Raw genomic sequence first — 56,989 nt, forward strand, 5'->3', positions numbered from 1 at the left:
ACACGGGGTCGTTGGATTAACCAAAGTTGCGGCGATCGAATATGCCAGGATGGGCATCCGGATCAATGTAGTCGGCCCCGGCTGGATCGAAACGCCTCTTTTATCGGAGCAAATGGAGGCATTAGCCAGCCGGCGCATGGCAGGTCTTCAGCCGATGGGCAGGCGCGGGAAACCGGAAGAGGTAGCGGCTCTTGTATGCTTCCTCTTGTCCGACCAGGCCAGCTTTATCACTGGCAGCTACCATCTGGTGGACGGAGCTTACACCGCCCATTAGGTGCAGAGGCGGCCCCCACTCGCGCCGGCCACCCTCAGGGCGATGACGCCGGAGATCGCCGGGCTGCCCGCCTTGCCCAAGATGGCGCTGTTCCTGCATCGCAAGGAGGCCGAGCCCGACCCGGTAGCGGCGCGGCTTGCCAACATCCTGCTGCAGGTGTCGGTGGAATCGCCTCCCCGAAAATGTGCAGGCGCTGCCCGCGAGCGGCCTGCGGAGCGTAGCCTGATGCTGGCGCCCAGAGGACCCGCAGCTCAGCGGCGCTTCTTTGCCCTGCTGGCGAACGGGTTGTCCGAGGTGCGCAAGGCGATGCGGATCGGCACGCCGGGCATGTCGAAAGCCTCGCGCAGGCTGTTCGAGAGATAGCGGACATAGGATTGCGGCATCGCATCGGGGCGTGAGCAGGAGACGACGAAGCCGGGCGGCCGCGTCTTGGCCTGGGTGACATATTTGATCTTCAGCCGGCGTCCGGCAACCGCGGGTGGCGGATGATGCGCCAGAATGCCCTCCAGCCAGCGGTTGAGCTTGCCGGTTGAGACGCGGCTGTTCCAAACTCGATGCGTCCTGATGACAGCATCCATCAGCTTGTCGAGCCCGCGCCCGGTCTCGGCTGACACCGGCACCGCCTGCATGCCGCGCGCCTGGGGAAGAAGCCGCTCGGTTTTTTCGCGCAGCTCGGCCAGCAGCTCCTGGGGATGATCGACAAGGTCCCATTTGTTGAAGGCGATCACCGGGGCACGGCCCTCGCGGATGATCAGGTCGGCGATCTGCAGATCCTGCTTCTCGAAGGGAATAGTCGCGTCGAGCACGATGATGACGATCTCGGCAAAGCGGATGGCGCGCAAGCCGTCCTGCACCGACATCACCTCGAGCTTTTCGTGGATCCTGGCCTTGCGGCGCATACCGGCGGTATCGAACAGTTTTAGCCGGCGGCCATGCCAGTCCCAGTCGACCGAGATGGAATCGCGAGTGATGCCGGCCTCAGGGCCGGTCAGCAGCCGCTCCTCGCCGATCAGCGCGTTGATCAGCGTCGACTTGCCGGCGTTGGGACGGCCGACGACGGCGATGCGCATCGGCTTGGTATCGTCATAGCTCGGCTCGGCGTCCGGGTCGGTGATGTCTTCGCCGATCAGCACCTCGCTGGCGGCGATCTCCTCCTCGCTGGCCTCTTCGTCCTCGCCGAAGGCGCGCGCCTCGCCCAGTGCGGCGATCACCGCATCGCGCAAATCGGGCAGGCCCTGGCCATGTTCGGCCGAGACCGGGATCGGCTCGCCAAGGCCGAGTTCCCATGCCTCCAGCATGCCGCCTTGGGCGCCGCGCGCCTCGGCCTTGTTGGCCACGACGACAACCGGCTTGCCGGACTTGCGCACGATCTCGGCGAAAGTCTTGTCGTCGGGCATCAGCCCGGACTTGGCGTCGATCGTGAAAAAGATCAGGTCGGCCTCGCGGATGGCGATCTCGGTCTGGGCGCGCATGCGGCCGGGCAGCGTCGAGGCGGCCGCATCCTCGAAACCGGCAGTGTCGACGACGTCGAAATGCAGATCGTAGAGCTTTGCGGCATGGACGCGTCGATCGCGGGTGACGCCGGGCGTGTCGTCGACAAGCGCCAGCTTCCTTCCCACCAGCCGATTGAAAAGGGTCGATTTGCCGACGTTAGGTCGGCCGATGATGGCGACTTTGAAGGTCATCCGTTGTTACGATACACCGCCCGAGCCGCGGATCAGCTCGGACATCAACGTCGCCCGCTCGCGCGTGTTGCGCGGGGCGCCGTCGTCCGCGGCGATCTGGTCGAACAGCTTCAAAGCATCCGCCGCCTTGCCTTCCTTCCAGGCGGCAAGGCCAAGCGCCTCGCGCGCCGTATGGCGCAGCGTATTGGTGTCGGCGGTGAGCGCCTCGACGCGGCTGGAGACATCGGCGAAAGAGCCGTGGTCGACCAGCAGCAGCGCAGCCCTGAGCCGCGCCATGTCGCGAATGCCGGAAGGGATCTTGGTGTCGGCGGCGACCTCGTCGAAGTCCTTGACGGCAGCATCGACGTCGCCCTTGTCTGCCTTGACGGTTGCCGCGCGCATACGGGCGAGCAGCGGGTAGGCGCCGTAGCCGTCCTTTTCCAGCGCCTCCAGAGCGGCAAGCGCCTCGTCGTTCTTGCCCTCATTGGCGAGCTTGAGCGCTTGCGAAAAAGCATCGCCCGAGCGGTTGGCGCGGGTCTCGTCCCAATAGCGGTAGCCGACGACAGCGGCAGTGCCGAGCACCACCAGCACGGCCAATACGAGCAAGGCGGGACCGAAACGGTCCCACAGCGCATGCGCCTGGTCGCGACGAATCTCTTCGTTGACTTCGCGGATAAAACTGTCGTCCGACATGGATCAAAACCATTCATGCCCCCGGCCGGGGCGGTTGATGAGCCCGCGTTTTAGCGAAATTTTGCCGGCATGGAAGGGGTTCGGCAGGAAAATCGCCCATTCATGAGGCAGTCGCCGCCACCGGCGGCCGCGCAGGTCGATCGTATCCGTGCCATATTTCGCCGGTAGGCGGTGCTTCTACATTCCTTGATCCGGTCAGATGCCTTTGCCCCGTTTGTCCCGCGTTGTTGCGTTTTCGATTGCCGCGCTTGCTACCGGCGCGGCTTTTGCCGACCCGCCGGCGGCGCCGGCAAAACCGAAGCAGACGGTCATCATTTCGTTCGACAGCGCCCGCGATATTTCGCAGTGGCAGCGCAGCCGGGCGCTGGCCGCGCGCACCGGTGCGCATTTCACGTATTTTGTCTCCTGCGTGTTCCTGCTGTCACCCGAGACGCGCAAGGAATACACCGCGCCGGGCAAAACGGCCGGCAAATCGAATATCGGCTTTGCCGCCTCCAAACAGGAAATTGCCGAGCGGCTCGAGCAGATCAACCTCGCCGCCAGGGAAGGCCACGACATCGGCAGCCATGGCTGCGGTCATTTCGATGGCAAGGACTGGAGCAAGGCAGACTGGCTGAGCGAGTTCGGCTCGTTCAAGCATATTCTCCAAAACGCCTATTCGATCAACGGCATTGCACCCGAACCAAAGGGTTGGCGCGATTTCGCAGGCAGGGCAGTGGTCGGGTTTCGCGCGCCCTACCTGTCGGCAAACAGGGCGCTTTACGAGGCGCTGCCCGCGGCCGGCTTCCTGCTTGACGCAAGCGGCGTTTCGCGTGGGCCGGTCGAGCCGCCGACCGTCAACGGCATCACGCGCTTTTCGCTGCCGCAGATCCCGGAAGGGCCGAGCTCAAGGCGGGTGATCGCCATGGATTACAATCTCTATGTCAGGCATTCCGGCGGCTTCGAGCGGCCGAGCATGGCGGAAGCGTTCGCCGACCGGACCTACCACGCCTTTCGCGCCGCCTTCGATGCGCAATACGAGGGCAAGCGCATTCCGCTGGAGCTCGGCTTTCACTTCACGTTGATGAATGACGGCGCCTACTGGAACGCGCTGGAACGCTTTGCCGGCGAGGTCTGCGTCAAGGCCGACGTCGAGTGCATCAGCTTTCGCGACTATGTTTCGCGGCGAGGCGAAAGGCAGGCGGCGGTGGGCGGCTGAGCCCAAGTGGATCGCCGCCCGCTACCCTTTAGCTCACCGGCTGATCTTCAGGGCGCAAGCCGGCTTGCTCACGCTCCAGATAGCGCTGGTCGATTTCGGGCAGTGGCTCGCCCTCGAGCGTCGCCTCGAAGGCGCGCAGGCGCTTATGTACTGACTGCAGCTCGACGATGGTCGACCATGAGGTGAGCAGAAACTGCAGCGATCCGGTCACTCGGCCGAACGCGTTGGAAATCTGGCTAAACGCCCCGAAACTTATCTTATGAGCCACAAAGGACGGCCCCAGGATCAACATTGAGAAGATACCGTCGGCTTGCAGATAGGTATAACGGACCACATTGAAATAGATATAGTGAAAATACAGTCTGAAGTAGTTGTGACGAACGTTGGCGAACAACTCCGAAGTGGTTGCCGGTTGGGCCCTGTCCGCATGATCCTCGCCGTAGACGAGTTCCTTGCGATAGGCAGCCTCGACACGTTGGTTGCGAAACTGCAACCCAGGTAACTTCAGACCTGCAACCATAACCGAAATCGTTCCGAACAGGCACCAGGCAAGCGCGGCAAAGACTAATGGCTGGGGGATGGCACCGACGACCGGCAATTCGCTAATGTGGCTCTGCAGTTGAATCATCACCGGCAGAAATGCAATCAAGGTCATGATCGACTGAACAAAGCTCGAGCCCAGATCCTCCATGATCTGCGAGAACCGCATCGTATCTTCCTGGATACGCTGAGAGGCGCCTTCGATGTGGCGAAGCCTGCTCCAGTTCTCGATGAAGTAATTGTTCATCGCCGTTCGCCAGCGGAAAATCCAGTGACTGACAATGAAGGCGTTGATCACCTGCACGTTCATCCCGACCAGCGCAAGCCAAGCGAAGCTGCCTAGTCCGGCATAAAACTCTCCTGCGGTCGACTTGATAGTCCCCGACATAAGTCCCTGGATATAGTCATAAAAAGGGCCGTACCAAGCGTTGACCGCTACACTGACCTGCACATTGAAGTAGATGAGGAACAGGATGACTGCGCTGATCAATATCGACCAGTTTTGCCACGGATGCGGTGCATACCAGCTCCAGAATGCATAGAAGACGGCAACGCAAAAAGCGAAATAGAGATAGAACCACAGAAACGGGTTCGACCAGAGTACGGTGATGCCGATAATGGGCGGTGCATCAGCCGCGGCCGGCGGCAAGCCGAACACAGCGCCCAGCTGTTCGCCACCGAAAAACCAGAACAGGATAGCGGCAAGGCTCCAGACGGCCAGCGAACTGAAGAACAGCTTCGGCTGCGGGAAGAAGGATACAAACACTGTGGGGAAATCCTCGGTCGATGCGCAAATCAGCGGGTTCAGCGGGCATAAAGTCACACATTAGTGGGAAAGAAAATGCCGTGCCCGGTTCCCGGCGCCGAGCAAGACCACAATCATGGCGATTTTGGCGCAGCCGACCAGGCGATCGCACCGGAGGCGAGCAGGACGGCGGCGGCCACGATCGAGGCAAGGAAAAAGTCGCCTGAGGCCTGCGCAAGCAGCCCGGCGACGATCGGGCCGATGATCTGGCCGAGGCCGAAGGCGGCCGTCATCACCGCCAGCATCCGGCGTGGTGCTTGCGGGGCAAGCTGCCGTCCGGCCTGCAGGCCAAGCGCGGTGATGGCGATGAAGGTGCCGCCGACAAGAAGGCCGCCGAGCAGCGGCCCGGTGCGTCCGTCCATGACGACACTGGCGCTGACCCCAACCACCTCGACCAGGCACCCAAGGGCATAGGTGGCGTAAAGCCCGATCCTGGCCGTAAGCTTCTGCCACAGCCAGACCGAGGGGAACCCGGCAAGGCCGGTGACCATCCAAACCACGGCCTCGAAGACCCGGCCACCGCCGCCCTGGCGGACGATCGCGACCAGGAACGTCGCCGTGACGATGTAGCCGAAGCCGAACAGGCCGTAGGCGACAATGACCTTCACCAGTGAAGGGTTTTTTGGCAACGCCGGCTCCGGCCCGGCAACGCTGTTCGCAGCCGAGGTGCCGCCGGCGAGCAAGGCGACGGCGGCAAAGCCGCAGGCCGAAATCGCCGCGGACCACAGCCAGCCCGCCGCCCAGCCGGCGTGTTCGGTGACAAGGAGCGCCAACAGCCCCGAGGATGCCGCGATGCCGAGACCGACACCGCCGAAATACAGCGCCTGCAGGTCGTTTCGCCCGGCCGCGGCGAGATGACGGAAAACGATGCTGGTCATGAAGACCAGCACGAAGGCACTGGCGAGGCCGGCAAGAAAGCGCATGAGGAGGAAGGCGGCCATGGTACCGGTCAGGCCCATCAGCCCGGCGAGGATCGCAGTGGCGGCAAGGCCGGCCAGCATCAGCTGGCGCTCGCGGCCTTGCGCCCAGCCGCCGGTGGCGGCAAGCGCGCCGACGAGGTAGCCGAGATAGTTGGCCGATGCGATCCAGCCGGCATCAGCCGGCGACAGGCCGAGCTCGTCCATCATGCCAGGCAGGATCGGCGTATAAACGAAGCGGCCGATGCCCATGGCGACGGCCAGGGCGATCATGCCGGCGATTGCCAAGCGCAAGGGCGAAGCGATGTTCATCGCGGTGCACAATAAGTGCGCCTGCCGCCGAGACAATCCGCCTTTTGTTGGGCCAGAAGGGGTTGGGCAGCCCCGTCGGCGGCTGGCTCGCCTGAGGTGCTTCGTTCAGGAGACTCTGCCGCAGCAGGTCCTCGTCAAGGCCGTCTCGTAGCGGGTACGACGCGCGGTCAGCCTGAATGGCATGTCGGCGAGTTCGCGCTCCGACATGGTGTCGAGCAGCGGATGCGACAGCGGATCGGTCACCCAGCTGGTGGCCTCGCTGTCATGCCGGTGCGGCTGCGTTCCGATCGGGGAAAAGGCTCCGAGCCATGACAAAATCTTCATCAGATTGCCTCGTCACTCTGCGTAACCCACTTAGAATCCGGCATCCTGCAGTGTCTGGCAATTGAGATTTCAGCCGTTCGAGTTTAGAAAAACTGTATGGCTACTCTGAACCGCGTCCATCTCAGCGGCTTGCGCGCCGTGGAAACCGTTGCCCGCCTGGGCTCGCTCGCGGCGGCGGCCGGCGAGCTCAACGTTTCGGTCAGCGCCGTCAGCCAGCAGATCAACCGGACAGAAAAGCAGCTCGGCCGGGCGCTGTTCGACCGGACGCCAGCTGGCCTGGTGGCGACCGAATTCGGCACCGTCTTTACCGCGCGGCTCAGCGCCGGGTTTCGCGAACTCGCACAGGCGGTGGCGCTTGCCGATGAAAGCTCGGAGTGCACGCTGGTGGTTTCGGTGGCGCCGGCGTTCGCCTCGAAATGGCTGCTGCCGCGGCTATCGCGGCATTTTGCCCGGCATCCGAACGTGCTCCTGCGCATCGATGCCTCGGTGCGGCTTGCCGATTTCGATCGTTCGGACATCGACGTCGCCATCCGGCTCGGCGACGGCAAATGGCCGGGCGGGCGGGCCGAATTGCTGCTGGCGCAAGAGGTGTTTCCGGTCTGTGCACCGGTGATCGCCAGCAAGCTGAAATCGATCGAGGACCTTGCTTTGACTTGTGCGATCACAGACGAAAGATCGATGATCAGTTGGGAGAGCTGGTTCGAAGCGGCCGGGGTGGAGCCGGTCACCTTCATGAAAGGCGCGCGCTTCACAGATCCGATGCTGTGCCTGGAATCGGCGATTGCCGGTCACGGCGTCATGCTCGGCTGGCAGTTGCTGGCCGCAGACGCGCTGGCCGACGGCCGTCTCGTTGCGCCGTTCGGCATAGGCGCCCAGAGCGGACTCGGCTATTGGCTGGTGACCTCGGCCAGCAAGGGCGAAAGCCGCAAGGTCAGGGATTTCAAGATCTGGGTGCGCGAAGAGATCGAGGCGACGATGGCGCAGTTCAGGTCGCTCGAGAGCGTCAGCTAGACCTGCCGGCGTCATCAGAGTGGAAAGGTCGGTAGCGCCGGTCTATGTAAGACACAGTCCCCAATCACGGCAGGCAGGATCATGACCACACATTCGCGCGGCGTTTCCGCAACCATCGACCCGGTGAAGCTCGACAGGCTGGCGGAGGTCGCCGTCAAGGTCGGGCTGCAATTGCAGCCGGGTCAGGATCTGGTGCTGACCTCGTCTATCGCCGCGCTGCCTCTGACGCGGCGGATCGTCGAGCACGCCTACAAGGCAGGTGCCGGCCTGGTGACGCCGATCTTCAACGACGACGAGATCACTCTCGCGCGCTTCCGCTACGGCGCCGACGCCGGTTTCGACCGCGCCGCCGGCTGGCTCTATGAAGGCATGGCAAAAGCCTTCGCCAACAATGCGGCCAGGCTTGCCGTGCGCGGCGAGGATCCGTCGCTGCTTTCTTCTCAGGACCCGGCAATGGTGGCGCGTGCCAATAAGGCGAATTCGATGGCCTATCAGCCGGCGCTGGAGAAGATCACCAGCTTCGACATCAACTGGAACATTGTGGCTTATCCTGATCGGGCGTGGGCCAAGCAGGTTTTCGCGGACGATGCCGAAGACGTCGCCGTGGCCAAGCTCGCCGATGCCATCTTTGCCGCCTCGCGGGTGGACGTCGAAGACCCGATCGGCAACTGGACGGCGCACAATGCGGCGTTGAAGAGCCGCACCGAATGGCTGAACGGCCACAATTTCCACGCACTGCATTTCACCGGCCCCGGCACCGACCTGACCGTCGGGCTGGCCGACGGCCACGAGTGGATGGGCGGCGCCTCGACCGCCAAGAACGGCATCACCTGCAACCCGAACATCCCGACCGAAGAGGTTTTCACCACGCCGCATGCAAGGCGCGTCGAAGGCCATGTCACCAGCACCAAGCCGCTGTCCTACCAGGGCACGCTGATCGACGGCATTGCGGTGCGTTTCGAGGCGGGCCGCATCGTCGAGGCCAAGGCCTCGAAAGGTGAGGATGTGCTGCAGAAGGTGCTCGATACCGACGAAGGCGCGCGCCGTCTCGGCGAGGTGGCGCTGGTGCCGCATTCCTCGCCGATCGCCAAGAGCGGGCTGCTGTTTTTCAACACGCTGTTCGACGAGAACGCGGCCTGCCACATCGCGCTTGGCCAGTGCTACTCGAAGTGCTTCGTCGACGGCGCCTCGCTCAGCCAGGACGAGATCGCGGCGCGCGGCGGCAACAAGAGTTTCATCCACATCGACTGGATGATCGGCTCGGACAAGATCGATATAGACGGCGTCCACAAGGACAGCAGCCGCGTGCCGGTGATGCGCAAGGGCGAGTGGGTTTAAGAGCGCCAGCACGCAGCCGCGCCTGTGACGCATGCGGGGTTGGCAATGGAACTCGCGGTCAAGCGCATCTATGAGCCGCCGGCGCCCGATGACGGGCAGCGGGTGCTGGTGGACCGCATATGGCCGCGCGGCATCGCCAAGCAGGACGCGGCGCTGACGCTATGGCTGAGGGACATCGCGCCAAGCGACGCGTTGCGCAAATGGTTTGGCCATGAGCCGGCGCGCTGGGCGGAGTTCCAGCGGCGATACAGGGATGAGCTCGACCGGAACGGCGAGGCGGTGGCGGAACTGCGCGCCTTGCTGCGTGAGGGCAAGGTGACGCTGCTCTACGGCGCGCATGACGAGGCCCATAATAATGCGGTCGCGCTGGCGAGCTATTTGCGTGGGAAAACCACAAGCGTCTGATACGATCAATATGCATGCCGGGCAGGACAGAGGGGGGCGCGACGGATCGCGGTCGGTCGGTTCTACTTCCCGCCAACCGCCTGCTGATAAACATCGGGCTTGAACCCGACGAGAATCCTATCGCCAAGTTCCAGCACCGGACGCTTGATCATCGTCGGCTTTGCCAGCATCAGCGCCTTGGCCTTCCTTTCATCCAGGCCCATCCTGTCCTCCTCCGACAGTTCGCGAAACGTCGTGCTCGCCTTGTTGAGCAGAATTTCCCAACCGACTTTGCCTGACCAGCCGTTCAGCCGATCCGCATCCAGCCCGTCGACCCTGTAGTCATGAAAGCGATAGGCAACATCATGGCTCGCCAGCCAGGAACGGGCCTTCTTGATCGTGTCGCAATTGGTGATGCCATACATGGTGATCGTCAAAAACGGATCCTCGGACCGGTCGAATCTGACGGCACCCTAAAACCGCACCTCTCAGTTTTCCAGCGGCCTTGCCGGGCATCCATGATTTTCGCCCTTGCCAATAGTAAGGAATTTCCCTAAGTGTTTCTAAGCCAACTCTGGTCACGGGGAATGGCCGAGGCAAGGAAACGACTATGACGAGCCTGCAGACCGAAAGCCCCCCGCCCGTCGACGGCATTTTCCGGGCGCTCGCCGATCCGACCCGGCGACGCGTGGTCGAGCGACTGAACCGAAGCCCCGCCTCGGTCAGCGAGCTTGCCCAGCCGTTCGAGATGGCCCTGCCATCCTTCATCGAGCATCTCAGGGTTTTGGAAGGCTGCGGGCTGGTGCATTCGGAGAAGGCAGGCCGCGTCAGGACCTACCGGCTCGCGCCGGAGCCGCTGAAGCTCGCGGAAAACTGGCTGGCCGAGCAGCGGGCGCTTGGGAGCGCCGTCTCGACCAGTTCGACGACTACGTGCTGAAACTCAAGGAGAAAGACAGATGAACATGGCTCCGTTGTTCCAACCCGATCCGAAGCTCGACCTCGTGCTCGAACGGTCGATCGAGGCGCCGCGCGAACTGCTGTGGATGGCCTTGACGAAGCCCGAGCATGTCCGCCAATGGTTCACGCCGAAGCCGTGGATCATCACCGATTGCGAGATCGACCTGCGGCCCGGCGGCCTGTTCCGCACCCGCATGCAGTCGCCCGACGGCAGGCAAGTCAACGACAGGCGTTGCTGCTACCTCGAGATCGTCCAGGACGAGCGGCTGGTGTGGACCGATGCGCTGCTGCCAGGCTACCGGCCGTCAGGCGACCCATTCATTACAGCCGTCATATCGCTGCAATCGCGGGGCGAGGCGACGCGCTACACCGCGACCGCCATCCACCGCGACGAAGCCACGCGCAACAGCCACGAGGAGATGGGCTTCTACGACGGCTGGGGCACGGTGGCGGATCAGTTGGCGGGCTACGTCAAAACGATCTGAGCTTCTCGAAGACGGCCAGGTCATCCTCCGGCCGCCATGCTTATTGTTCAACCTTGCAGCGGCTCCCGGAAGCCGGTGGTATTTCCGGCCTCAATAGTAGAACCGCTCTTCGGTGATCTTGCCGTTCTTGACCGTGTACAGACCAACCTCATCTATGGTGGCACGTTCGCCGGTAGCTTTGGGCGTTATGTCAAACTTGAAGCGCACTGCGAACTGGTCGCCGTTGACATATGGGCCCTCGACCGAACCGCCATGCACTTCGTTGTTCTCTTGCCACCACTGGTTCTTTTGCTTCAGAGCTTCCTTGCCACGGGAGACGGCCATCGGCCCCTCCATGGCTTCGTAGCTGGCGACGTCGTCGGCATTGTACTTCTCAGCAGCACCTTGATGATCGCCCTGCTTGAGGAGCTCGGTGAAATCCTTGGCAATTTCCGTGATCGTCATGGGGTTCCTCTTGTTAAGACGCATTGGAAGTAGCGGGTCGCGTGCTGGCCTGCCATCGTCAATCCCGAGACAGCTGACATGCCATGTCAGGATGATGAATATCGTGCGGGCTATGACGACGGCTTGGGCCTCTACATCCCGGCCAAGGCATCGTCTTGGCCGTTCAATTGCCAACGTGCGCTCTCGCGCTAAATCCCCTTGCCGATTACACTGTGGATCAGCACAAAATCCCGGACTGTCCAGCCAATTGGATCAATCGACCGTTCGCGAATCCTGGGGACACGGACTTCGTCACGAAGCAGCGTAACATGCGGTTCAATGGACTTCGTGAGAAAGAGCTTTAGCGGGCTGTCGGAAATCAGAGGGTGAGATTGCGCCAGAATTCTTGGAGCGCTGGATTGCTGTCACCGTTGCGCAGAACCAGCGAACCACCACCAAAAGCCGTCAGGCGATCGAAAGAAATATCGAACGGTTTTGCAACGATCATCGAGCCGATATGCCGAGCGATTTCAACCAGCTTTTCCGGATACCCATCATGGTCACCGAGGCCGACGAGCGAGATATGGATGTGGTTCTCCGGAACAAACCAGCCTTGCAGCCTTAACTCTCGATTCAAGGCGATAGCCTTTCGCGCCAAGGGACCAGCGACCGCGCTCTCAGCCAAGATGGCAAGAATATGCGGTCGTCGAAACGTCGCTTGGTCCCCTGCCATCGGAAAAAGGTCTGGCCGTTGTTCGGGGTTCCGAATGCAGGTTGCCCACTCATAATTGATCTCTCGTCCGGCAAAATCGTATCCGACCGAGAAATTTAGAACAAACAGAGAACTCGTCAAATGGAAACGCAACGGGCGCTGAATGCTTTCCGCGCCAACACCCGCGATTTCAGCGGTCGAGGAAGCCCTGCCGAGCAGGAATTCGAAGTCTGCGCCCCGTTGCCGATAATGTGGGAACACTCCAGTTTTCTGGAAGTTGAAAATCAGACTAGCTGGGCAGCATAGGGCAGTTGGCGCCGCGGCGCAGGCTGATATGCGCCACATCGCCGACGCTGAATTGAAAACCCTCTGTCGGGCGTGGCGCGTCGATCACGACCTGTGTCCCCTGCCCCAGCTCTGCATGAAGGCGCAAGGTGCGGCCGTGGAAGACGATGCTGTTCACCCGCACCGGTACAGTGCCGGCCGTGGCCTCGGTCGTCGCCAAAAGATCCTCCGGACGCACGCCGATGGTGCGCACCGTGCCCTCGCCAGGCAGTTCGCCCGTCTCCGAAACCGCTTCCAGCGGCAGGGCGCCGGCGGCGAACCGCAAGCGCTCGCCGTCGCGGCCGACAAAGCGCGACTGCAGAAGGTTCATCGTGCCGATGAAGCTGGCGACGAATTTGGTGGCGGGCCGGTCGTAGAGAGTCGCCGGCGGCGCGATCTGCTCGATGCGGCCTTTGTTCATGACAACGATGCGGTCAGAGATCGACAGCGCCTCGGTCTGGTCATGCGTGACCATGACGAAAGTGGTGCCGAGGCGCGACTGCAGGCGCTTCAACTCGGCCTGCATCTGTTCGCGCAGATGCGCATCGAGCGCCGACAGCGGCTCGTCGAGCAGCAGCACGCGCGGTTCGCAGACTATGGCGCGGGCAAGCGCGACGCGCTGGCGCTGGCCACCCGACAATTCGGACACGCGGGCGCCGAGCTTGTCGGCAAGGCCGACCATGTCGAGCGCCGCGCCGACGCGCTTTGCCTGTTCGGCACCCGCGAGCTTGCGCAGCGACAAGCCGAAGCCGACATTTTCGGCGACGTTCATGTGCGGAAACAGCGCGTAGTCCTGGAATACGGTGTTGACCGGGCGGTCGAAGGGCCTGAGCCCCGTGATGTCGCGCCCTTCGAGCAGGACCCTGCCGCTCGACGGGCCTTCGAAACCAGCGATGACCCGCAGGCTGGTGGTCTTGCCGCAGCCGGACGGTCCGAGCAGGGTCAGGAACTCGCCGCGCGAAATATTGAGATCGACAGTGTCGAGCCCGACGATGCCGCCGGGGAAAATCTTGGAGACCTTGTCCAGCCGGACGAGCGGATCAGGCGCCATCGCGAACCTCGGACGGCTTGGTGGTGTTGACCCACAGGATCTGGCAGCGCTCGCTGCCGGGATTGCGGAAGGCATGCAGCAAGGTGCTCTTGAAGGCGAAGCTGTCACCGGCCTTCAGCCCGTATCTGGTCGAATCGACCACCAGTTCGACCTCACCCGACAGGACGAAGCCGAATTCGTGGCCGGCATGGGCGTAGGCTTCGGCGGTGCCGCCGCCGGCCTCCACCGTCACCAGCATGCCGGTCAGCGTGGCGGCCGGCGGCGACAGCAGCGCCTTGGCGATGCCTTCCGACTTGACCGGGATCTGACGCCGGCTGTTGGCGCGCACGCAATAAAGATCGTTGCCGGCATCGTTGCCGTCAACAATCAGCGCCGACGGCTCGATGTCGAGGGCGGCGGCAAGCGGCCAGATCACTCGCACCCGCAATGATGACATGCCGCGCTCGATCTGGCTCAGCGCACCGATCGAGACGCCGGCTTTAGCGGCGAGTTCGGCCAGCGAGAGATTGCGCTCCAGCCTGAGCGCCCGCACGCGCCGGCCGACCCTGACGTCGGCGTCGTCCTTCGGCTTCTCAGCCGCTTCGTCCAGCATGTCCATTCGTTCGTCCTTGTTTGGTAAGGTTTTCCCTCCCCTTGTGGGAGAAGGTGGATCGACGCGAAGTGCCGAGACGGATGAGGGGTGTTGGCCGGAGTGCCGTCTGTGCCATCTGGAACACCCTCATCCGTCGCCTTCGGCGACACTTCTCCCGCAAGGGGAGAAGGAAGTGCGAACTCAGCCGCCTGCCTTGACCTTCTCGAACATCTTGGCGAGTTCGTCATTCTGTTTCATCGGCCCGGTAAAAATCGTGGTCTTCAGCATCACCTCGGGATCGGAAGGTAGCTGCAATTTCTCCAACTCCTCCTTCGGCACGGCGGCGAAAGCCGAGCTGATCGAGCTGCCATAGCCGTAGGCCTGGATCAGATACTTTCCGGAATCCGTCTCCAGCCGGCTGTTGATGAAGTCATAGGCTAGGTCGACGTTCTTGGCGTCCTTGAGCATGACGAAGCCGCAAGCCCAGGTCAGCATGCCTTCTTTCGGCTTCATGAACTCGACGGGCACGCCCTGCTTCTTCAGCGAGGTGGCCGAGGCGTTCCAGGTCATGGCCGCGACCAGCTGGCCGCTGGCCAATGCCTGTTCGACCGAGGTCATGTCGGTGGTGTAGTTCGAGAGCAGCGGGCGCTGCTCGCGAAGTTTTTCTGCCACCTTGTCCATCTGTTCCGGTGTCATGTCGAATGGATTGACGCCGGCGAGAAGGGCCGCCACCACCGGTGTGTCGTGGACGGCATCGATGGTCGCCATACGCCCGGCATATTGCTTATCCCAAAGCAGGTTCCAGCTGGCTTCCGGGTTCTTCACCAGATCGGTGCGGTAGAGGATCGAGGTGTTGCCCCAGTCCCACGGCACCATCCAGACCTTGCCGTCGCCGGCCTGCAGGTCGGGCAGGTTCTTGAAGACCGGGAAGATCGAATCCCAGTTCTTGATGCGCTTGGTGTCGATCGGCTGCAGCAGGCCTTCCTTGTTCCAGCGCGCCACCTTGTCATAGCATGGGTGCGCGACATCGGGGCGGAAGCCGGCCTTGACCTTGGTGAAAGCGTCATCGTCGTCGCCAAACATCGAAGCTTCGAGACCATCGGGGTGCGCGGCCAGGAAGCTCTTGTTGAAGTCGGGCAGTTCATAGCCCGACCACGTGAAATATTGCAGCTTGTCCCCGGCAAAGGCGACAGTCGACGCAAGCGCCAGCGCGAACGCAGCCAGTCCGGTTTTCGCTGTCTTTGCCGTTATCGATTTCAGGTCGAATGCCATTGCAGTTCTCCTCCTTCGGTTTCTTCTGGTTTTGACAGGTTGGCGGGCGCTGACCGCCGGGTGGCAGCAAGCCCGCGATGGCGCAGCATTTCGGCGAGCGCGGCGATGAGGAACGACACGGCCAGGATCGAAGTGCCGAGCGCCATGACGGTCGGCAGCGATCTCGGGAAGCGCAGCTGGCTCCAGATATAAAGCGGCAGCGTCGGCTCGGTGCCGGCAAGGAAGAAGGCGACGATGAACTCGTCGAAGGAGGTCAGGAAGGCCAGCATGAACGCCGAAATAATGGCCGGCAGGCTGAGCGGCAGCATCACCCGTCTGAAGGTCGTCCAGTCGGAAGCGCCGAGGTCGAGCGCTGCCTCGCGGATGGTCTTCGGGATGGCGGCGAAGCGGCTGCGCATGACCACCACCGTCGTCGGCAGCGCCACCAATACATGCCCGAGCACAATGGCAATGCGCGACGGCCCAAAGCCGGCGAGGTTGACCAGGATGAGCAGCGATATGCCGACGATGACGCCTGGGATGAGGATCGGCAGCCGCGCTATAGCACTGATCGCGGCGGCCAGCGGCGAGCGGCCGTAGAGGTCCATATAGGACACGGTCACGCCGCAGAGTGTTGCGCCAGTGGCAGCAATTGCGCCGATGACGAGGCTGGTGGCAAGCGCGCCGGACAGCGCCGAATTGCCGTAAAGCGTGCCGTACCATTCAAGCGTGAAGCCTTGCAGCGGAAACGCCGCCTGGATTGAATTGTTGAAGGAAAACAGCGGGATCAGCAATATCGGCAAATACAGGAATATCAAATAGGCAAGGACATAGGCGCCGAGCCAGCCGCCGCCCTGTTTTGCATCGACACGCGCCGCGTTCATGTGCGGCTGCCGTATCGGCGGTCGGCGAAGCGCACCACCAGCACCACGGCGAGAATGACCAGCATGACGGCGACGGCGAGTGCGGCGCCGAACGGCCAGTCATTTGCCTTGCCGAACTCGGCCTGGATCAGCGTACCAATCATGGTGCTGGCCGGGCCGCCGACCAACGCCGGGGTGACATAGTCGCCGACGGTCGGCACGAAGACGACGAGGGCCGCTGCCAGCACGCCCGGCATCGAATTGGGCAGCACTATGCGGCGGAAGCTGGTGAATGGTTTTGCGCCGAGATCGGAAGCGGCTTCGAGCAGCGATTTCGGGATCGTGTCCAGCGCCACATAGATGGGCAGGATGGCGAACGGGGCATAAGCGTGGGCAAGCGTGACGACGACCGCTGCCGGTGTGTTGAGAAAGGCCAATGTCGGCTCCGACCAGATGCCGCTTTCGATCAGCGCCGAGTTGAGCACGCCATTATAGGCAAGCACGATCTTCCAGGCGAAGACGCGCAGCAGATAACTGGTCCAGAATGGCAGGGTCAGCAGGAGCAACAGCAGCCCGCGTCGCCGCCCAGCATGAAAGGCCAGATAGTAGGCGACAGGATACGCCGTGACGGCGGTTGCCAGCGTCACCAGGCCGGCGATGCCCAGCGAGCGCAATGTCACCGTCCAATACAGCGGATCGGTTGCCACGGTGACGAAATTGGCAAGGGTGAAACCAGCCCCCAGCAGCGAGCCGTCATTGCCGCGGAAGGCGAGGAAGAACACCAGGCCAAGGGCGAAGAGGATCAGCAGAAAGGTGACGAGCCCGCCGGGCAGCAGCATGGCGAAGCGAAAACCCGGCGAAGACCGGGTTTCCGGCAGCGACTGAGTTGCGGCGATGGTCGACATCGACTGCCTATGGTATTTGAAATCGACTAAGCTTTTTTCATATTCGTGAAGCTGTCAAGCTGTTTCACGTTTGGGAATGAACGTCAGCGTTCGAAGGCGTCCAGCATCCGGTACCAGGCGATGGTCGCGGCAACGCCGACCTGCCGAAAGGCGTGAAACGGAATCGGCCGGATCGGCGAGATCGGGAACGGCAATTGCCTGGTGTCGCCGCTCGACAGATAGGAGGCGATGCGCTCGCCAAGCGCCGTCATCAGGCCAACGCCGCGGCCCTGGCAGCCAACCACCGCCAGCAGACCCTTCTCTGGCTCGTGGATATGCGGGAGATGGTCCGGCGTCATTGCCACCCGGCCGAACCAGCGCTTTTCAATTGCCACGTCGGACAGCGCCGGGTAGAGCCGCAGCAGCGCGCGTTCCAGATGCGCCCAGTCGGCCGGGCCGTTCGGCAAGGCCATGCGGCCGCGTCCGCCGAGCACCAGCCGACCATCGGCACTCTTGCGGTAATAGACGAGGATGCGGCGCGAATCCGAAACCGCTTGCCCCTCCGGCAGGATCGCCGCCGCGAGATTGGACGATAGCGGCGCTGTCGCGATCTGAAAGGAATGCAGCGGGACGATCGTCTCGGCGAGGCCGGGAAGCAGGCCGCCGGTATAGGCGTTGGTCGCCAGAACGACCGCCCTGGCCTTGAGTTCGGCGCCGCTTTCCGTGGCAACGTGCCAATTGCCGGCATTCTTGCTGATCTGCATCACGTTCTGGCGCTCGGCGATCTTCACGCTTGCCGCTGCAGCGACGCGCGCCAGCTCCGACGTGTAGGCGAGCGGATCGATGACGCCGGCACGGCGATCGAGCCAGCCGCCGAGATAGCCTTGCGCGCCGGTCATCGTCGCGATCTCCGTCCCGCTCAGCAACCGGACATCGGCGCCCCGCGCCCGCCACTGCCGATCCCGGTTCGCCGCCGCTTTCAGCGCGGTCTCGGTGTGTGCGGCCTGGATCCAGCCATTACGGACGAACGGCACCGCCAGTCTTTCGTCGCGGATCATTTCGAAAACGGCGTCCGCCGTCGAGGCGGCAAAGTTGACGAGCGCCTCACCGCGTTCGAGACCAAAATGCTCCAGCAGCCAGTCCGGATCGTATTTCAGGCCAGGAATAACCTGACCGCCGTTCAGACCGGACGCGCCATTGCCAATTTCGCCGGCCTCCAGCACCTGGACCGCAAGGCCGAGCCGGGCAGCGTGCAAGGCCGTCGACAGCCCCAGGATGCCGCCGCCGACGATGACGACATCGACGCGTCGGCCGGCTGGACAAAGCGACTGGAACGCGGTGGCTGTCCGCGGCCTTTGCCAGATCGGATCGGAAAACCGTAAGGACAAGGGTCACCTGGGCTGCGCTTTTCAGTGAAAATCCTAATGACGATTTCATGGATTTGACAGCCTGTTTTCGGCTCGCCATTGGCGCAGGGCGAAATCGATTACGATCCAGCAGCGCAAGACGACCTTAACAGATTGACAAAGCTGGCCTTCGAAACGGGATAGACCTTTGCCGGGAATTTGTTGAAAGTGCCGCGGCCGAAGGACAAGACAACAGGAAATACAAGCCATGACGAACGCCACACATTTGCCCGCCGAAGGCCTCTTCGTGGGCCGCGCCCGGGCGAGCGATGCTTCCCATCCGCTGGTGGTCACGGTGCGTGACGGCACGGTCTTCGACATCACGTCAAATGTGGCACCGACCGTACGCGACGTTTGCGAATTGCCGGATCCGGCAGGACACGTCCGCTCGGCAAAGGGGCGGCCGATCGGCCCGCTCGACGCCATTGCGGCCAACAGTTTCGAGACAGCGCGCGATCCGGGGAAACCGTACCTGCTGTCCCCCGTCGACCTGCAGGCGATCAAGGCGTCTGGCGTCACCTTTGTCGTCAGCCTGCTCGAACGGGTGATCGAGGAGCAGGCGCGCGGTTCAGCCGACAAGGCCGACGCCATTCGCGCCGACATCGCCGGGCTGATCGGCCACGATCTGTCGAAGCTCAAGCCCGGCTCGCCGGAAGCGATGGAGATCAAGGCCAAGCTGATTGCGCGCGGCGCCTGGTCGCAATATCTGGAAGTCGGCATAGGCCCCGATGCCGAGATCTTCACCAAATGCCAGCCGATGGCCTCGGTCGGCTTCGGCGCCGATGTCGGCCTGCATCCGGTTTCGACATGGAACAATCCGGAGCCGGAGATCGCCATGATCGCCGCGAGCAGCGGCAGGATCGTCGGGGCGACGATCGGCAACGACATCAATCTGCGCGACGTCGAGGGGCGCTCGGCGCTGCTGCTCGGCAAAGCCAAGGACAACAACGCTTCGGCAGCACTTGGCCCCTTTATCCGGCTGTTCGATGAGACATTTTCCATCGGCGACGTGAAGCAGGCGATCGTACGGTTGAAAGTCGAAGGCGAGGATGGATTCTCGCTGGAAGGCGCCAGTTCGATGGCCGAGATCAGCCGCTCGCCAGAAGAGTTGGTCGCCGCCGCCATGGGGCCACATCACCAATACCCGGACGGGCTGGCGCTCTATCTCGGCACGATGTTCGTGCCGTCGAAGGATCGCGGCGAAACAGGCAAGGGCTTTACCCACAAGGTCGGCGACATCGTCACCATATCGTCGGAGAAGTTCGGTGCCTTGGTCAACCGCGTGCGGCTGTCACCCGACTGCCCACACTGGACCTACGGCGCCAGCCATCTGATGCGTGACCTCGCAAGGGCCGACCTCATCTAGTCCCCCAGCCTAACATCCGATAGATCTAGAATTCTCTGATTGGAAATTACCTGCTCGTCGGCATTCGGGAGAGTCCATTGATCGTCGCTCTTGAGGGCAAGACCCTTGTCGTTACCGGCGGGACGCAAGGGCTTGGCGAGACCATCGCCCGGCTGGCCTCAGCCGGCGGCGGCGAAGGGATCGCCATTGTCGGCCGCAATGCCGAGCGTGGCGCACGCATCGCCGAAGAGCTTTCACGACCAAGCCGGCCCGTCGTCTTCATCCAGGCCGAGCTTGGAGATCCGGCCGCGCCTGCAGCTGTCATGGCGGAAGCGATCAAAAGACTCGGCCGCATCGATTGTCTGGTGAACGCTGCGGCCCTCACCGACCGGGCCTCGCTGGAAACTGGCACAATCGACGACTGGGACAGGTTGTTTTCCGTCAATGCGCGCGCGCCGTTCTTCCTCATGCAAGCGGCCGTAGCCGACATGAAGACACGGCAGGCGGCGGGCGCCATCGTCAACATACTGTCGGTGAATGCGCATTGCGGTGCGCCGGACCTTGCCATCTATTCCGCCACCAAGGGCGCGCTTTCGACGCTGACCAGAAACATTGCCAACGCGCATCTTTCCGATCGCATCCGCGTCAACGGCATCAACATGGGCTGGGTAGCGACGCCGGCCGAACAAGAGATGCAGGCGCGCACGCTGGGCAAGGGCGAAAACTGGGCAAAGATCGCCGCCGCCGGCCTGCCGCTTGGTCGATTGCTGACCATGGACGAAGTCGCCCAGCTAACGCTGTTCCTGCTCAGCGACGCCTCCGGGCTGATGACCGGGACGCTTATCGACCTAGAGCAATCCGTGCTCGGCGCGCCGCCGCGCGGCATTGCGTGACGTCGCAGGGCCGATCGTCGGCCGCCTGGAAAATATCAGCCAAACTGATGCAATCTGATGGGATTGCTGATGGCGTCGTGCATTGCGCCAACGTCCATTGGCGGATGGAGGCTTGCCATCGATCGAAAAAGGGAATGCTCTAATGCGCCCAGGTCGACGCTGGCAAAATGCGACCACCGTTTTGGCCGCGCACGGCCTTTCGCGGTGATCGTCGTCGGAGGAGGAGTTCGGTTCAAATGGGAGGAAATCACATGCTGACGAGGCTAAGACTGATTGTACTTGGCTTGGTAGTGGCGCTGGCCATTCCGGCCGCGGCACAGGCCAAGACGTTCTACTGGATTTCGCATGGCGGCCCGGCCGATCCGGTCTGGACCTACTTCCTTGCCGGGGCCAAGCAATGGGCGGCGGACACCGGCAACACTGTCAACACATCGTTCCACAATGGCGACGTGGCGTCGCAGCAGGAGGCTATTCGCGCCGCGATTTCCGCCAAGGCCGACGGCATCACCACGACCAGCCCTGATCCGGGCAGCCTTGTCGAGATCGTCAAGGAGGCGCGGGCGGCGAACATCCCGATCATCAACTTCAACACGCCCGACCCGAAGGCGGACTTCAATGCCTATGTCGGCGGCGACAACGTCACCTTCGGCAAGCACTGGGCGCAGTATCTGGTCGACAAGGGCCTTGTGAAGAAGGGCGACTTCGTCTGGATGCCGGTCGAGATTCCCGGCGCCACCTATGGCGTCCAGGAAGAGGAAGGCATCAAGAGCGTGTTCGAGCCGCTCGGCATCACCTACGAGATCACCGAAGCGACGCTCGACCAGGCCGAAGTGATTAACCGCATGGTCGATTACCTCACCGCCAACAGGGCCAAGGTCAAGGCGGTTATCGGCCTCGGCGACCTGGTCACCGGTTCGATCAAGCGGGTGTTCGACCAGGTCGGCGTCAAGCCGGGCGAAATCCCGGTCGTCGGCTGGGGCAACTCGCTCGACACCACTCAGGAAGTGCTGAACGGCTACGTCAATGCCGCGCAGTGGCAGGATCCGCAGGCGACCAGCTACGTCGCGCTCTCGCTCGCCAACATGGCGGCAAGCGGTATCCCGCCAGGCTTCGACGTGATCACCGGCGCGCTCTACGAGAAGGACACCGCCGCGGTATACGACAAGATCCTGTCCGGCAAATAGGTCCGCGATCGAGTTGGTCACGGCCGCTTCGGCGGCCGTGACCGTCTCATCATTCCGCCGAACCGCTTGCGGTCTCGGCCAAATCCAATCCTCGCGGGTCCAAGGTGGAAAATCGTTCTCTTATCCAACGCTCGATCGCGCGGCCTGAGTTCGGGCCGTTCGTGCTGCTCGTCATCGAGATCGCCGTGTTCTGGGGCATCAACCACGACTTCCTGTCGCCGCAAAACATCTCGAACACGCTGGCCTTCACGGTCGAACTCGGGCTGATCGCGCTGGCGATGACGCTGTTGATGACATCAGGCGAATTCGACCTCTCGGTCGGCTCGGTGTTCGGCTTCTCGCCGGTCCTGATGTGGACCTTGTCCAACAGCGGCGTCGCCTCGCTCGAAGCCGCCTTCGTCGTTGCGCTGGTGGTCGCTGCCTTCATCGGACTGGTCAATGGCTGGTTCGTGACGCAGCTCAAGATCCCGTCCTTCCTGGTGACGCTTGGCATGCTGCTGGTGGTGCGCGGCACCGCTTTGTTCGTCACCAGCGGGTTTCCGCAGCGGACCTGGAGCGCCGAGGGCAGCTGGCTGGCGGAAGCCCTGGTCGGCGATTTCTTCATCGGGCCGTTCCGTATCTATATGTCGCTGTTCTGGTTCATCGCCGCCGCAATCGCGCTCGGCTACGTGCTGACGCAGAGCCGGACCGGCAACTGGATCCAGGCGGCCGGCGGCAACCCGAGTGCTGCAAGGGCGCGCGGCGTCAATGTCAGCGGCGTCAAGATCGGCCTGTTCATCCTGTCGTCGATCCTGGCCTCGCTCGCCGGCGTCATCTCCTCGCTGCGTACCTCGGCGGCCAACCCCAACAGCGGCACCGGCTACGAGCTCGAAGTCATCGCCATGGTGGTGATCGGCGGCACGGCGCTGACCGGCGGGCGCGGTACAATCATCGGCACGGTGCTCGGTATCCTGATCCTGCGCGTGATGCGCAACGGCATCGTGCTGATCGGTGTGCCGGGCCTTGCCTACAACATCTTCATCGGCGCCATCATCCTCGGCATGATGGCGCTCCACTCATGGCTGGAACGCCGGCATCAGGCAGGGACTTGAGACGATGGTCGAGCCACTGATCCGCATGACGAACATCCGCAAGTCCTATGGGCGCGTGCAGGCGCTGATTGATGCCAATTTCCATGTCAACGAAAGAGAGATCGTCGGACTGCTCGGCGACAACGGCGCCGGCAAGTCGACGCTGATCAAGGTGCTGTCGGGCGCGGTCCCGCTGACCAGCGGCGACATCTTTATCCGTGGCAAGAAGGTGAATTTGCGCAGTACCAGCGACGCCATCGCCCATGGCATCGAGACGATCTACCAGGATTCCGCGTTGGTGACGCAGCTGTCGATCGCCCGTAACCTGTTCCTCGGACGCGAGCCGATCAAGCCGCCGCGTTTCCTCAACCGCATGGACCAGGAGGCGATGAACGTGGTTGCCCGTGACCTGCTCAAGCAGGTCGGCATCTCGAAGAACATCCCGCCGACGACGCCGATCGGCTCACTCTCCGGCGGCGAGCGGCAGGCGGTGGCGATTGCGCGCGCCATGCATTTCGACAGCGACCTTATCATCCTAGACGAGCCGACCAACAATCTCGGCGTCGCCGAAACGCAAGGGGTGCTGAGCTTCGTGCGCAGTGCCCGCGATTCCGGCCATTCCTGCATCTTCATCGCCCACAACATCCATCATGTCTTCCAGGTGGTCGACCGCATCGTCGTCATGCGCCGCGGCAAGGTGGTCGCCGACGATATCGACCCGAAGAAGACCAGCGTCGCCGAAGTCGAGCGCGTCATCACCGGCATGTCGGACAAGGAGATCCGTGACGCGCTGGCCGAGGGCACGCAACGGCCCGGGTGAGCAGCCGGGCCGGGCTTATGGTCGAGGCACTGGATCGCATCGCCACATGGTTGCGACATGAAAGCCACCGTTTCGGATATTGCCAGGAGCTGCGGCCTGTCGACCGCGACGGTCGACCGTGTGCTCAACAACCGGCCGGGGGCGAGTGCCGCCAACCGGCAGCGCGTGATGGAGGCGGCCAAGCAGCTCGGCTATCTGCCGGTCGTCGACCAGGTCGCGTTGCCCTCGCGGCCGGCACATCTCGAATTCTTCCTGCCGATGGGCAGCAATGCCTTCATGGCCGATCTGGCCAGGCACATCGAAGATTATGCGGCGCGCCTGCCGCTGGTCGCCTCCTGCCGCATCCACAAGCTCACCGGCATCTCGCCGAGTGCCTTGCAGATGGCCGTCGAAAACCTCTCTCTCAAGGCGAACGGTGTCGGCGTCATCGCCATCGACCATCCGAGAACGCGCAACATCTTGCGCGAGATCGTCGAGGCCGGCATCCGCCTGGTCACGCTGGTTTCCGACGTTCCCGGCGCGCCGCGCTCAGCTTATGTCGGCATCGACAACAGAGTGGCCGGCCGCACCGCGGCGCTGCTGATGGGACGTTTCCTCGGCGGCCGCCAGGGCCATTTGGCGATGGTGGTCGGATCACGCTCCTATCGCGGCCATGAGGAACGCGAGATGGGCTTTCGCTCCGTGCTCGGCGAGGAGTTCCCCAACCTGGCCGTCACCAGCGCCGTCGAGATCAACGACGAGCCGGAGGTCAGTTATACCGCGACCATGAAGGCGCTGCACAACGAGCCGGAGCTGCTCGGCATCTACTGTATCGGGGCCGGGCGCTCGGGCGTGGCAAAAGCATTGCTCGAAGCCAGGCCGCGGACGAAGCCGGTGTTCATCTGCCATGACCTGACGCGCGAGACGCGCGGCTATCTGGTCGACGATCTGCTCGACGTCGTCATCGACCAGAATGCGCGGCTGATCGCCGAACAGTCGGTCATTCGCCTGCTCGGCTCGATCGCCTCGTCGGCGCCCTATCTAACGCGGAAATTCATCGAGCCGCGCCTGATCTTCAAGGAAAATGTCCCGGTGCAGTGATGTCGTGCGGGGGCGATGGTCGCTCGGGCCTTGATCGTTAAAATTCGGTTGATGCCGCAAATCTGCACATCACCTATGCAACTTTTTTGGTTGCCGAATCATTGGGCAATTGATAGTTTCGCAGGTGTCGGCCATCTACTCCTCCCAGATGCGATGCCGACGCTGAGTGCGGTACACCTCCTCCCGTGCCGTATTCGAAATCGAGCCCGCTGCCACCTCCTCCCGGCAGCGGGCTTTTTTTGTTCCAGCGCCGGGATAGGGGGCGATGCTTGGGGTCGTTACTAGCATCGGACACGGCTGTTGATCCGCAAATCGTTGAGCTTCGCCGCGGCTTGTCGGGCAGAATCCTGTCACACTTGTCACTCTCACCGGTTCGCCAGCGGCCCTATCCTGCCTCACGACCAGCAAACAACGCCGCGCCAGCAATGCTGTTGGGGCAAGGGAGACGCGAGATGGCACATCGCGATGGACGAGACATCACCCGGCGGCACGGCGCGCAATCGAAACGCCGCGGATCGTTTCGCCGCTTGCGAGATTATCTGGCCCTGAAAGAAGTGATCAGGCCTTCCGCCATGCGGACGAACTGCGCGCTCGGGCCCTCGGCGCCGACGCTTTGCAGGCTGACGCGGGCGCCCTCGAGCAGAAGCGACAGCGTATCGGCGAGAAGCTCGGCCTGTCCGATACCCGCATCGCGACACAGCGAGACCAGACGCTCGCGCTGCGCTTCCTTGAGTTCCTTGATCACTTGCCTTGCCGGATGATCGGCCTCGCTCAGCTCGATGGCGGCGTTGGCCATGTCGCAACCGCGGCGATCCGACATCAGGCAATCGGCCGCCATCCGGACCCAGGCGTGCAGCTGCGCCAGCTTGTCGCCCGGATTCTCCGCCTCGAACTTCTCCCACATCGCGTTAGCGCTGCAGGCGGTCGCCCGCAGACATTCGATGATCAGGTCGTCCTTGGACTCGAAATGCCGGTAGAGCGTCATCTTGTTGGTGCCGGCAGCCTCGGTGATGGCATCGATGCCGACGCCGCGAATGCCATGCTTGTGAAACATGTCCCGTGCCGTCTCCAGGATCCTGTCCCGGGGGCGAACACGCTCCACAACACCGTCTGTCATCAAAACCTCCGTGATTGCGTTTCCGAAATTCCCTCGGTGCACCTCTTGACTAGGGTGTTACCGGTCTGTAACGTTAGCGATGTTACTTACCTGTAACACCCGCATTGCATCATGTCAAACTCGCAAGTGCCGGCGATCAGCCCCGCCCCGATCGGCAAGGGCACGAACCACACCTCACGGCCTCGGCCGGCGAGCAAGAGAACACCCGATCCGCGGCTTGCCGCGGATCGCCAAAACCAGGAGCCGCTTCGATGTCGCAGCGCAATGATCTGACGATCGATGAAGTCGTGAGGGATCCGATGATCCGCATGCTGATGAAAGCCGACCGCGTCGACCCGCGGTCTTTCGAGGCGATGCTGCGTGCGCTGGCGGACGAGCAGGCCGAGCGCCGCAATGCGCCGCGTCGTCCCCTGCAAGATTTCGGCTTTCTCGAAGATTCCGGCTCAACGCGCAGCCGGCGGCTGTCCAGGGTGGCCAAGGCCTTCGGCCGGGCCAGAGCATCGGGCGAGGCATGCATCTCATGGTAAACTTCTTCATCCATCGTCCGATCTTTGCGTCGGCGATCGCCATCATCATGGTGCTCGCCGGGGGAATCTCTTATTTTCTTCTGCCGGTCTCGCAATTTCCCGACATCACGCCGCCCCAGGTCGTGGTCAGCGCTCACTACCCGGGCGCCAGCGCGCAGGTCGTCGCCGACACGGTGACGACACCGCTCGAACAGCAGATCAACGGCGTCCAAGGCATGATCTATATGTCGTCGTCGAGCTCCAATGACGGCTCGTCGACGATCACCATCACCTTCGACGTCGGCTACGATCTGAGCACGGCGGCCGTCGACGTCCAGAACCGCGTTTCGCAGGCGGCTTCCTCGCTGCCGGCCATCGTCAATCAGGGCGGCGTGACGATCAAGAAGCAGAACCCGAACTTCGTCCTGATCGTCGACCTCACCTCGCCGGACGGTTCCGTCAATCCGGTCGCGCTGAGCAATCTCGCCTATCTGCAGGTGGTCGATCCGCTGAAGCGCCTGCCCGGCGTCGGCGACGTGCAGATCTTCGGCGAGCGGCGCTATTCGATGCGCATTTGGCTCGACCCCGACAAGCTCGCCAATCTCGGCATTACTGCCGTCGACGTGCAGAACGCCGTCGCCGAGCAGAACGTCCAGGTGGCGGCCGGCAAGATCGGGCAATCACCGGCTCCGGCCGGCACTGCCTTCGAGATGCAGGTCAACGCCGTCGGCAGGCTGAGCGATCCCAAGGAGTTCGGCGACATCGTCGTACGGGCCAATACCGCCAACGGCTCGTTGGTCAGGCTGCGCGACGTTGCCCGCATCGAACTCGGTGCGCTGCAATATTCGTCGTCGGCCTTCTTCGGCAAGGACCCGACGGTGGTGCTCGCGGTCTACCAGATGCCGGGCTCCAACGCGCTCGATCTGCAGCAGCGCGTCAAGGACAAGATGCAGGAGCTGTCGGGCCGTTTCCCGAAGGGCGTCAGCTACGCCATGCATTACGATACGACACGTTTCGTTTCGGCCTCAATGCACGACGTGCTGATCACGCTCGGCGAAGCGCTGGTCCTGGTCGTCGCCGTGGTGTTCATCTTCCTGCAAAGCTGGCGCACCACGATCATCCCGACGATCGCAATTCCGGTGTCGCTGGTAACGACGCTGGCCGTCATGCATATGCTTGGCTTCTCGCTGAACATGCTCAGCCTGCTCGGCATGGTGCTGGCGATCGGCCTCGTCGTCGACGACGCCATCGTCGTCGTCGAGAATGTCGAACGCCAACTTGAGGCCGGCCTCAAACCTCTGGCCGCCACGCGCACGGCGATGGCCGAGGTCACTGGCCCGATCATCGCCACGACCGCCGTGCTGATGGCCGTGTTCGTGCCGGTCGCCTTCATTCCCGGCGTGTCCGGCCGACTCTACAACCAGTTCGCCCTGACCGTGGCGATCTCATTCGGCATCTCGGCCTTCGTCTCGCTGACGCTTACCCCGTCGCTCAGCGCCGCCTTCCTGCGCCACCGGCCGGAAACACAGTTCGTGCTGTTCCGCTGGTTCAACATGGGCTTCGAACGGCTGGCGCATGCCTATGCGAATGGCGTACGCATTCTCATCCGCCTGCGCTGGATCATGCTCGGCGTGTTCGCGGCCGGACTTGTCGCGACCTATTTCGTCTGGCAGCGCCTGCCGTCGACCTTCCTTCCGGTCGAGGACCAGGGCTATTTCTTCGTCGTCATCCAGCTCCCGGACGGGGCCTCGCTGGAACGCACCGATGCGGTGGCGCAAAAGGCGCGCGACATCCTGCAAAACACGCCCGGCGTCGACATCGTCGGCTCGATCAGCGGCTTGAATTTCCTGACCAGTGCCGCGCAGTCGAACTCGGCGGTCGAATTCGCGATCCTGAAGCCATGGGACGAACGCGGCCCCGACCAGAGCGCCTCGAAACTCGTCGCCGACGTGCGCAACAAGCTGCTGCAAATTCCGGAGGCTTTTGCGCTGAGCTTCGACCCGCCGTCGATCCCGGGCATCGGCACCACCGGTGGCTTCGAGTTCCAGGTCGAGGACCTGACCGGCCGCGGCAGCGTGGCGCTCAACGATGCGACGCAAGCCGTGATTGCCGAGGCGCGCAAGCAGCCGGAGCTCAACCCGCAGCAATTGTTCTCGTCGTTCTCGACCTCGACGCCACAGTTCAACTACGATCTCGATCGCGCCAAGGCGAAGCTGCTCGGGCTCAACCTGCCGGACGTCTTCAACACGCTGCAGATCTATCTCGGCTCGCTCTATGTGAACGATTTCAACCTGTTCGGCCGCACCTTCCGGGTGACGATCCAGGCCGACAAGGACTCTCGCGCCGGTCCGGCGGACATATCGCGGCTCTATGTCCGCAATGCGTCGGGTGGCATGGTGCCGTTGAGCACGTTGGGCAAGCTTGTGCCGATCGTCGGCCCCGAGACCGTGCCGCATTACAACAACAATGCGTCGGCGCTGATCAATGGCGGCGCCGCCCCCGGCTTTTCGTCCGGCCAGGCGGTGGCGGCAATGGAGCGTGCCGCTGCCACGGCATTGCCGAGAGATTTCGGCTACGAATGGACCGGCATCACCTATCAGGAGCTCAAGGCAGGATCGATCGCATCCGTCGTCTTCGGCCTTGCAATCGTCTTCGTCTTCCTGATCCTGGCCGCGCAGTATGAGAGCTGGGCGATGCCGTTCATGGTGCTGCTGGCGGTGCCGCTCGCATTGTTCGGTGCGTTCGTCGTGCTGTGGCTGCGCGGCATGCAGATCGACGTTTATTCGCAGATCGGCTTCGTCATGCTGATCGGACTGGCGGCCAAGAACGCGATTCTGATCGTGGAGTTTGCCCGGCGCCGGCGCGAAGAAGGCCTCAGCATCGTCGACGCCGCGATGGAAGCGGCGCGGCTTCGGCTGCGACCGATCCTGATGACCGCCTTCGCCTTCATCCTCGGCGTGCTGCCGCTGATGTTCGCCACAGGTGCGGGTGCCGCAAGCCGGCAGTCGATCGGCACCACCGTCTTTGGCGGCATGGTCGCGGCGACGATCCTGTCGCTGGTGTTCGTGCCGGTCTTCTATGCGGTGATCGAGCAACTGCGCGAGCGCCGCAGCGAGAGCGAACCGGTTTCCGAAGCGACCGAACAACCAACTGCCGAACCCGCCTTCGAGCCCCTGGCCGAAGCGGCTGAATAGGACTGGAGAATTGATCATGCGTAAATGGAAAATCGCGCTGGGAACGGCCGTCGCCCTTGGGGCGATTTCGGTGGCGAGCGTTCACCTGCTCGACATGGGCAGCCTCAGCCTCAACGCCGGCACAGCCGGGGCGGCAACACCCAAGCCGGAAGCCTTCGTCATGCCGGTGCCGGTGGTGAGCGTCGTCAAGAAGACGATCCCGATCTATCTCGACTACGCCGCCCGGGTGGAGCCGATCCGCAGCATCACGCTGCAGGCGCGCGTGCCGGGCTACCTGCAGGAGCAGGTCGCCATCGACGGCAGTGACGTTGCGAAGGGCGACCTTCTCTACAAGATCGCCCCTGAGGATTTCCAGGCTGCCCTCGAGCAGGCGAAGGCGCTTATCCAGCGCGACACGGCAACACTCGACTATGCGCGCTCCAATCTCGGGCGCGGCAGCGAGCTCGCCAAGAGCGGCTATCTCGCCAAGGACGTGTTCGACCACCGCACCAGCACCTTGCGTGAGGCTCAGGCTTCGCTCGCCGTGAACCAGGCCGCCTTGCGGACCGCCGAGCTCAATTTGAGCTATACCGAAATCCGTGCCCCGTTCGCGGGACGCATCGGACGCAGCCAGGCTTCCGTTGGAACGCTGGTCAGCGTTGCCGGCACCGTGCTCAATTCGCTGGTGCAGCTCGATCCGATCTACGTCACCTTCAATCCGAGCGAAACGGACCTGACACAGATCGAGGAAGCCCGGGCCGCAGGACCGATCAGTGTCGATGTCCTGCTTCCCGGTGAAACGGAACCGCGCCAGAGGGGCGATCTTACCTTCATAGACAACACGATCGATCGCTCGACCGGCACGATCACGGCACGGGCGACGATCGGCAACGCCAAGTTCACGCTGCTCCCCGGCCAATATGTCCGCGTCCGGCTGCACGTCAAAGAGCAGCCCGATGCGCTGATGGTACCGCAGACGGCACTCGGCTCAGGCCAGCTCGGCAAATACCTCTATGTCGTCGGCAAGGACAACACGGTCGACCAGCGTGTCGTTTCGCTCGGACCGACCAATGGCGATCAGGTCGCCATCTTGAGCGGCGTGGCCGAAGGCGACCGGGTCATTACCGGCAATCTGCAGAAGATCGGCCCGGGAATGCCGGTCTCGCCGCTGCCCGAGAAACCGGCCACCTGATAACCCCCATCAGGTCCGGTCCCGCGGCGCCCTCGGCTCCCACGCCAAGGGCGCCGCTTTGCTAGGTTCCGTCTTACGCAATTCCTGGGGGAAAGCGCTACATACGCCGGCTTCGAGAAGCCGGCGTGATGTTCAGCGGGGTCGGTTTTTGCGGCCGTGCGGCCTGACGGCCTTGCCTGCGCCGCAAGCCGCCGACCAAGCGGAAGTCAAGAAATCCACGACCCGCCTCTTGTAAGATTGTCGACAATCTGTTTTTCCTTCCGGTTTGCTGGAGCAGCCGGAATGGCAACGCTGGATTTCAGTCCGATCGCCGACACGACAAGACGCGCCGAGATCGTGGCGCTGCTCCGGCGGGCGATCCTGACCGGCCAGTTGGAACCTGGGCAGAAGCTCAACGAACTCAGGATTTCCGAGCAGATGCGGGTGAGCCGCGCGCCGCTGCGCGAGGCGATGCGCGAATTGGTGCAGGAAGGTATCCTGACCAGCATCCCCTACGCCGGAACCTTCGTCATCGACGTTACCGCGAAGGACATCGATGATGCCTATTCGCTCAACAAAGTGCTCGACGAATTCGCCATCGCGCGGACCTGGCCGCTTCGCGACCAGCGCTACTTCGACGAGCTCGACCGACGCCATGCGGCGGTGAAGCAGGCGACGCGCGAACTGGACACGACGCGGCAGATCGAAACGGCGCTGCAACTGCACGGCCTGATCCACGAATGGGCCGACAATTCGGTGCTGCTCGAGACGTGGCAGCGGCTGACCAGCCGGCTGCAGATGTATTTCGCGCTGCACCAGCGGGCGCGCAACGAGCCGGTGCCTGCCGAAGATGCTCACGAGACCTATGTACGGCTGCTCAAGGGCAGCGACATGCGCGCTGCCCAGCGCCACGCCAAGGAGCATATCGATTTCGATTTCGAGGCATTGCTCGCCTATGCGCGCGGGCTGGAGCGACGCCGCCCAAATGACGCTGATCGTGCAAGCCTGACCCGCGGCCGGCCAGAAACCGCGTGACGAGCCCGATAAGCTTGGCGGGCCACCCTTAATACCGCAGACAACGGACAGAAAACGTGCAGATCAAAACCATCAAGGCCTACCATGTCGTGCAGCCCTTCGTTGATGGGCCTTACCGCATGTCCAAGAGGCGCGTCGCCGATGCGTTCGACGCGGTGATCGTCGCCGTCACCACCGATAGCGGGCTCACCGGTTGGGGCGAGATGGCGCCGCTCGGCAACTTCTATTCGCCTGCCTTCGCCGCCGGCACGCGCGCCGGCGTCGTCGAGATCGCGCCGCATCTCATCGGCCATGACCCACGCGGGCTTGCCAGCATCAACAGGCTGATGGACACGGTGTTCAAGGGCCATCCCTACGTCAAGTCGGCGCTCGACATGGCATGCTCGGATCTCGCGGCGCGCGCCGCCGACGTGCCGCTGGTCACCCTGCTCGGTGGGCGCGAAAGCGAGACGGCCGAACTCTACAAGGTCGTCACCCACGGCACCGTCGACGCGATGGCCGCACTCGCCAAGCGCATCGTCAACGACGGCTTTCATCGGCTGCAAGTCAAGGTCGGCGGCAACGTCCATGACGACATCGAACGCGTCACAGCCGTCGCCGCCGCCGTGCCGAAGGGCACCGTCATCTTCTGCGACGCCAATGCCGGCTGGACGCCTTACCAGGCGCGCCAGTTCGCCGATGCGACGCGCAACATCGACTACACGTTCGAGCAGCCCTGCACGACGATCGACGAATGCCTGTCGGTGCGCCGCTCGCTCGACAAGCCGATGGTGCTCGACGAATCCGCCGCCTCGCTTGACGATATGCTCGACATCCATCGCAAAGGCGCCGCCGACGGGCTGACGCTGAAGATCTCACGCCTTGGCGGCGTCACCAAAACGCGCCAGATCCGCGACCTTGCCGTCGACCTCGGCTTCATGATCACGGTCGAGGACACTGGCGGCGCCGAGATCGACACATCGGCCATGGCGCATCTGTCGCTGTCGACGCCGGAGGAGCGCCGGCTGCACGCCATCGCCTTTCACGAATGGGTGACGGTGCGCACCGCATCCAACATGCCGCCGGTTTCGGGAAGCCGTATGGGCATTCCGGATGGGCCGGGCCTCGGCATCGATGTCGTTCCCGGCCTGCTCGGTGCGCCCTTCTTCGAAATCGGCAGCTGAACTGCACAAGGCTGCACCGAATCAACCTGAATATGCCGCGTCCTTCTGACTGCGGAGGCACGGCCGTGTGGATTGACCGCTCATCCAATCGTCATCGCCGATTGCAGAGCGACAATGTCCAATTGCCGGTTGAAATATTTTTCATTTGCAAATAGAAATGTTCAAAACGTTGATTTCGACGCTGCGGCGCGTCAGGAACTGGAGGAAGCGACATGTCCCATCCGCAATTTGCAGCGGAACTTCTGCAGCGCGCTGAACAGCAGGGGCCGATCACTATCGGACTTGCCGGCGCCGGGCAGATGGGCACCGACATCGTCGTCCAGGTCGCGCTGATGCCGGGCATGCGGATCGGCGCCATTTCCGAAGTCAGGCCGCAGGCGGCGATCGACGCGGCGCTGCTCGCTGGCCATGACCATTCCGACATCGTTCAGGCCGGCAATGCCGCGGCGATCGACCGCGCCATCGAGGCGGGCAAGATCGCGGTGACCGAAGATTTGCATGCGCTGGCGGCGGCCGGCCGGATCGACGTCATCATCGACGCAACGGGCAATCCCAATATCGGCACGCTGTTTGCGCTCGAAGTGATGAAGAACGGCAAGCATATCGTCATGCTCAATGTCGAGGCCGACATCACCATCGGCCGCTTCCTGAAGGAGGAGGCACGCAAGGCCGGCGTCGTCTATACCGGTGCCGCCGGCGACGAGCCCGCCTGCACGCTGGAGATCATCGGCTTTGCCAAAAGCCTCGGCTTCAACATCATCGCCGCCGGCAAGGGCAAGAACAATCCGCTGAAGATCGACGCCATGCCAGCCGACTACGAGAAGGAGGCGGCCGAGCGCAACATGAATGCGCGCATGCTGGTCGAATTCGTCGACGGCTCGAAGACGGCGATCGAAATGGTGGCAATCGCCAATGCGACCGGCCTGGTGCCCGATGTGCCGGGCATGCACGGCCCGACCGCAACGCTGGAGGAGCTGGCAAGCGTGCTTTGCCCGCGCGAGCATGGCGGCGTGCTGCACCGCAAGGGCGTTGTCGATTACTCGATCGGCAAGGGCGTGGCGCCCGGCGTGTTCTGCATCATCGAAACCCGGCATCCGCGTGTGCTGGAGCGCATGATCGACCTCAAGGTCGGCCAAGGCCCCTATTTCACGATCTTCCGGCCCTATCATCTGACCAGCCTGGAAGTGCCGCTGTCGGCGGCGCGCGCGGTGGTCTACAAGCGTGCCGACATGGAGCCGCTCGACCATCCGGTCGCCGAGGCGGTGGCGGTTGCCAAGAGCGATCTCGGCGTTGGCCAATCTCTCGGCATGATCGGCGAGAACGACTATCGCGGCTTCGCCATGACCTGGGAGGATGCGCGCGCCCGCGGCGCCCTGCCGCTCGGCCTTGCCGAACGCGCCAAGGTGGTCAAGCCGCTCAAGACCGGCGACTTCCTGACCTATGAAAATTGTGTACCCGACGATTCGATGGTGATAACCCAGATCCGCCGCCGTCTCGACCAGTCAGACGGACGGTTCGCTACCAACGCGGCCTGACCCCGCCGGATCTCCGCCTGATGGAAGATGTCGTAATCGGGATCGACGCCTCGACCACGGCCGTGAAGGCAATTGCCTTCTCGCGCGACGGCGAGGAGCTGTTCCAGGCGCGCGAGCCGTACCCGCTTTCAAATCCGAAGCCCGGTCATTTCGAGCAGGACGCCGAACATTGGTGGACGGCGCTGCTTGGCGCATTGAAGCAGGTCACCGAGGCGGTCGGCGCTGCGCGGGTGGCGGCGATCTGTATCGCCCATCAGCGCGAGACCTTCACGCTGGTGGACAGCGCCGGCAAAGCACTCATCCCGGCGATCCTGTGGCTGGACGAACGCGCCCGTCCGCAGGTTATCAGGCTTTCGGCCGAACTCGGCCGCGAAGCGATCCGCGACTGGAGCGGCAAGCCGCCGGACCCGACGCCGGCACTCTACGCTATCGCTTGGCTTGCCGAGCACCAGCCTGAAGTGCTTCGCCAGGCAGCGGCGCTGGTCGACGTGCACGGATTCTTCGTTCAGCGACTGACCGGGCGATTGGTCACCAGCACCGCAAGTGCGGATCCGCTCGGGCTGCTCGACATTGAGAAAGGCACTTGGCGTCCAGAGCTCGTTGCGGCGGCGGGGCTGCAACTGGAGCAATTGCCCGAGCTGGTCGCGCCGGGCGTGGTCTGCGGCAGTCTTTCCGCAAGCATAGCGCAGCTGACCGACCTGAAGGCCGGCACGCCGGTTGTTGCCGGCGCCGGTGACGGCCAAGCTATGGGCCTCGGCATGGGCGTTTACGGCGAGGGCAAGAGCTATCTCTCGCTCGGCTCCGGCGTGGTCAGTGGCTGCTATTTCGGCAAGGTGAAAACCTCGGACGCCTTTCGAACGCTGGTCTCGCCGACCGGCTCCGGTTTCATGCTGGAGACCGTGCTGCGCTCGGGCATGCAGCTGGTCGACTGGATCGTTCGCACGACCGGTTCGCCATCGGCGGCAGCGCTGGAGAAGGCTGCGCTGGATGTTGCTGCAGGCAGCGACGGCCTGCTCATCATGCCCTATTGGGCCGGCGTCATGAGCCCCTATTGGGACGGTGCGGCGCGCGGCGCCATTGTCGGCCTGTCGCTGGACCACCGGCCGGAGCATCTCTTCCGCGCCGTCCTGGAAGGCATCGCCTTCGAGCAGGCCGTCGCCACCGAGGCCATGGAAGCCCAGGCCGGCGGACCGGCGGCGATGATTGCCGCCGGCGGCGGCACCAATTGCGCGCTGCTCATGCAGATCATGGCAAGCGTGCTCGAGCGGCCGCTCTCGGTCTCGCCGGTCAACGAAGCCGCCGCGCTCGGCGCTGCCATGCTGGCGGCAGCGGCTGTCGGCTGGTTTGCCTCGCCGGAAGCCGCAGCAGAGGTAATGGCTGCCGCTCCCACCAGGCATGTCGATCCGGTCGACGGGCTTGTCGCCGCCTATCGCGACCGCAAGGCAATCTACCGCGACCTCTACCAGGCGACGCGCGATATCCATACCCGCCTCGGCGCTCTCGGCGAAATCTAGCGGTTGAGCAGGCCCTTTGCCGCGTCTTCGTCGGTGATCAGAACCGATACCTTGGTGTTGGCAAGCGCAGCCCGCATCACCGCAACCTTCTCGCTGCCTCCCGACACCAGGATGATGCTCGGGATATCCGACAGATCCTGCAGCGGATAGGCGCAGACGCGGCGGTTGACCTCGTGGTCGACCGGGCGGCCCTCGGCGTCGATGAAATGACACAGAATATCGCCGACGGCACCGGCCGCCTGCAATTCCTCGAGTTCGCTTGGCTTGATGAAGCCATAATTGGCGATCGGGCTGTCGTTGGAAAACGAGCCGACGCTGAGCACGGCGATGTTTGCCCGGCGTGCACGGAAGACGACGTCCTGAACGCTGCGCTGGCTCATGAAGGCGTCGCGCTGCTCCGGCCTGTCGGCATAGACCGGCACCGGCAGCAGGAAGCATTCCGCACCGATCTTTTCGGCGAAATCCCAGGCGCTTTCTGTCGGGTTGAGCGGCTGGGCATGGGTGAGGCCGCCAAGCATCGAAACCACCGTCGTCCTGGCGATGGGCCGCCGCGGCAATTCATTGATGGCGAATTTCAGTGTCCGCCCCCAGCCCAGCGCGATGACATCGCCGGCATTCACATGGTCGGCCAGGTAGGCGGCAGCGGCGTGGCCGATCATCAGCGGCGCATTGCTTCGGTCGGCTGCCGACGGCACGACCACGGCCTGGCTGAGCCCGAACCGCTGTTTCAAGCTTTCCTCCAAAATCACGCATTCGACGACGCTGTCACGGATGCGAAACTGGACGACCCCCTCTTCGCGGGCGGCGGAGAGAATGCGATGCACCTTGATGCGGCCGACGCCGAGAATTTCGGAAATCCGTTCCTGTGTAAGACCCTCGACGTAATAGTGCCAAGCGGCGCGGGCCTTGAGTTCGGCGTCGGGGAAGCGCGAGGCTCTTTCGTTCTCTACGATCGTCATCTGTTTGCCTTGCCGCAGCCGCCGGCTCTGCTCATGAAATTCCAATGCGGCGACTTCGAAATGCCCAAGATTTCGCAGACCTTGCGTAAGGCAAACCGGCGGACAGCGCAAACCCGTCCTCGAATGAAGCGGCAGGCCTTGACAATTTTCCGACGAACAGTTTAGCTGAACAAAATTGCATGTTAAAGATAAATTGTTCACAGGGAGGAGCCTGGTGAGCAAAGTGGCCCGGTGATGCAGTGCCGGATTGCTGTGGAGGAGAGAAAGTGGCTGTGAGCAACGACGCAAGCAATTTGAAGGCAAGCGAGTTGAAGGCAGGCTCTGGCGCGCAGGCTACGGCGGGCGCAAGGTTTTCAGCTGTCTTTGCCGGAACCATGGGTCCGCTGATCGGGCTGGTTCTGCTGTGCCTGGCGCTCTCGCTGACCACCGACACGTTCCTGACCGTCCGCAACATCCTCAACGTGCTCGACCAGGTCACCGTGCTCGGCATCATGGCGATCGGCATGACGCTGGTCATTCTGATCGGCGGCATCGACCTGTCCGTCGGCTCGGTGCTGGCACTGGCTTCCATGGTGATGGGCTTCGTCGCCCATCCGGACTATCTCAATCTCGGCCTGCCCGCCGGCATCGCCGCGGCCCTCGTCGTCGCCGGTCTTTGCGGCCTGGTTTCGGGCCTGCTGGTCACGATCACCAAGCTGCCACCCTTCATCGCCACGTTGGCGATGATGTCGGTGGCGCGCGGTCTCGCCAACATGATCACCGACGGCTCGCAGATCGTCGGCTTTCCCGACTGGTTCACCAGCCTGTCGATCATCCGGCATTTCGGCTTCCTCTCGGTCACCGTCGGGCTGATGATCGTGCTTGCCGTCGTTTTCGCGATCTTCCTCAACTACCGCGCCACCGGCCGTAGCCTGTACGCAATCGGCGGCAGTGCCGAAGTCGCCCGGCTGTCCGGCATACCGGTCAAGTCGCTGACGAACTGGGTCTATGCGATCTGCGCCGTACTGGCCGGTCTCGCCGGCATCGTGCTTGCCGCGCGGCTCGATTCCGTCCAGCCGAGCTCCGGCCTCGGCTACGAACTCGACACCATCGCGGCGGTAGTGATCGGTGGCGCCAGCCTGTCGGGCGGCGTCGGCTCGATCGGCGGCACCGCCATCGGCGTCCTCATCATCGGCGTGCTGCGCAACGGGCTGAACCTGCTCGGTGTCTCGCCCTTCATCCAGCAAGTGGTTATCGGCGTGGTGATCGCGCTGGCAGTGGCCACCGACACCTGGCGGCGCCGAGCACAATGAAGAATGGGGCACAATGAAGAATTGGGCTCAATGAGATTCACCCGGATATTCGGGCGAAAACGGATCGGTGATCCGAAACTGGGAGTTGTTCGGCCAAGGGGCGCCGCGATGCGCGGGCAGGACAGATTGAACATCAACGGAGGAATAACATGCTGACCAAACGTTCATTGCTGCTTGCCGCCGCGGCCGTCATCCCGCTGCTTGGCCTGTCCGATATGGCCTCGGCCAAGGAGGCCAAGAAGCTCGGCCTCGCCGTCGCCAATCTGCAGGCCGACTTCTTCAACCAGATCAAGCAGTCCGTCGAAGCCTATGGCAAGGAAAAGGGCATCGAGGTCGTTACCGTCGATGCCAAGGGCGATTCGGCGACCCAGGTCAGCCAGGTGCAGGACCTGATCACGCAGAACATCGATGCGCTGATTTACATTCCAGCCGGCGCCACCGCCGCCACCGTGCCGACCAAGACGGCCAAGGCGGCCGGCATCCCAGTGATCAATGTCGATCGCAACGCCGACGGCGCACCCGGCGACACCTTCATCGCCACCAACAGCGTGGCATCGGCCAAGGCGGTTTGCGACTACATCGCCAAGCAGGCCGGCGGCAAGGGCGAGTTGATCATCATCCACGGCCAGAAGGGTACGACGCCCGAGGTCGATCGCTCGAAGGGCTGTGGCGAAGCATTGAAGGGCTATCCCGACATCAAGGTGGTCGGCGAATTGTGGAGCGAAGGCTGGCACCAGGACGAAGGCTTCAAGCTGACGCAGGATCTGTTGCAGTCGCATCCGGATGTGTCGATCGTCATCGGCCAGGCCGACGCGCTGGCGCTCGGTGCGGCGCAGGCGGTAAAGGTCGCCAATCCGGGCCATAAGGTCTGGGTTGCCGGCTTCGACGGCGACGTGGCGGCGCTTAAAGCACTGAAGGACGGCGTCTTCGACGTGACGGCAACGCAGCAGACGCAAGGCATGGGCCGGCTTGCCGTCGACGCGGCAATCAAGCTGGTGGCCGGCGAGACCATTCCCGCCGAACAGCTGCAGGATGCGACTTTGACCACCAAGGACAATGTCGAGCAGTTCATCGCCAAGCATCCCTGATTAAGATCAGTCCGGCAGTCAACGAGCGCAACGATGTCCACCGATCCTCGCCATACGCACAGCCCCCATAACGGGCTCGTCGTCAGCGGCCTCTGCAAGAGCTACGGGCCGGTGCAGGTCCTGGCCGATGCGAGCTTCGAGGTGCGGCCGGGCGAGGTCGTGGCGCTGCTTGGCGAAAACGGCGCCGGCAAGTCGACCGTCTCGAACATCATCGCCGGGTCGACGAAACCCGATGCCGGCACCATCACCTGGCGGGGGAACCCTTATTCCCCCGCCAATCCTGCCGCGGCGATCGACGCCGGCATCGGCATGATCCACCAGGAGCTGAAGCTCTTGCCCGATCTGTCGGTCGCCGAAAACGTCTATGTGGGGCGCCTGCCGATGCGCGGCGGCCGCATCGACCGCGCGGCAATGAATGCACGGGCATCGGCCCAGTTGAAGCGCCTCGGCCTCGATGTCTCGCCCGAGCGCAAAGTGCGCACGCTGCGTATCGCCGCCCAGCAGCAGGTCGAAATCGCCAAGGCGCTGACGCTCAATGCCGAGCTGCTGATCTTCGACGAACCGACGGCCGCCCTTGGCGGCGAGGAAACGGAGCTCCTGTTCCAGCAAATCCGCAAGCTCAAGGCGGAAGGCATGTCCTTCATCTATATCAGCCACCGGCTGGACGAGATCGCCCAAATCGCCGACCGCGTGGTGGTGATGCGCGACGGGCGCATCGTCGCCCGGCACGAGCGCGCCGACATTCCGGTCCGCACCGTGGTCGAGCAGATGGTCGGCCGCAGCGTCGAGCGGATGTTCCCTACGGTATCGGCGCCGGGCAACGACACGCTGCTCGAAGTCGAGAACCTGTCCTCGCCGGAACGCAGCTTTCAAAATGTCAGCTTTTCAGTGCGGGCCGGCGAAATCCTCGGCATTGCCGGGCTGATCGGCGCCGGACGCACGGAGCTGGTGCGGGCGATCGCCGGTGCCGATCCGATCTCATCGGGTTCGGTGCGCGTCGCCGGCAAGCCGCTGCATCTCAACGGCCCGGCGGCGGCGATCAAGGCCGGCGTCGTTCTCGTACCGGAAGACCGCAAGGCGCAAGGCGTGGTGCTCGACCAGACGATCGGCGAGAACCTGGCGATCGGCAATTTCGACCATGTCGCGCCGAATGGCTGGGTGTTCCCGAAGGCGGTGCAGAAATTCGCCGAGGCCGGCATTCGCCGGCTCGGCGTCAAGGGCCGGCCGAACCAGGCGGTCAGCAAGCTCTCCGGCGGCAACCAGCAGAAGGTGATCATCGCCAAATGGGTGTCGCGCCCGCCCAAGGTGTTCATCCTGGACGAGCCGACGCGCGGCATAGACGTCGGTGCACGCGCCGCGATCTATGATGTCATCGCCGACCTTGCCCGTTCCGGCATGGCGGTGGTGGTGGTGAGTTCCGACCTCGAGGAAGTGCTCGGCCTGTCGCATCGCGTGCTGGTGCTGAGCCGCGGCCGGCAACGCGGCATTCTCGACCGCAGCGAAGCGAGCAATGTCGCCGTGATGGAACTCGCCACGAGCTAGGACGGCCCATCGAAACAAAGCGCAGCAGGTGGTATCCTCCCGGGCACCAGACCGCGCGGGGCGCCAGCAACAGAGTTGGCGCCCCTTTATTTCCGGAGGACGGCGGTTGGAACAGAGGGACCGACGATGAAACTATTCGAACTTCATGGTGACGTGGCACTTGTTACAGGCGCCGGCAGCGGCATCGGCCAAGCAATCGCCATCGGCTTGGCCGAGGCCGGCGCCGACATAGCCTGCTTCGGCCACGCCTCCAAAGGCGGGCTGGAGGAGACCGCGCACCGGATCACGGCATTGGGCCGCAAGGCGCTGGTGCTGAACGGCACGGTGACTTCAGAGGCCGATCTCGCGGCCGCGATCGAGCGTACGGAGAAGGAACTCGGCGCGCTGACGGTCGCCGTCAACAATGCCGGCGTCGCCGGAGCTGAGCCGGCCGAGACGCTGTCGCTGGAGAAATGGCAGAAGCTCTACGACGTCAATGTCAGCGGCGTATTCCTGTCCTGCCAGGCCGAGGCCCGCGTCATGCTGACGCGGCGCAAAGGCTCGATCATCAACATCGCCTCGATGTCGGGCTCGATCGTCAATCGCGGCCTGACACAGGCGCATTACAATTCGTCGAAGGCCGCGGTCATCCACATGTCGAAGAGCCTGGCCATGGAATGGGCCGATCGCGGCCTGCGCGTCAATGTCGTCAGCCCCGGCTACACGCTGACGCCGATGAACAAGCGACCTGAGGTCGCCGACCAGGTCAAAATCTTCGAGCGCGACACGCCGATGGGCCGCATGGCGGCGCCGGAAGAAATGGTCGGCCCGACCGTGTTCCTGGCCAGCCGCGCCTCGAGTTTCGTCACCGGCATCGACCTGATCGTCGATGGCGGCTTCGTCTGCTGGTAGGAGAAAAGATGCAGAAGCGATTCCAGGGAAAAACGGCGGTCATCACCGGCGCCAGCGGCGGCATTGGGGCGGCAATGGCCAGGCGCTTCGCCGCGGAAGGTGCGGCGGTCGTCGTCAGCGCCATCGACGCGCGCGTCGATGAGGTTGCCGCCGACCTGAAGGCTGCGGGCGCCAGGGTCGCATCGCTGCGCATGGACGTGACCAGGAAGGACGAGGTCGTCGCCCTCTATGACCTGGCCGAGCAAGAGTTCGGCCGCGTCGACATCTCCGTGCAGAATGCCGGCGTCATCACCATCGCCAGGATCGAGGCGATGACAGAGGCCGAATGGGACAAGGTGATGGCGGTCAACACCAAGGGCGTGTTCCTGTGCTGCCAGGAGGCGATCGCGCGCATCCGCAAGCACGGCGACGGCGGCCGGCTGATCAACACCGCATCCGGCCAGGCGCGGCAGGGCTTTATCTACACGCCGCATTATGCGGCCTCGAAATTCGGCGTCGTCGGCATCACCCAGAGCCTGGCCAAGGAAGTGGCAAAGGAGAAGATCACCGTCAACGCGATCTGCCCCGGCATCATCGACACCGACATGTGGGCCTATAACGACGCGGCGTGGGGCAAGCTGATGGGCGATTACAAGCCCGGCGAACTGATGGCCGAATGGGTGAAGAACATCCCGATGGGCCGCGCCGGCAGCGGCGAGGATGTCTCCGGCCTGGTCAGCTTTCTCGCCAGCGACGATGCGGCCTACATCACCGGGCAGACCATCAATGTCGATGGCGGCCTGATCATGTCGTGAGGATACTCGGGCGGCAGTGCCCTGTCCGAATTGCATGACCGTGACGGCATTACGCGTTGCGAGACATGAATGTTGGTATATATAATTTCATCCCATGAAACGGCTCTGGCGAGATGGGTTCGCCAGGCCGACAGCTGAGATCATGGGACCTTGATGGCTCGCACCTTTCATAGCGCCGCCAGACCGGCGATCGATCCGCGGACTGCCTTGGCGGCAATCCATCGGCAGCCATGACACGGTCCCCTCCGGCACATTTTCACAAAATTGGGCACCATCCGCTCTGCGCCGCTTCAGCGCCGGCAGCAATCTGGCGCCAACGCCCTTGCGCAACGACCAGCTTTTCCAACACAATCAAAAAAAGACGCAAGAAGGGAACGAACGATAACTTCACCAGAGCTTGACAGGAGAACAAGCATGTCACTTCGGAACATGATTTCGAGTTTCTCAATGGGAGCCTTAACACTTGCCGCAGCCGCACTGACATCTTCGGCCTATGCGGCAGCGCCGGAATCCAACGACCCGATCAAGATCGCGCTGTTCGACTGGACCAGCGTCAATCTGAACGCCAAGATCCTCGGCGGCATCCTCGAAAAGCTCGGCTACACCGTCGAGTACCCGACCGCCGACTATCTCTCCAGCCTGACCACCGGCCTGACCAATGGCGACATCGATGTCGGCCTGGAATTCTGGGACACGACGGCCGGCGAGGCGATGAAGGCCTCGGACGCGACGGGCCAGACCGAACGCCTCGGCAAGCTCGGACCCAAGGCCAAGGAAGAATGGTGGTTTCCCGAGTATATGAAAGAGAAATGCCCCGGCCTGCCTAACTGGGAGGCGCTGAAAGACCCGAAATGCGCCGAAGCGTTCTCGACCGCCGAAACCGCGCCGAAGGGGCGTTATCTCGGCGGACCCGTGACATGGGAAGGTTTTGACGACGAACGCGTCGAGGCGCTGAAACTGCCCTTCACCGTCATCCATGCCGGCACCGATGCGGCGATGTTCGCCGAACTGGACTCGGCCTATCAGCGCAAGGCGCCGATCATGCTGTGGATCTATTCGCCGCATTGGGCGCCGGCCAAATACAAGGGCGAATGGGTCGAATTCCCCGACTATACGCCGGAATGCTACAACGACCCGAAATGGGGCGTGAACCCAGATGCCAAATATGACTGCGGCAAGCCGCATGGCGAGATCTGGAAATATTCCTGGGCCGGCATGAAGGACAAATGGCCGGTCGCCTACAAGGTCGCGAAAAACTACACGGTCGATACCGACGAGCTCAACAAGATGAGCGGCGAGATCGATCTCGAAGGCAAGACGCCGGAAGATGTCGCCGCCGCCTGGATCGCCGCCCACGAAGCCGACTGGAAAGCCTGGGCCGAGTGACCGTCTGACTGGAAACGCGACGACCCGGCCATTCAGGGCCGGGTCTCGATCCCCTATTCCAGAAGGACGGTTGAATGAGCGATACGATTGAACAGGCGGCGAAAGCCGGCAACGATGCACGCCCGATAAAGCTTGCCTGCCGCAATGTCTGGAAGCTGTTTGGGGCGGACGCGGCCAATTTCATCCGCCGGCGCGACGGCAAGGCCAGCATGACGGACATCGCCGCGGCCGGACTGGTTGGGGCGGTGCGCGCCGTCGATCTCGAAATCCGCCAGGGCGAGATCTTCATCATCATGGGACTTTCGGGGTCAGGCAAGTCGACGCTGGTGCGCTGCATGTCGCGGCTGATCGAGCCGACCCACGGCAAGGTCGAGTTTGAAGGCAAGGACCTGCTCAAGATTTCCGATGCCGCGCTGATCGAGCTGCGACGCCACCGTATGGGCATGGTGTTCCAGAATTTTGCCTTGCTGCCGCATCTCAACGTACTGGAGAACATCGCCTTTCCCTTGGGCATCCAGGGACAGGACCGGCCGACGCGCGAGGCGCGCGCACGGGAAGTGATCGAGCTGGTCGGCTTGCGCGGCCGCGAGCATTTCTATCCGCGCGAGCTTTCCGGCGGACAACAGCAGCGTGTCGGCATCGCCCGCAGCCTCGCCACGAAGCCGGAAATCTGGTTCCTCGACGAGCCGTTCTCGGCCCTCGATCCGCTGATCCGCCGTGAGATGCAGGACGAGCTGATGCGGCTGCAGACCATGCTGCACAAGACGATCGTCTTCATTACCCATGATTTCGACGAGGCCATCCGGCTGGCAGACCGGATCGCCATCATGAAGGACGGCGAGGTCATCCAGATCGGCACGCCGGAAGAGCTGGTCGTCAATCCGGCGACCGACTATGTCGCCGAATTCACCCGCGATGTCGATCGCGCCAAAGTGATATCGGCGCGCAGCCTGATGCGCGCCTGCGACGGCGCCGAGTACGGCGGCACGGTCGCGCCGGATGCCAAGATATCAAGTTTTTCGGCTGATATCGTCTCTGCCGGCAAGCCCTTCGCGGTGGTCAACGGCACCGGCAAGCCGATCGGCGAGGTCACGCCGCAGGCGGTGATCGATCTTCTCGTCGGCATAGAACGTCGTGGGGCCGGCGCATGACGGTCACGGCAAGCGCCAGCACAGCGAGGCCCCGGCCGGTTCAAACCTGGCTGGCGATCTGGGCCTGCGCGCTCGCCGCCGTGCTTGTCGTCTTCCTGCTGCAGGAAAGCCTGCCCTGGGCGGTCGATTACCCGGCCGGCGCGATCGTTCCTGTCGCAGACTGGGTCGGTGCGCTGATGAACTGGGTGAAGTCGAATTTCTCCTGGCTGACCCGTTCGATCACCGCGGTGCTCGGCGTGCCGCTCGATTTCGCGCTCGCTCTTCTGGCCAAGAATTTCAAGATCGGCCATGGCGCCGATATGGTCGTCTTGCCGCGCCTGTCCTGGGTCGGCGTCTGCGCTGCCGCCTACCTTGCCGGACGCGCCGCCGGCGGCTGGAAGCTGGGTGCGCTGGCCGGCGGCTGTTTTCTCTACATCGCGCTGTTCGGGCAGTGGACCAGCGCCATGCTGACGCTGGGCTTGATCTCGATCGCTGTGCCGTTTTGCATTGTCACCGGGCTGCTCGCCGGCATCTGGGCATGGCGCAAGCCCTGGGCGGAGAGGCTGTTGATCTCCCCTGCCCTCGATCTGATGCAGACGATCCCGACCTTCGCCTATCTTATCCCGATGCTGCTTCTGTTCGGCAACAGCCCGGTCTCGGCAATGATCGCGACGGCAATTTTCGCGACGCCGCCAATGGTGCGGGCGACGATGCTCGGCCTGTCGCGGGTGCCGTCGGAGATCGACGATTTCAGCGAGATGGCCGGCTGCACGGCACGGCAGAAGCTGTGGCGGGTGCTGTTGCCGTCGGCACGGCCGACATTGATGGTCGGCGTCAACCAGGTCATCATGCTGGCGCTCAATATGGTGATCATCGCCTCGATGATCGGCGCCGGTGGGCTCGGCTATGACGTGCTTTTGGCGTTGCGCGCGCTCAAGGTCGGCGAGGCGATGGAAGCTGGCCTCGCCATCGTCGCACTGGCGATTGCACTCGACCGGCTGAGCCAGGCGATCGCCCACAATCACGCCAAGGGCAATGTCCGCCATCAGGCCGGCACCAGCTTCTGGCGGCGTTATCCCAATCTGACGCTGGCCGTCGCCATTCTCGCCGTCACCACGCTGCTCGGCCTGTTCGTGCCGGCCTTCGCCGCGATGCCGAAGGCGATCACCTTAACCACCGCGCCTTTGTGGAAGGCGGCGGTCAACTGGATCACCATCAACTTCTTCGACACGATCGAAGCGTTCCGCGTGGCGCTTATCCTCAACGTGCTGAACCCGGTGCGCGCCTTCTGCGAGAGCTTTCCGTGGCTGGGCGCGGTTTGTCTCCTTGGCCTTGCCGGATACCAGCTCGGCGGCTTCCGCCTCGCCGCCCTGGTCGCGGCATTGACAGCGTTCTGCGCCGTCACCGGCCTTTGGGAAAAGACCATGGCGACGGTCTATTTGTGCGGCATCTCGGCCTTTATCGCTTGCCTCATCGGCATTCCGATCGGGCTGATGGCATCGCGCAGCGACCGTTTCGAAAAGACCGTCACGCCGGTCATCGACACGCTGCAGGTGCTGCCGTCGTTCTGCTTCATCATTCCGGTGGTGATGCTGTTCAGGGTCGGCGACGTCACCGCGATGATCGCCACCGTCGCCTTCGCCGTGGTGCCGGCGATCCGCTACACCAATCACGGCATCCGGCAGGTGCCGCCGGCGCTGATCGAGGCGGCGAAGGTGTCCGGCTGCACCAGGCGCCAGACCTTCTTTCGCGTGCAGCTGCCGCTGGCCCTTCCAGAGATCATGCTTGGCGTCAACCAGACGATCCTGATGGCACTGGCGATGATCATCATCTGCGCCATGGTCGGCACGCGCGATCTCGGCCAGGAGGTGTTCATCGCCCTGTCCAAGGCCGATTCCGGCCGCGGCATCGTCGCCGGCCTGGCCATTGCCTTCATCGGCATCGTCGCCGACCGGCTGTTCAACGCCTGGACGGCGAAGGCTCGGGCAAGGCTGGGATAGTCCGGATGCCGCTAATGGCGCGCCGGTGTTACCGATCCCTACGCCTAAAGACATAGCCTTTCGGGATTATTGCTCGCTCTTGCCTCAAATCGTACGGCTGTCATGGGACGGGCAGGCTCAACAGGAGAGCGGATAATGTCTAAACGCGTTCCCTTTACTACCGGTGATCTAGCAGATCATCAGTGGGGTATCGATGAGGCCCTCACAGGGGATCCTGACACGAATGTCTTGACCGGCGACGCTGGCGGCAGCCTGCTCGATTTCTCGAGGGGCGGCAACGACACCTTCACGGAAACCGCACCGTCGACCTACACCTTCTACGGCGACGCGGCTCGGAGCTTGTTCAATTTTGCTCGGGGCGGTGACGATACCTTCACCACGGGGCTGTCATCCTCCACCACCACTGCCTTTGGTGACGCGGGCGACGATATGTCGGACCATAGCAGGGGCGGCAACGATACCTTCAACAGTGGAGTGGCAAGGCAGGTAGTCGATACCTTCTACGGTGACGCCGGCGGCAAGATGTTCGGCTATGGCCGGGGCGGGGATGACACTTTCCTGACCAGCACTGTGCAAGGAGCTACCCACACCTTTTACGGTGATGCGGGCGGCGAAATGTCGGATCACAGCAAGGGCGGCAACGACACCTTCCAGGGCTCCAGACAGGCCACGAACACCTTCTTCGGTGACTCCGGCAGCAACATGTCCGGCAATGCCCAGGGCGGCGACGACAGCTATACGAGCCGGACCGACTCGCTCAACACTTTCTACGGCGATGCCCGCGGCGATATGTCGGGCAACAGCAAGGGCGGCAACGACACGTTCACGGGCGCCTTCTTTTCCACCAGCACTTTCTTCGGCGATGCCGGCGGTGACATGTCGGACCATGCTCAGGGCGGCGACGACCATTACACGGATCTGGGTGGGGCGATCCCGAACAAAACCCTCTTTGGCGATGCGGGCGGTGATCTTTCCGGTTTTGCCAAAGGCGGCAACGACAACTTCACGAGCGCGGGTGGCTCGGAGATAACTTTCTACGGTGACGCGGGCGGCAACATGTCCGACCATGCGCTTGGGGGCGATGACGTGGCCGTGCTGCAAGGCACCCACAATTTGGGGTATGGCGACGCTGTCACGATGCTCGGCAGCGCTGTGGGCGGCAATGATACCCTGACCGGCGGCGACAGGAGCTCCGGTCCGGATGTTCTAAGCGAGTTGTACGGCGACGCCCTTGCTATGTCCGGTTCCGCCCAGGGCGGCAACGACATTCTTACCGGGGGCCACAACAGCGAAAACGGCCAGGTCCGTAACTTCCTGTGCGGCGACGCTCTGCAAATGTCCGGTTCGGCCAAGGGTGGAAATGATACCCTGTACGCCGGGAGCGCGGCACCCGGCTGCACGGTCATCAATGACATGTGGGGCGACGGGCAACTGAGCGAGTTGGCTCAGGGCGGCAAAGACCAATTCATATTCAAGGACGATGGTTCAATGACGGTCGGAACCCAAAACACCATTTACGACTTCAGCCAGACCCAAGGCGACACTATCGTGTTTAGCGGCGTGGAGGGCGTGCAATCGTTCGATGATCTCACTATTGCGCAAACTGGAACCGACACCATCATTACCGCGGGAGTCGATCAAGTTACTCTCGCAAACTTTACGAACACGCTGACAACGAGTGACTTTTTGTTCGTCTGAGAGCGAAACTCTTATCCTATTCGAAGAGGCGGAATGCGGTGAGAGCTCGTTGAGGATCGTCGGACGGCCGGCCGGCCAATTCTGCTCGGCCGGCCGTTAGACAATCCAAGCCGCAGGGATGATCAAGCGGCCAGGAATCTCTCGGTCAATCGAGCCCAGAGCGCTGCGCCGACGGTCAGATTGCCGTCGTTGAAATCGTATTTCGGGCTGTGCAGGATGGCTGAGTCCTCGCCGTTTCCGAGGCGCAGGAAGCAACCGGGTTTGTGTTCGAGGAAATAAGAAAAATCTTCGCTGCCGGGGATCAACGGGCAGACAGACACCCTGTCCTGACCAACGAGCTCGACAGCGACGTCTGTCGCGAAGGACGTCTCGCCCTCGGAATTGACCACCACCGGGTAGCCGCGCTCGTAGTCGATCTCGACCGTAGCGCCATGCGCCTGCGCCACAAGTGCTACGATATTGCGAATACGCTGCTCGAGCGTGTCGCGAATCTCGGCCGAGAAAGAGCGGACGCTCAGCGTGATCTCGGCGTGTTCCGGGATGACGTTGGAGGCCGTGCCGCCGTGAATGGTGCCGACGGTAACGACAGCCGTCTCGATCGGGTTGACGTTGCGCGACACCACCGTCTGCAGCGTCATGACGATGTTGGCGGCAGCGACGATCGGGTCGACCGTCAGGTGCGGACGCGAGGCGTGGCCGCCACGCCCGGTTATCTTGATCGTCACGGTATCGCTCGCCGCCATCAGCGGCCCGGCGCGCATCAGGAACGAACCCGTCGGCGCGCCCGGATGGTTATGCAGCCCGAATATCGCATCGCAGGGAAAGCGCTCGAACAGGCCGTCGGCGATCATCGCCTGCGCCCCGCTTCCCTTGCCGGCTTCCTCGGCCGGCTGGAAGATGAGGTTCACCGTGCCGTTAAAATGCCGCGTGCGCGCCAGGTATTCGGCGGCGCCGAGCAGCATCGTGGTGTGGCCGTCATGGCCGCAGGCGTGCATCTTGCCGCTGGCCTGGCTGGCATAAGGGAGATTGGTCGCTTCGGTAATCGGCAAGGCGTCCATGTCGGCGCGGATGGCGATGCTGCGGCCGCTGCCCTGGCGCAAGCGGCCGACGACGCCGAGGCCACCGACATTACGCGTCACCTCGTAGCCCCAGCTTTCGAGCCGTTCGGCAACGTATGCAGCGGTTTCGTGCTCCTGGAATGAAAGCTCGGGATGCGCGTGCAGGTGCTGGCGGGCCGCTGCAAGCTCGGCGGCCTTGTCGGCGAAGTCGGAAATGTCGGCGAACTGGTTGGAGGTCTTTGGCATCGAAAGGTCCTTTGCCGAGCACGTAATCGTGCCGGCTTTGCTGTCAGATGAAACGGCTTAAAAAGGCCCGCGTGCGCGGGTGCCTGGGTTTGGCGAGAACCTCGTCCGGAGGCCCGGCCTCGATCACATTGCCGTCGTCCATGAACACCACCCGATCCGCCGCCTCGCGGGCAAAGCCGATCTCGTGCGTGACGACGATCATGGTCAAGCCCTGCCTGGCGAGATCGCGCATGGTCGCGAGCACCTCGCCGACCAGCTCCGGATCGAGCGCCGACGTCGGCTCGTCGAAGAGCATCAATTTCGGGCGGATGGCGAGCGCACGGGCGATGGCGACGCGCTGCTGCTGGCCGCCTGAAAGCTGGCGCGGATAGGCGTCGATCTTGTCGGCGAGACCGACGCGGGTCAGCAGTTCGCGGGCGTAGCCGATCGCCTCCTTGCGGTTCTCCCGGTGAACGCCGACCGGAGCCTCGATGACGTTCTGCAGGGTCGTCATGTGTGGATAGAGGTTGAACTGCTGGAACACCATGCCGATCTTGCGCCGCTGCGCCGCGATCGCCCGGTCGGAGAGTTTGTCGAGCCGGCCGTTGTGCAGCCGGTAGCCGATCTGCTCGCCGTCCACCTCAATCGACCCTTGGTCGATCGCCTCCAGATGATTGATGCATCGCAGGAAGGTTGATTTGCCGGAGCCGGACGGTCCGAGAATGACCACCACCTCGCCAGGCGCGACGTCCAGGTCGATGCCCTTCAGCACCTCGAGCGGGCCGAACGCCTTGTGAACGTTGCGTGCCCTGACCAGGGGCGTGTCATGCGCGCTCATTGGCGGCCTCCAGTGTGGCGGTCGCCGTCTTCTCACGCGCGCCGCGGTCGCCGCGGCTGTAGTGGCGTTCGATCGCGCCTTGCGCCACGTTAAGAATCGAGGTGATCAGCAGGTACCACAGCACTGCAACCATCAGCAGCGGAATGATTTCGAAGGTGCGGTTGTAGATCGACTGCACCGAGTAGAGCAGGTCGGCCATGGCGATGACGCTGACGAGCGACGTCGCCTTGATCATGCTGATCAGCTGATTGCCCGTCGGCGGCACGATCGATCGCATCGCCTGCGGGATGATGATGCGCCGCAAGGCCCGCGCGCGGGTCATGCCGAAGGCTTCAGCCGTTTCGGCCTGTCCCTTGTCCACCGACAGCAGCCCGCCACGAATGATCTCGGCCATGTAGGCGGCCTCGTTCAGCGCCAGACCAAGAACGGCGGCCGTCAAAGGCGTGATCAGGTCGTTAGTGTTCCAGCTGGCGAAGCCAATGGAAATGCGCGGAAACAGCGTCGAAAGGTTGTACCACAGGATCAATTGCACCAGCAGCGGCGTTCCCCGGAAGAACCAAATGAACAGGCCGGAGAGAAAGGATGCCAGCCTGTCGTTCGACATGCGCGCGATGGCGAGCAGCAGGCCGAGCACGATGCCCAGGATCATCGCCACGACCGTCAGGCCGAGTGTTACGGAAAGCCCCTGCATGACCGTCGGATCGAAGAAATACTGGGCGACCACCGGCCAGCCGAAATTCGGGTTGACCGCGACGATATAGGCGAAGCCGGCGGCAACGGCGACGGTGAATGCCCAGAGCGCCAGCCGGACGAGCGGGAATGGCCGGTGGGCTCGTTTGACGTCGCGCAGCGCGTCGTCGGGACGCCGCGGCAGCCCGGCCGCGTAGGCAGCGGTCGCGTCGGTCATGGCAGCCTCTACTGGCCCTGGTTGATGCCGGGCGCGTCGATCATGTTCTTCTCGAGGCCCCACTTCTTCATTACCGCGGCGTAGGTGCCGTTCTTCATCAGGATCTTGAAGGCATCGAGCAGCACGCCGCCCAGCGGCGAACCCTTCTTGACGACGGCGCCTTGGTAGATGTCCTTGAAGCCGTTGGCCTGGCCGACCCCGGCGAGTTCCAGCTGGCCCTTCGCCTGCTCGACGAAATAGGTCAGCGGCGCCTGCGAGGAGAAGAATGCATCGGAGCGCTTTGACCGGACGGCCAGTATCGAGCTTGGCTGGTCGGTGAAGGATTGCACCTCGACGGCCGGCTTGCCGCCCTCGGTGCATTTCTGCGCCTGCTGCTTGATGACCTTTTCGGCCGAGCCACCCGACATCACGGCAATGCGCTTGCCGCACGCGGTGTCGAGCGAGGTGATGCCTTGCGGGTTGCCCTTCTCGACGGCGAAGACGACGTATTCGCGCACCCAATCGATGAAGTCGTTGGATTTCTGGCGGTCGGGATAGTCGCCGACAGGCCCCATCGCGAACTGATAACGGCCGGCATTGATGCCGCTCAGCAAAGCCGGCAGGCCGGCGACCGAGGCATGATCGACCTCGACGCCGAGCAACTGGCCGATGGCGTCCGAAATGTCCTTGGTCGCCCCGGACAGTTCCGTGCCGGTGACGATCTCATAGGGCGGGAACGAGCCGTTGTTGACAGCCGTGATCTTTCCCGCCGTGCGGATCTCTTCCGGCAGCCGGGCGCGCAAGTCTTCGTTCACCGATTGCTTTTGGACGTCCTGGGCAAAGCTGGCCTGCGCCAGCATGGTGACGAGCGAGGCGAATATGAAGCTGATTGTCCTCATGGCATTCTCCTTCGTGTTCTTCGTTGCGTTGTCAGGCTGCGGTGGCCCGCGACCTGGCCTCGAAAGGAAACAAGGCTTCGGCGGAAATCGGTTCCGCCAGAATGCCCTGGGCATGGAGCTCGGTGACGAAATCCTCGATCATGCGCCGGTTGGCCGGCAGGCCGCTGGCGTTCCAGGAGGCAGGCAGGTCGCGCCCCGCATGAAGCAGCTCCTCGAGGATCCAGGGCGAGGTGTCGGCATATTTTCGGCGCTTTGCCGTCCAGACGCGCTGGCTTTCGTCGATCAGCCTGGCGAGTTCCTGCGGCAGCCAGGGATGTTCCCTGGCCATTGCAGCCTTGACGGCGACCAGATGCATGCCCGGCACATAACCGACGTCGGCGAAATAGGCGCGTTCGGCCGCGCGAAAATCGCGCAGCACTTGCCGGAAGCCGGAAGCCCGGCCGAAAAAGCCGTCCGGCATGAAGGGCGTGAAAACGGCGTCGAGCTCGCCTTGCGCCAGCAGCTCCATCATCGGGCGTTCGCCCGGTGCTGCTTCGATGCGCCCCGGCCTGCCGAATCCGTCGAGGCGGTCGGCGATCGGGTGCTCGGATGTCAACCGGCCGGCAAACCAATACGCATCCTCGATGCCGACGCCCTCCCGGCGAAGCGCCCCGCGCGTCCACGTGTTGCCGGAATCGCGCCAGCCGGTGACGCCGATACGTTTGCCGGCAAGGTCGGAAAGCTGCTCCAGCGGACTGTCCTCGACCGTGATGATACAGCGATGGCGAAAGCCGCGCATAATGAAACACGGTAGTCCAACCACCGTATCGACGCCCGACGCCATGGCCGACACATAACGGCTGAACGAGACCTCCGCCGCATCGTAGTTCGGATCGGTGCCGAGATCCGCGATCAGCGTGGCGACGCGGTCAACCTTCACCGACAGGCGGCTGGAGGCGACGTCACCCAGGACCAAGGGGGTGAGATAGTCCCAATCGCGGGTAGCTATAGTGATGGAAACGGCCATCGGCATGAACTTCAAAGCTATGTTTGACCGGCGATTGGTAAATGTTTATTTTCTGCCGATCAAATGTTATTATGTTATTGAACATTAGCTTTAAACGGTCGCCGATGCCGATGGATTTCGATGCAGGATGGTTCGCTGAACGCCTCGGCGACCGCACGATGCGCGGCATCGCGCGCGAGACCAGTGCGCTGATCAGAAGCGGCGCGCTGCCCGTCGGCGCAAAACTTCCGCCAGTGCGCGATCTGGCCTATGTGCTTGGCGTCAGCCCGGCGACGGTTTCGCAGGCGTGGAGCGAGTTGCGGCGCTACAAGATCATCGGCGGCCGCGGACGCAACGGCACCTGGATCATGGGCAACCGCTTTGCCGCCCGGCCCGAGCGCCACATGAGCGGCGGCAATTACGGACAGGATGTTCTGAACCTGGCGATCGCGGAGCCCGATGTGAGGCTCTTGCCGCCGCTCGACATCGCGCTGGCGCATGGTGCGCGCGCCGAAAAGCTCAACAGCTACGAGCGGGTGCGCATCCTGCCCGAGCTGGAGGCCGCAGTGCGCCCGTCATGGCCGTACGATCCCGGCGCGTTCCTGGCCACCAATGGCGGTTACAACGCGATCTACACCTTGCTGCATGCGCTGGTCCCGCCGGGAGGGCCGGTGGCCATCGAGAACCCGACGGCGCTTCGCCTGCTCGACATCCTCGAAGATCTCGACGTACCGATCATTCCGGTGGATTGCGACGGTGAGGGCCCCTTGCCGGACGCGCTCGCCAGCGCACTGCGGCAGCGGCCGGTCGCGTTCCTGTTCCAGCCGCGCGTCCATTCGGTGACCGGCGCCTGCATGTCGCCGGCGCGGCTGGAAGTCATCGGCGACCTGCTCGCCGGTACCGACGTGCTGATTGTCGAAGACGACGGCGTCGGCGATATTGCCTCGGCGCCGCGCATCTCGCTTGGCCGGCGTTTTCCCGATCGCGTCGTCCATATCCTGTCCTACTCCAAGACCCACGGTCCGGACCTGCGGCTCGCCGTCCTGTCCGGATCGGCGACGATCGTCGAGCAGATCCAATCCTACCGCAGCTTCAGCTCGGGATGGACCAGCCGCATCCTGCAGGCGGCCACCGCCTGGCTGCTGCAAGACCCGGCCACGGCCGCCCTGGTGGAGCGGGCGAAGCAGGTCTACCGCCGTCGCCGCGAACGGCTCGCCTGCGAACTGGCCAAACGCAATGTCGATATCGACGCCGGGCACGGTCTCAGCGTCCTCATTCCGGTTGCTTCGGAACCTTACGCGATGGTCACGCTGGCCGCCCACGGCATCGCGGTCCATGCCGGGGCGAAGTTTTCGACCGGAAAAACGAACGCCGTCCGCGTCGCGACCAGCATTCTGGACGAGGAGCACCTCGAGCACGTCGCAGATTCCCTGGCCCTTGCAGCCGACCCGGCGCGGGAAGTTGTCTGAGGCAAGGCAATCGTCGTTCGGACTGCCTACTCCGCCGCCACGCCCTTCACCTCGAGATAGCTCTCCATCGAATCGTCCATCGCCTGCAGCCACGGCGTATGGTGCAGCGGCGCCATCGTGCCGGTCATCAGCGAGCGGTAGGCATGGTCGCGGAAGCCCATAATGTCTTCCGCCTTGTGGTGCTCCCACTCCATGAAGGTCCGATTGACGGCCTCGACGTCGAAGCCCGGATAGTCGGTCTGCTCCATCAACTCCTTGGTGTAGTCGCCCTGGAACCAGATCATCTGCTCGGCGTCTTCAAGTGTTTCTTCACGTGCCCGCCACTTTTTGCCGTGCTCAGCCATTGCTTCGGCCGACGGCAGCTTGATGCGACCCATGATAACGTCGCGGGCGAACCAGGCCTGCGCGTCGAACATGTTGAAGGTGTAGAACTGGTCCTGCATGCCGATATAGAAAAGCTTCGGGTTCTTCTCCCAGACGACGCCCTCGTAGAGCCCGTCCGGCCACATGCGGTTGGCGGTCTTCAGCTTCAAATCCTCGGTGAGGAACGGGAAGGAATGGAGATAGCCGGTGCACAGGATGATGGCGTCGACGTCTTTGGTGCTGCCATCCTTGAAATGCGCGGTCTTGCCGACGACCTTCTGCAGCAGCGGCACTTCCTTCCAGTTCTCCGGCCATTTGAAGCCCATCGGCTTCGAGCGGTAGCTCGAGGTTATCGATTTGGCGCCGTATTTGTAGCATTGCGAGCCGATGTCCTCGGCCGAATAGGAGCGGCCGATGATCAAGATATCCTTGCCCTTGAATTCCATCGCGTCGCGGAAATCGTGGCTGTGCAGGATGCGACCATTGAAGGTCGAGAAGCCCTCGAAATAGGGCACATTGGGCACGGAAAAATGCCCCGAGGCGACGACGACATTGTCGAACTCTTCCGAATAGGTGACGTCGTTGGTGCGGTCATGCGCGGTGACGGTGAATTTTTTCGTCGTGTCGGAGAAGGTGACCATGCGCACCGGGCTGTTGAAGCGCACCCATTGGCGCACGCCGGATTTTTCGACGCGGCCCTTGATGTAGTCCCACAGCACGGCACGCGGCGGGTAGGAGCCGATCGGCCGGCCGAAATGCTGCTCGAACGTGTAGTCGGCGAATTCGAGGCATTCCTTCGGGCCGTTCGACCAGAGGTAACGGTACATCGAGCCATGCACCGGGTCGCCGTGCTCGTCGAGGCCGGTGCGCCAGGTGTAATTCCACAGGCCGCCCCAGTCGGACTGCTTTTCGAAGCAGACGATCTCGGGAATATCGGCGCCCTTGTCGGCGGCCGACTTGAAGGCCCGGAGCTGGGCCAGGCCGGACGGCCCGGCTCCGATGACTGCAACACGATGTTTCATGCGGGCCTCCCGATCTCATTTCTCTAACGAAACAAATTTCACTGACAGGACAGTAATTGCCCCTTCGATGCTGTCAACAGGGCTTGTCGCGAAACCGCGCTTCGCCGAGCTGGATTTCTAAACGACGTGGAAGCTCGGGCGAAATCCGGTCATTGCGCAATTCGGCTTGCCGTGAGAGTTGCGCTTCTGTATCGGCACCGAATATGTTCACCGTGAGTGAAATGAATCGGCAAGGTCCGGGGTGGCGAAATGGCGAAAAGAGCGTCCAATCTGAAGCAAGATGCCGGCGCCGCGGCGGGCAAAGCCAAACCCGCCGCGATCGAGCCGCGCAAGATACGCGTGCCGCTCACCCAGAACCCGCACGCCATTCGCGACACCCGCGAAAAAGTGCTTGAGGTCGCGATCGGCCGCGAGGTGCGAGCATTCCGCAAAAAGCTCGGCATCACAGTCGCCGATCTGGCTGCCGCCACC

General features: G+C 63.1%; 52 protein-coding genes and 1 pseudogene (2 of these 53 running past the window's edge). 31 read left to right on the plus strand and 22 right to left on the minus strand.

The window, feature by feature from the left end; genetic code table 11:
* On the plus strand, window positions 1-274 hold the 3' portion of the coding sequence (locus NKH50_RS19220; RefSeq protein WP_254820412.1) for an SDR family NAD(P)-dependent oxidoreductase. Its footprint begins 482 nt before the window's first position; only the last 274 of its 756 coding nucleotides appear in the window; the start codon falls outside the window, past its left edge; it ends in the stop codon at window positions 272-274.
* Window positions 275-525: 251 nt separating this feature from the next.
* Here the strand turns inward: NKH50_RS19220 and der are convergent, their stop codons facing one another.
* Both der and NKH50_RS19235 read right to left on the minus strand, forming a co-directional pair.
* On the minus strand, window positions 526-1,959 hold the full coding sequence (gene der, locus NKH50_RS19230) for a ribosome biogenesis GTPase Der (protein ID WP_352751066.1): 1,434 nt from the start codon (window positions 1,957-1,959) through the stop codon (window positions 526-528).
* Window positions 1,960-1,965: 6 nt separating this feature from the next.
* The gene (locus NKH50_RS19235) at window positions 1,966-2,631 is read right to left on the minus strand and encodes a tetratricopeptide repeat protein (RefSeq protein WP_352476620.1); all 666 of its coding nucleotides are present in this window, start codon (window positions 2,629-2,631) and stop codon (window positions 1,966-1,968) included.
* A gap of 205 nt (window positions 2,632-2,836) precedes the next feature.
* Here NKH50_RS19235 and NKH50_RS19240 point away from each other — a divergent pair, with 205 nt between their 5' ends.
* Window positions 2,837-3,829 (plus strand): polysaccharide deacetylase family protein, encoded by a 993-nt coding sequence (locus NKH50_RS19240; RefSeq protein ID WP_352880451.1) that lies wholly within the window; start codon window positions 2,837-2,839, stop codon window positions 3,827-3,829.
* Between the two features lie 28 nt (window positions 3,830-3,857).
* Here the strand turns inward: NKH50_RS19240 and sbmA are convergent, their stop codons facing one another.
* From sbmA to NKH50_RS19255, 3 genes are all read right to left on the minus strand, one after another.
* Window positions 3,858-5,135 (minus strand): peptide antibiotic transporter SbmA, encoded by a 1,278-nt coding sequence (gene sbmA, locus NKH50_RS19245; protein WP_352751067.1) that lies wholly within the window; start codon window positions 5,133-5,135, stop codon window positions 3,858-3,860.
* A gap of 113 nt (window positions 5,136-5,248) precedes the next feature.
* Window positions 5,249-6,403, minus strand: a complete 1,155-nt coding sequence (locus NKH50_RS19250; protein ID WP_352880453.1) for a YbfB/YjiJ family MFS transporter — start codon at window positions 6,401-6,403, stop codon at window positions 5,249-5,251.
* Window positions 6,404-6,508: 105 nt separating this feature from the next.
* On the minus strand, window positions 6,509-6,727 hold the full coding sequence (locus NKH50_RS19255) for a hypothetical protein (RefSeq protein ID WP_352701654.1): 219 nt from the start codon (window positions 6,725-6,727) through the stop codon (window positions 6,509-6,511).
* 96 nt (window positions 6,728-6,823) lie between these two features.
* On the opposite strand from NKH50_RS19255, the gene NKH50_RS19260 reads away from it, so the two are divergent.
* The 3 genes from NKH50_RS19260 to NKH50_RS19270 all read left to right on the plus strand — a co-directional run bounded on the left by NKH50_RS19260 (window position 6,824) and on the right by NKH50_RS19270 (window position 9,481).
* Window positions 6,824-7,738 (plus strand): LysR substrate-binding domain-containing protein, encoded by a 915-nt coding sequence (locus NKH50_RS19260; RefSeq protein WP_502906881.1) that lies wholly within the window; start codon window positions 6,824-6,826, stop codon window positions 7,736-7,738.
* Window positions 7,739-7,819: 81 nt separating this feature from the next.
* Window positions 7,820-9,076 carry an aminopeptidase gene (locus NKH50_RS19265; protein WP_352880455.1) on the plus strand — a complete coding sequence of 419 codons (1,257 nt, stop codon included), beginning with the start codon at window positions 7,820-7,822 and terminating at the stop codon, window positions 9,074-9,076.
* Between the two features lie 39 nt (window positions 9,077-9,115).
* Window positions 9,116-9,481 (plus strand): DUF488 domain-containing protein, encoded by a 366-nt coding sequence (locus NKH50_RS19270; RefSeq protein WP_352880457.1) that lies wholly within the window; start codon window positions 9,116-9,118, stop codon window positions 9,479-9,481.
* Window positions 9,482-9,543: 62 nt separating this feature from the next.
* Here the strand turns inward: NKH50_RS19270 and NKH50_RS19275 are convergent, their stop codons facing one another.
* Window positions 9,544-9,897: an ArsC family reductase gene (locus NKH50_RS19275; protein ID WP_254820404.1), complete on the minus strand. Its 354-nt coding sequence runs from the start codon at window positions 9,895-9,897 to the stop codon at window positions 9,544-9,546.
* Window positions 9,898-10,070: 173 nt separating this feature from the next.
* On the opposite strand from NKH50_RS19275, the pseudogene NKH50_RS19280 reads away from it, so the two are divergent.
* Window positions 10,071-10,420, plus strand: a pseudogene (locus tag NKH50_RS19280) (ArsR/SmtB family transcription factor).
* A gap of 2 nt (window positions 10,421-10,422) precedes the next feature.
* Window positions 10,423-10,902 carry an SRPBCC family protein gene (locus tag NKH50_RS19285; RefSeq protein ID WP_352702081.1) on the plus strand — a complete coding sequence of 160 codons (480 nt, stop codon included), beginning with the start codon at window positions 10,423-10,425 and terminating at the stop codon, window positions 10,900-10,902.
* A gap of 90 nt (window positions 10,903-10,992) precedes the next feature.
* Here the strand turns inward: NKH50_RS19285 and NKH50_RS19290 are convergent, their stop codons facing one another.
* The 8 genes from NKH50_RS19290 to NKH50_RS19325 form a co-directional block, all read right to left on the minus strand.
* Window positions 10,993-11,346, minus strand: coding sequence for a SnoaL-like domain-containing protein (locus NKH50_RS19290; RefSeq protein WP_352505266.1), 354 nt, complete (start codon window positions 11,344-11,346; stop codon window positions 10,993-10,995).
* Window positions 11,347-11,704: 358 nt separating this feature from the next.
* Window positions 11,705-12,298 (minus strand): hypothetical protein, encoded by a 594-nt coding sequence (locus NKH50_RS19295; protein ID WP_352880459.1) that lies wholly within the window; start codon window positions 12,296-12,298, stop codon window positions 11,705-11,707.
* A gap of 28 nt (window positions 12,299-12,326) precedes the next feature.
* Window positions 12,327-13,412 carry an ABC transporter ATP-binding protein gene (locus NKH50_RS19300; protein WP_352737093.1) on the minus strand — a complete coding sequence of 362 codons (1,086 nt, stop codon included), beginning with the start codon at window positions 13,410-13,412 and terminating at the stop codon, window positions 12,327-12,329.
* Window positions 13,402-14,010: a cupin domain-containing protein gene (locus NKH50_RS19305; protein WP_254820400.1), complete on the minus strand. Its 609-nt coding sequence runs from the start codon at window positions 14,008-14,010 to the stop codon at window positions 13,402-13,404. Before NKH50_RS19305 ends, NKH50_RS19300 begins: the two co-directional genes overlap by 11 nt.
* Window positions 14,011-14,184: 174 nt before the next feature.
* A complete protein-coding gene (locus NKH50_RS19310) occupies window positions 14,185-15,255 on the minus strand; it encodes an ABC transporter substrate-binding protein (protein WP_352880462.1) in 1,071 nt (356 codons plus the stop codon).
* Complete coding sequence (locus NKH50_RS19315) at window positions 15,240-16,118, minus strand: ABC transporter permease (protein ID WP_352880464.1); 879 nt, start codon at window positions 16,116-16,118, stop codon at window positions 15,240-15,242. The genes NKH50_RS19310 and NKH50_RS19315 overlap by 16 nt, the downstream gene beginning before the upstream one ends.
* Entirely contained in the window at window positions 16,115-17,002 is an 888-nt protein-coding gene (locus tag NKH50_RS19320) for an ABC transporter permease (RefSeq protein WP_352880466.1), read from the minus strand. Before NKH50_RS19320 ends, NKH50_RS19315 begins: the two co-directional genes overlap by 4 nt.
* Before the next feature lie 83 nt (window positions 17,003-17,085).
* Window positions 17,086-18,369, minus strand: a complete 1,284-nt coding sequence (locus NKH50_RS19325; protein WP_352880468.1) for an NAD(P)/FAD-dependent oxidoreductase — start codon at window positions 18,367-18,369, stop codon at window positions 17,086-17,088.
* Window positions 18,370-18,595: 226 nt separating this feature from the next.
* Here NKH50_RS19325 and NKH50_RS19330 point away from each other — a divergent pair, with 226 nt between their 5' ends.
* From NKH50_RS19330 to NKH50_RS19355, 6 genes are all read left to right on the plus strand, one after another.
* Window positions 18,596-19,753 carry a fumarylacetoacetate hydrolase family protein gene (locus NKH50_RS19330; protein ID WP_352880470.1) on the plus strand — a complete coding sequence of 386 codons (1,158 nt, stop codon included), beginning with the start codon at window positions 18,596-18,598 and terminating at the stop codon, window positions 19,751-19,753.
* Between the two features lie 77 nt (window positions 19,754-19,830).
* Window positions 19,831-20,625 (plus strand): SDR family oxidoreductase, encoded by a 795-nt coding sequence (locus tag NKH50_RS19335; protein WP_254820394.1) that lies wholly within the window; start codon window positions 19,831-19,833, stop codon window positions 20,623-20,625.
* 251 nt (window positions 20,626-20,876) lie between these two features.
* Window positions 20,877-21,809, plus strand: coding sequence for a sugar ABC transporter substrate-binding protein (locus NKH50_RS19340; protein WP_352701679.1), 933 nt, complete (start codon window positions 20,877-20,879; stop codon window positions 21,807-21,809).
* 104 nt (window positions 21,810-21,913) lie between these two features.
* Window positions 21,914-22,900, plus strand: a complete 987-nt coding sequence (locus NKH50_RS19345; protein WP_352880472.1) for an ABC transporter permease — start codon at window positions 21,914-21,916, stop codon at window positions 22,898-22,900.
* A gap of 4 nt (window positions 22,901-22,904) precedes the next feature.
* Window positions 22,905-23,699, plus strand: coding sequence for an ATP-binding cassette domain-containing protein (locus NKH50_RS19350; protein WP_352701681.1), 795 nt, complete (start codon window positions 22,905-22,907; stop codon window positions 23,697-23,699).
* A 57-nt stretch (window positions 23,700-23,756) separates the two neighbouring features.
* Window positions 23,757-24,779 carry a LacI family DNA-binding transcriptional regulator gene (locus NKH50_RS19355; RefSeq protein WP_352701682.1) on the plus strand — a complete coding sequence of 341 codons (1,023 nt, stop codon included), beginning with the start codon at window positions 23,757-23,759 and terminating at the stop codon, window positions 24,777-24,779.
* Window positions 24,780-25,314: 535 nt separating this feature from the next.
* Here NKH50_RS19355 and NKH50_RS19360 read toward each other — a convergent pair.
* A complete protein-coding gene (locus NKH50_RS19360) occupies window positions 25,315-25,896 on the minus strand; it encodes a TetR/AcrR family transcriptional regulator (protein ID WP_031211029.1) in 582 nt (193 codons plus the stop codon).
* Between the two features lie 251 nt (window positions 25,897-26,147).
* Here NKH50_RS19360 and NKH50_RS19365 point away from each other — a divergent pair, with 251 nt between their 5' ends.
* From NKH50_RS19365 to NKH50_RS19395, 7 genes are all read left to right on the plus strand, one after another.
* Entirely contained in the window at window positions 26,148-26,423 is a 276-nt protein-coding gene (locus NKH50_RS19365) for a hypothetical protein (protein ID WP_352476600.1), read from the plus strand.
* Window positions 26,417-29,596: an efflux RND transporter permease subunit gene (locus tag NKH50_RS19370; RefSeq protein ID WP_352701685.1), complete on the plus strand. Its 3,180-nt coding sequence runs from the start codon at window positions 26,417-26,419 to the stop codon at window positions 29,594-29,596. Before NKH50_RS19365 ends, NKH50_RS19370 begins: the two co-directional genes overlap by 7 nt.
* A 16-nt stretch (window positions 29,597-29,612) precedes the next feature.
* Window positions 29,613-30,767 carry an efflux RND transporter periplasmic adaptor subunit gene (locus NKH50_RS19375; protein ID WP_352880475.1) on the plus strand — a complete coding sequence of 385 codons (1,155 nt, stop codon included), beginning with the start codon at window positions 29,613-29,615 and terminating at the stop codon, window positions 30,765-30,767.
* 282 nt (window positions 30,768-31,049) lie between these two features.
* Window positions 31,050-31,781: a GntR family transcriptional regulator gene (locus NKH50_RS19380; RefSeq protein WP_352880477.1), complete on the plus strand. Its 732-nt coding sequence runs from the start codon at window positions 31,050-31,052 to the stop codon at window positions 31,779-31,781.
* Window positions 31,782-31,837: 56 nt separating this feature from the next.
* Entirely contained in the window at window positions 31,838-32,944 is a 1,107-nt protein-coding gene (locus NKH50_RS19385; protein ID WP_352880479.1) for a mandelate racemase/muconate lactonizing enzyme family protein, read from the plus strand.
* A gap of 212 nt (window positions 32,945-33,156) precedes the next feature.
* Window positions 33,157-34,479, plus strand: a complete 1,323-nt coding sequence (locus NKH50_RS19390; RefSeq protein WP_352880481.1) for an NAD(P)H-dependent oxidoreductase — start codon at window positions 33,157-33,159, stop codon at window positions 34,477-34,479.
* Window positions 34,480-34,499: 20 nt separating this feature from the next.
* Window positions 34,500-35,993 (plus strand): xylulokinase, encoded by a 1,494-nt coding sequence (locus tag NKH50_RS19395; protein ID WP_352880483.1) that lies wholly within the window; start codon window positions 34,500-34,502, stop codon window positions 35,991-35,993.
* Here NKH50_RS19395 and NKH50_RS19400 read toward each other — a convergent pair.
* Complete coding sequence (locus tag NKH50_RS19400; RefSeq protein ID WP_031211026.1) at window positions 35,990-36,952, minus strand: sugar-binding transcriptional regulator; 963 nt, start codon at window positions 36,950-36,952, stop codon at window positions 35,990-35,992. The two genes, NKH50_RS19395 and NKH50_RS19400, sit on opposite strands and share 4 nt — an antisense overlap.
* Window positions 36,953-37,260: 308 nt before the next feature.
* Here NKH50_RS19400 and NKH50_RS19405 point away from each other — a divergent pair, with 308 nt between their 5' ends.
* The 9 genes from NKH50_RS19405 to NKH50_RS19445 all read left to right on the plus strand — a co-directional run bounded on the left by NKH50_RS19405 (window position 37,261) and on the right by NKH50_RS19445 (window position 48,773).
* The gene (locus NKH50_RS19405) at window positions 37,261-38,244 is read left to right on the plus strand and encodes an ABC transporter permease (RefSeq protein WP_502905701.1); all 984 of its coding nucleotides are present in this window, start codon (window positions 37,261-37,263) and stop codon (window positions 38,242-38,244) included.
* A gap of 149 nt (window positions 38,245-38,393) precedes the next feature.
* Entirely contained in the window at window positions 38,394-39,332 is a 939-nt protein-coding gene (locus NKH50_RS19410) for a sugar ABC transporter substrate-binding protein (protein WP_254820381.1), read from the plus strand.
* A gap of 33 nt (window positions 39,333-39,365) precedes the next feature.
* Window positions 39,366-40,874: a sugar ABC transporter ATP-binding protein gene (locus tag NKH50_RS19415; RefSeq protein ID WP_352880485.1), complete on the plus strand. Its 1,509-nt coding sequence runs from the start codon at window positions 39,366-39,368 to the stop codon at window positions 40,872-40,874.
* 126 nt (window positions 40,875-41,000) lie between these two features.
* Window positions 41,001-41,765, plus strand: coding sequence for an SDR family oxidoreductase (locus NKH50_RS19420; protein ID WP_352880487.1), 765 nt, complete (start codon window positions 41,001-41,003; stop codon window positions 41,763-41,765).
* A gap of 8 nt (window positions 41,766-41,773) precedes the next feature.
* Window positions 41,774-42,559, plus strand: a complete 786-nt coding sequence (locus NKH50_RS19425; RefSeq protein WP_352505285.1) for an SDR family oxidoreductase — start codon at window positions 41,774-41,776, stop codon at window positions 42,557-42,559.
* Between the two features lie 414 nt (window positions 42,560-42,973).
* Window positions 42,974-43,945 (plus strand): ABC transporter substrate-binding protein, encoded by a 972-nt coding sequence (locus tag NKH50_RS19430; protein ID WP_352645412.1) that lies wholly within the window; start codon window positions 42,974-42,976, stop codon window positions 43,943-43,945.
* A 74-nt stretch (window positions 43,946-44,019) separates the two neighbouring features.
* Complete coding sequence (locus NKH50_RS19435; RefSeq protein WP_352645410.1) at window positions 44,020-45,096, plus strand: quaternary amine ABC transporter ATP-binding protein; 1,077 nt, start codon at window positions 44,020-44,022, stop codon at window positions 45,094-45,096.
* Window positions 45,093-47,075, plus strand: a complete 1,983-nt coding sequence (locus tag NKH50_RS19440; RefSeq protein ID WP_352880490.1) for an ABC transporter permease — start codon at window positions 45,093-45,095, stop codon at window positions 47,073-47,075. The genes NKH50_RS19435 and NKH50_RS19440 overlap by 4 nt, the downstream gene beginning before the upstream one ends.
* A gap of 135 nt (window positions 47,076-47,210) precedes the next feature.
* Complete coding sequence (locus tag NKH50_RS19445) at window positions 47,211-48,773, plus strand: hypothetical protein (RefSeq protein ID WP_352880492.1); 1,563 nt, start codon at window positions 47,211-47,213, stop codon at window positions 48,771-48,773.
* A gap of 122 nt (window positions 48,774-48,895) precedes the next feature.
* Here the strand turns inward: NKH50_RS19445 and NKH50_RS19450 are convergent, their stop codons facing one another.
* From NKH50_RS19450 to NKH50_RS19470, 5 genes are all read right to left on the minus strand, one after another.
* Window positions 48,896-50,077 (minus strand): M20 aminoacylase family protein, encoded by a 1,182-nt coding sequence (locus tag NKH50_RS19450; protein WP_352880494.1) that lies wholly within the window; start codon window positions 50,075-50,077, stop codon window positions 48,896-48,898.
* 43 nt (window positions 50,078-50,120) lie between these two features.
* Window positions 50,121-50,894, minus strand: a complete 774-nt coding sequence (locus NKH50_RS19455) for an amino acid ABC transporter ATP-binding protein (protein ID WP_352701716.1) — start codon at window positions 50,892-50,894, stop codon at window positions 50,121-50,123.
* Complete coding sequence (locus NKH50_RS19460) at window positions 50,881-51,801, minus strand: amino acid ABC transporter permease (protein ID WP_352645401.1); 921 nt, start codon at window positions 51,799-51,801, stop codon at window positions 50,881-50,883. Before NKH50_RS19460 ends, NKH50_RS19455 begins: the two co-directional genes overlap by 14 nt.
* Before the next feature lie 8 nt (window positions 51,802-51,809).
* Window positions 51,810-52,640, minus strand: coding sequence for an ABC transporter substrate-binding protein (locus NKH50_RS19465; protein WP_502895567.1), 831 nt, complete (start codon window positions 52,638-52,640; stop codon window positions 51,810-51,812).
* A gap of 70 nt (window positions 52,641-52,710) precedes the next feature.
* Window positions 52,711-53,685, minus strand: coding sequence for a substrate-binding domain-containing protein (locus NKH50_RS19470; protein ID WP_352880497.1), 975 nt, complete (start codon window positions 53,683-53,685; stop codon window positions 52,711-52,713).
* A gap of 158 nt (window positions 53,686-53,843) precedes the next feature.
* Between NKH50_RS19470 and NKH50_RS19475 the strand changes: the two genes are divergently transcribed.
* A complete protein-coding gene (locus tag NKH50_RS19475) occupies window positions 53,844-55,133 on the plus strand; it encodes an aminotransferase-like domain-containing protein (RefSeq protein WP_502906882.1) in 1,290 nt (429 codons plus the stop codon).
* 26 nt (window positions 55,134-55,159) lie between these two features.
* Here NKH50_RS19475 and NKH50_RS19480 read toward each other — a convergent pair whose 3' ends face one another.
* Window positions 55,160-56,518 (minus strand): trimethylamine monooxygenase, encoded by a 1,359-nt coding sequence (locus tag NKH50_RS19480; RefSeq protein WP_352880501.1) that lies wholly within the window; start codon window positions 56,516-56,518, stop codon window positions 55,160-55,162.
* A 249-nt stretch (window positions 56,519-56,767) separates the two neighbouring features.
* Here NKH50_RS19480 and NKH50_RS19485 point away from each other — a divergent pair, with 249 nt between their 5' ends.
* Window positions 56,768-56,989 carry the start of a helix-turn-helix domain-containing protein gene (locus tag NKH50_RS19485; RefSeq protein WP_352645392.1) on the plus strand. Its footprint extends 492 nt past the window's final position, so only the first 222 of its 714 coding nucleotides appear in the window; it begins with the start codon at window positions 56,768-56,770; its stop codon lies beyond the right edge, outside the window.

Origin of the sequence: Mesorhizobium sp. M1027, from assembly GCF_040318745.1 — a bacterium.
In the GTDB taxonomy this organism is placed as follows: domain Bacteria; phylum Pseudomonadota; class Alphaproteobacteria; order Rhizobiales; family Rhizobiaceae; genus Mesorhizobium.

Excerpts from the sequence above, each read along its gene's own strand:
- NKH50_RS19235 (WP_352476620.1), bottom strand. The coding sequence starts at position 2,631 with ATGTCGGACGACAGTTTTATCCGCGAAGTCAACGAAGAGATTCGTCGC.
- NKH50_RS19285 (WP_352702081.1), top strand. The coding sequence starts at position 10,423 with ATGGCTCCGTTGTTCCAACCCGATCCGAAGCTCGACCTCGTGCTCGAA.
- NKH50_RS19455 (WP_352701716.1), bottom strand. The coding sequence starts at position 50,894 with ATGAGCGCGCATGACACGCCCCTGGTCAGGGCACGCAACGTTCACAAG.
- NKH50_RS19260 (WP_502906881.1), top strand. The coding sequence starts at position 6,824 with ATGGCTACTCTGAACCGCGTCCATCTCAGCGGCTTGCGCGCCGTGGAA.
- NKH50_RS19400 (WP_031211026.1), bottom strand. The coding sequence starts at position 36,952 with ATGACGATCGTAGAGAACGAAAGAGCCTCGCGCTTCCCCGACGCCGAA.
- NKH50_RS19360 (WP_031211029.1), bottom strand. The coding sequence starts at position 25,896 with ATGACAGACGGTGTTGTGGAGCGTGTTCGCCCCCGGGACAGGATCCTG.
- NKH50_RS19445 (WP_352880492.1), top strand. The coding sequence starts at position 47,211 with ATGTCTAAACGCGTTCCCTTTACTACCGGTGATCTAGCAGATCATCAG.
- NKH50_RS19370 (WP_352701685.1), top strand. The coding sequence starts at position 26,417 with ATGGTAAACTTCTTCATCCATCGTCCGATCTTTGCGTCGGCGATCGCC.
- NKH50_RS19395 (WP_352880483.1), top strand. The coding sequence starts at position 34,500 with ATGGAAGATGTCGTAATCGGGATCGACGCCTCGACCACGGCCGTGAAG.
- NKH50_RS19265 (WP_352880455.1), top strand. The coding sequence starts at position 7,820 with ATGACCACACATTCGCGCGGCGTTTCCGCAACCATCGACCCGGTGAAG.
- NKH50_RS19460 (WP_352645401.1), bottom strand. The coding sequence starts at position 51,801 with ATGACCGACGCGACCGCTGCCTACGCGGCCGGGCTGCCGCGGCGTCCC.
- NKH50_RS19290 (WP_352505266.1), bottom strand. The coding sequence starts at position 11,346 with ATGACGATCACGGAAATTGCCAAGGATTTCACCGAGCTCCTCAAGCAG.
- NKH50_RS19415 (WP_352880485.1), top strand. The coding sequence starts at position 39,366 with ATGTCCACCGATCCTCGCCATACGCACAGCCCCCATAACGGGCTCGTC.
- NKH50_RS19250 (WP_352880453.1), bottom strand. The coding sequence starts at position 6,403 with ATGAACATCGCTTCGCCCTTGCGCTTGGCAATCGCCGGCATGATCGCC.
- NKH50_RS19430 (WP_352645412.1), top strand. The coding sequence starts at position 42,974 with ATGTCACTTCGGAACATGATTTCGAGTTTCTCAATGGGAGCCTTAACA.
- der (WP_352751066.1), bottom strand. The coding sequence starts at position 1,959 with ATGACCTTCAAAGTCGCCATCATCGGCCGACCTAACGTCGGCAAATCG.
- NKH50_RS19480 (WP_352880501.1), bottom strand. The coding sequence starts at position 56,518 with ATGAAACATCGTGTTGCAGTCATCGGAGCCGGGCCGTCCGGCCTGGCC.
- NKH50_RS19420 (WP_352880487.1), top strand. The coding sequence starts at position 41,001 with ATGAAACTATTCGAACTTCATGGTGACGTGGCACTTGTTACAGGCGCC.
- NKH50_RS19330 (WP_352880470.1), top strand. The coding sequence starts at position 18,596 with ATGACGAACGCCACACATTTGCCCGCCGAAGGCCTCTTCGTGGGCCGC.
- NKH50_RS19440 (WP_352880490.1), top strand. The coding sequence starts at position 45,093 with ATGACGGTCACGGCAAGCGCCAGCACAGCGAGGCCCCGGCCGGTTCAA.
- NKH50_RS19390 (WP_352880481.1), top strand. The coding sequence starts at position 33,157 with ATGTCCCATCCGCAATTTGCAGCGGAACTTCTGCAGCGCGCTGAACAG.
- NKH50_RS19475 (WP_502906882.1), top strand. The coding sequence starts at position 53,844 with ATGCGCGGCATCGCGCGCGAGACCAGTGCGCTGATCAGAAGCGGCGCG.
- NKH50_RS19305 (WP_254820400.1), bottom strand. The coding sequence starts at position 14,010 with ATGGACATGCTGGACGAAGCGGCTGAGAAGCCGAAGGACGACGCCGAC.
- NKH50_RS19310 (WP_352880462.1), bottom strand. The coding sequence starts at position 15,255 with ATGGCATTCGACCTGAAATCGATAACGGCAAAGACAGCGAAAACCGGA.
- NKH50_RS19375 (WP_352880475.1), top strand. The coding sequence starts at position 29,613 with ATGCGTAAATGGAAAATCGCGCTGGGAACGGCCGTCGCCCTTGGGGCG.
- NKH50_RS19435 (WP_352645410.1), top strand. The coding sequence starts at position 44,020 with ATGAGCGATACGATTGAACAGGCGGCGAAAGCCGGCAACGATGCACGC.
- NKH50_RS19255 (WP_352701654.1), bottom strand. The coding sequence starts at position 6,727 with ATGAAGATTTTGTCATGGCTCGGAGCCTTTTCCCCGATCGGAACGCAG.
- NKH50_RS19320 (WP_352880466.1), bottom strand. The coding sequence starts at position 17,002 with ATGTCGACCATCGCCGCAACTCAGTCGCTGCCGGAAACCCGGTCTTCG.
- NKH50_RS19355 (WP_352701682.1), top strand. The coding sequence starts at position 23,757 with ATGAAAGCCACCGTTTCGGATATTGCCAGGAGCTGCGGCCTGTCGACC.
- NKH50_RS19450 (WP_352880494.1), bottom strand. The coding sequence starts at position 50,077 with ATGCCAAAGACCTCCAACCAGTTCGCCGACATTTCCGACTTCGCCGAC.
- NKH50_RS19340 (WP_352701679.1), top strand. The coding sequence starts at position 20,877 with ATGCTGACGAGGCTAAGACTGATTGTACTTGGCTTGGTAGTGGCGCTG.
- NKH50_RS19300 (WP_352737093.1), bottom strand. The coding sequence starts at position 13,412 with ATGGCGCCTGATCCGCTCGTCCGGCTGGACAAGGTCTCCAAGATTTTC.
- NKH50_RS19410 (WP_254820381.1), top strand. The coding sequence starts at position 38,394 with ATGCTGACCAAACGTTCATTGCTGCTTGCCGCCGCGGCCGTCATCCCG.
- NKH50_RS19425 (WP_352505285.1), top strand. The coding sequence starts at position 41,774 with ATGCAGAAGCGATTCCAGGGAAAAACGGCGGTCATCACCGGCGCCAGC.
- NKH50_RS19470 (WP_352880497.1), bottom strand. The coding sequence starts at position 53,685 with ATGGCCGTTTCCATCACTATAGCTACCCGCGATTGGGACTATCTCACC.
- NKH50_RS19350 (WP_352701681.1), top strand. The coding sequence starts at position 22,905 with ATGGTCGAGCCACTGATCCGCATGACGAACATCCGCAAGTCCTATGGG.
- NKH50_RS19380 (WP_352880477.1), top strand. The coding sequence starts at position 31,050 with ATGGCAACGCTGGATTTCAGTCCGATCGCCGACACGACAAGACGCGCC.
- NKH50_RS19465 (WP_502895567.1), bottom strand. The coding sequence starts at position 52,640 with ATGCTGGCGCAGGCCAGCTTTGCCCAGGACGTCCAAAAGCAATCGGTG.
- NKH50_RS19365 (WP_352476600.1), top strand. The coding sequence starts at position 26,148 with ATGTCGCAGCGCAATGATCTGACGATCGATGAAGTCGTGAGGGATCCG.
- NKH50_RS19315 (WP_352880464.1), bottom strand. The coding sequence starts at position 16,118 with ATGAACGCGGCGCGTGTCGATGCAAAACAGGGCGGCGGCTGGCTCGGC.